This is a genomic window from Pseudomonas sp. URMO17WK12:I7, assembly GCF_003269045.1.
In the GTDB taxonomy this organism is placed as follows: domain Bacteria; phylum Pseudomonadota; class Gammaproteobacteria; order Pseudomonadales; family Pseudomonadaceae; genus Aquipseudomonas; species Aquipseudomonas putida_J.
In genome coordinates, this window is sequence record NZ_QLTL01000017.1 from 8,580 (window position 1) to 64,299 (window position 55,720).

Below are 55,720 nucleotides of genomic sequence, written 5' to 3' on the forward strand. Positions count from 1 at the left end.
TCGCGCGCCACTTGCCGGACGGCAACATCGAATACCTGGGTCGCAACGACGATCAGGTGAAAATCCGTGGCCTGCGCATCGAGCTGGGCGAGATCCAGGCCGGCCTGACCGCCATCGCAGGCATCAAGGAGGCGGTAGTGATCGCCCGCGATCAACGCCTGATCGCGTACTACACCGGCGAGCCGCAAGCCGTCGAGACCCTGCGCACGGCACTGCTGGCGCACCTGCCGGAGTTCATGGTGCCGGCGCAGTTCATGCACCTTGACGCCTTGCCGCTGAGCCCCAACGGCAAGCTCGACCGCAAGGCACTGCCGGCGCCCGACGCCATCCAGGATCGCCCCTACGAAGCGCCGCAGGGCGAAACCGAAACCCTGCTGGCCGGCATCTGGTGCGAGCTGCTGGGCGTCGAGCGCGTAGGGCGCCACGACAACTTCTTCGAACTGGGCGGCCATTCCCTGGCGGCGATTCGCCTGATCGACAAACTGGGCAAGGCCGGCCTTGCAGCCGCGATCAACGACGTGTTCCAGCAGCCCAGCGTAGCGGCGCTGGCCCGGCACCTGGATGCCAGCCGCAGCGGCCAGGCTCAAACGGTCGTTACCGTGCGAGCCAGCGGTTCGCAGGTGCCGTTGTTCCTCGTCCACGAATTCACCGGCCTGGATTTCTACTTCCCGGTGCTGGGCCAGCACCTGCCAGGTGACTTCCCTATTTACGGCCTGCCGGGCATCCCGTGCGGTGAGGCACAACCGCGCACGCTGGAGTGCCTGGCACGTTACCAGATCGCGCAGATGCGCAAGGTCCAGCCCCGCGGCCCTTATCGCCTGGCGGGCTGGTCGTTCGGTGGCGTGCTGGCCTTCGAGATTGCCAACCAACTGCGGGGTGTGGACGAAGTGGTCGAATTCCTGGGCCTGATCGACACCTACGTGCCACGCCTGGCCGATCAGGGCAAAGCCCGCTGGCAGGGCCCGCGCGCCTTGGAAAACCAGCTGCTACTCAACTGCAACAGCTTCTGGCGCACCCAAGGCGAGGCCGGGATCGCGCCGCTGAAACAACTGCAGCGGCTGGAGGCCCGCCAGGCTGACTTTGCCAGCCTGCTCGCCAGCTGTCGCGAACACCATCTGCTCTACGGCCTGTGGTCGAGCATGAGCAATGCGCAGTTGCACCATTACTTCCAGCGTGAACTGGCCCACGGTTACGCCATGGCCCATTACCGCCTGGCTGCACTGGATGTACCGGTGCATCTGTTCCGCGCCGAGCAGGGCAGCGACAGCCTGTCGAGCCTGGGCTGGCGCGAGACGTTGCCGACCCAGGCGCTGCTCGACATCGGTGTGCCCGGTGATCACCGCAGCATGATGCAGGCACCCCACGTTGCGGCGCTGGGCGAGGCAATGGTCCGGGTGCTCGGGCATCTGCCAGTGCCTGCCGAGCAGGCGGCCTATCAGCCATTGGTGGCAATTCAGAGCGGGCAACCAGGCCACGCGCCGGTGATCTGTGTGCCGGGTGCCGGCGATAGCGTCACCAGCTTCATCGGCCTGGCCGAGGCGCTGGGCCCGGACTGGCCGCTTTACGGCCTGCAAGCGCGGGGCCTGGATGGCAACCTGGTGCCGCACAGTAGCGTGGAGGCCGCCGCCGACTGCCACATGCAGGCCATTGAAGCGCTGTACCCGCAAGGGCCGCTCAACCTGGTCGGCCATTCGTTCGGCGGCTGGGTCGCGCATGCCATGGCTGCACGCTTGGAGGCCAAGGGGCGCCAAGTGCGTTCGCTGACCCTGATCGACAGCGAGGCGCCGGGTGTGAGTGGTTCATGTGGCCGGCCTTACACCTTCGGCGAGGCGTTGGAAAAACTGATCCATGCACTGCAGTTGTCCACCGGCAAAGCCTTGGGCATCGAGCTGCTGGCCTTCGCTGAGGCCAGTGATGACGAGCAATTACGCCAGTTGCACGCGGCCATGGTGCGCATCGGCCTGCTGCCGGCCCGTTCGGCGCCACGGGCACTGGAGGGCACGGTGCGGGCCTTTGCCGCGGCGCTGCGTACCCGCTACCAACCGAGCCTGAGCTACAGCGGGCCAGCCGGGCTGGTGCTGGTGGACGACCCGAGCCTGGACGCGCCCGGCAACGCCCGCGAGCAGGCGGTGATGCATGCCGGCTGGCAGGCGCTGATGCCGCAACTGGCGCTGTGGCAGGGGCCGGGCGACCACTTCAGCATCCTCAAGGTGCCCGATGTGTTCAGCCTCGCGGCCTGGTGGCACGACGGCCAGGCACTCCAGCATGGCAAGGTGACCCAGCAATAGAAAGCGCCTCGGGCCTTGTGGGAGCGGGTTTACCCGCGAATGCGTCTGTGGCTTTACCGACGCATTTGCGGGTTATCCCGCTGCCACAGGGTAAGAGACAAGCCGTTGATGACGTGTTTTGAAGGGAAGCGAGTGTTCATGGATAAGTCCAGATTCCGCAGGTTCAGCCTCGGCGCCGCCGTGGCCCTGGTCGCCGGCATCACCCTGTACGCCGTGCAGGCTCCGGCCAAGCCGCCGCAGTACATCATCGCCACGGTCGAACGCGGCGATATCGAGAACGCGGTGCTGGCCACCGGCATGCTCGAAGGCATCAAGCAGGTGGATGTGGGCGCGCAGGTGTCCGGGCAGTTGAAGTCACTCAAGGTCAAGCTGGGCGACAAGGTCAGCGAGGGCCAGTGGCTGGCCGAGATCGACCCGCTGGTGCTGCGCAATACCTTGCGCCAGGCCGAGGTCGATGAAGAAAAACTGCAGGCCGAAAAACGGTCGACCCAGGCCCAGCTCAGGCAGGCCAGGCGGGTGTACGAACGTTACCGCGAACTGCAGGCCGACGAGTCGGTGTCGCGGCAGGACTTCGAGAACGCCGAGTCGGAATACGAGGTGCAGCAGGCCGCCGTGCGCTCGCTCGACGCACAGATTCAGAGCGCTCGGGTCGAGATCGACACGGCCCGGGTCAACCTCGGCTACACCCGCATCAATGCGCCGATCACGGGCCATGTGGTGGGTATCGTCACCCAGGAAGGGCAGACCGTGATCGCCAACCAGCTGGCACCGATCCTGCTCAAGCTGGCCGATCTTGACACCATGACCGTCAAGGCGCAGGTGTCCGAGGCCGACGTGATCCACATCACCCCGGGGCAGGCGGTGTACTTCACCATTCTTGGCGAGGACAAACGCTACTACGCCACGCTGCGCGGCACCGAGCCTGCGCCGCAGAACTACGCGCAGAGCACCGACAAGAGCGACGGCAGTAGCGCCAAGCCCAAAGGCGCCGTGTTCTACAACGCGCTGTTCGAGGTGCCCAACCCCGATCACCGACTGCGTATTTCCATGACCGCCCAGGTGCACATCGTCCTCGATACCGCCACCGGGGTACTGACCGTGCCGGTGGCGGCGCTGGGCCTGCGCAACGCTGACGGCAGCTTCCCGGTGCGGGTGCTCGATGCCAAGGGGTTTGCCCAGGTGCGCGATGTGCAGACCGGCATCAACAACAACGTCAAGGTGCAGATCAAGGATGGCCTGACCGAAGGCGACCGGGTGGTGATCGGTGAGCCGGTATCTGGCGAAGCAGGGGCGTGAGCATGAACATGACTGTCGAGCTGACCCCGCACATGGCCGTCGCCAGCGGCCAGGGCGAGCCATTGCTGCGCCTGCAGGGTGTGACCCGCAGCTTCCTCGCCGGCGACCGCGAGTTCCTGGCACTCAAGGGCATCGACCTGCAGATCCGCAGCGGTGAACTGGTGGCGATCATCGGGGCTTCCGGCTCGGGGAAGTCGACGCTGATGAACATCCTCGGCTGCCTGGACAACGCCAGCAGTGGCAGCTACCAGGTCGGCGGCCAGGAAACCCGCGCATTGGACGACGATGCCTTGGCCGCACTGCGCCGCGACCACTTCGGGTTCATCTTCCAGCGCTACCACCTGCTGCCGCACCTGGATGCACTGCACAACGTCGAGATCCCGGCTGTTTATGCCGGGCTGCCCCAGGGCCAGCGCCACCAGCGGGCGCAGGAGCTACTGACCCGCCTGGGCCTTGCCGGGCACCTTGAGCACCGCCCAAGCCAGCTGTCCGGTGGCCAGCAGCAACGGGTCAGTATCTGCCGGGCGCTGATGAACGGTGGCCAGGTGATCCTCGCCGACGAACCGACCGGCGCCCTGGATACCGCCAGCGGCAAAGAAGTGATGAACATCCTGCTGGAACTGCATGCCGCTGGGCATACGGTGATCCTGGTGACCCACGACCCCAAGGTTGCGGCCCATGCCGAACGCATCATCGAAGTCAGTGACGGGCAGATCATCAGCGACCAGCACAACGCCCGTGAGGTATTGCCCACGCCCGTTGCCGAGCCAGCGCCCAAAGCGTATGCCACAGGGCGCCTGGTGGCCAGCCTGGGGATGTTCCGCGAAGCGTTCAAGATGGCCTGGATCGCGCTGATCTCGCACCGCATGCGCACCTTGCTGACCATGCTCGGGATCATCATCGGCATCACGTCGGTGGTGTCGATCTCGGCCATCGGTGAGGGCGCCAAGGGCTACGTGCTGAAGGACATCCAGGCGATCGGCAGCAATACCATCGACATCTATTCAGGCAGCAACTTCGGCGACAGCCGGGCCAAGACCATCGAAACCCTGCTGCCCGCCGACGTGGCGGCGCTGAACGCGCTGTACTACGTCGACAGCGCCACCCCCGTAATCGGCCAGAGCACCTTGGTGCGCTACCGCAACCTGGATGTCGATGTGCAGCTCAACGGCGTCAGCGAGCACTACTTCCAGGTGCGCAACATTCCATTGGCCGCCGGCATCGTGTTCAGCGCCGACGATGCCCGGCGCCAGGCCCAGGTGGTGGTGATCGACCACAACACCCGCAAGCGCCTGTTCGGCAGCAATGTCGACCCGTTGGGGCAGGTGATCCTGGTTGGCAACCTGCCGTGCACGGTGATCGGCGTGGCTGCCGAGAACAAGAACCTGTTCGTCGCCAGCAACCAGCTGAACATCTGGGTGCCCTACGAAACCGCTGCCGGCCGCGTGCTCGGCCAGCGCCACCTGGACAGCATCAGCGTGCGCATCAAGGACGGCGTGCCGAGCAAGCGCGTGGAAGAGGAAGTGACCAAGGTGATGCTGCAGCGCCATGGCACCAAGGACTTCTTCACCAACAACCTCGACAGCATCATGCAGACGGTGCAGAAGACCAGCCGCTCGCTGACCTTGCTGCTGTCGCTGATCGCGGTGATCTCGCTGGTGGTGGGCGGTATCGGGGTGATGAACATCATGCTGGTGTCGGTGACCGAGCGTACCCGGGAGATCGGCATTCGCATGGCGGTGGGGGCGCGGCAGTCGGACATTCGCCAGCAGTTTCTGGTAGAGGCGGTGATGGTCTGCCTGTTTGGCGGGGTGGTCGGGATCGGGTTGTCGTATGGAATAGGCTATCTGTTCGAGCTGTTCGTGAAACAGTGGGAAATGGTGTTTTCGCCGGCATCGATCGTGATGGCTTTTGCCTGTTCGACCTTGATTGGCGTGGTGTTCGGGTTTGTGCCGGCGAGGAATGCGGCGCGGCTCGACCCGATCGAGGCCCTGGCAAGGGATTGAGGGTTGCCTGTGCCGGCCCCTTCGCGGGTGGACCCGCTCCCATCAGGATTGTGCTGCACCTGTGGGAGTGGGCTTGCCCGCGAAGGGGCCGGTACAGGAAAAGAGGATTCAGGCCTCAGCGTACATCCAGCGCATCAACGAATGCCGCCCGCTGATCCCCAGCTTGATCGCCGCCCGGCGCAAGTAGCTCTCCACGGTATTCACCTTCAGTGCCAACCGCTCGGCCTGCTCTGGCGCGGTGTGCCCGGCCAGCAGCCCAAGGCACACCTGGCACTCACGCTGCGACAGCTTCAGCCCCGACTGGCCGATACGCTCCAGGAAACGCGCTTCGAGGCTTTCCGGTGCACTGCGTTCGGCGGTGGGCTGCAAAGCATCGATGTGTTTTTCCAGCATCGGCAGCAGCAGTGGCGAGATGTCATCCAGGCGGCTGCGTTCGTGGGCAGAAAAGCCGTAGGTCGAGCCCGAGCGCAGCACCTGGATCTCATAGCGCGACTCGCCCTTGCGGCGGATCAGGTGCAGGCGTGACGGGTCGCTGAAGGCCCCTTCAGGGCAGGGGGCCGACGAGAACACGGTCTCATTGATCAGGGGCGAATCGTCGCTGCGTTCAGCCACCACAGGCAACTGGCGAATCTGCATGGCGTCGATGCTCAGGTGAGCCTGGATCAGGTCGTGCAGCATGCGCGGGAATTGTCGGCTGCCGGTGCTGGCAATGACTTTGCCGATCTGCGGATAGAGCAAGTGCGAATTCATTGTGTCATCCATGAGGTCCATTGGTGCAAATCCCGCTTGGCTGCCGGCCAGCATCCTGGGCCTGCCAAGGGAGGTGCTTGGTATCCTAGTACAACGATTGAGTGACCGTTAAATGAAGCGGCGATAATGGCAGAATAATGGCATCCATTTGTGGGCGTCTACTGCCACGCGGGTTGTCGGGTATGATGCAGCCCCGACATTTTCCCACGAGGCCTGCCCCCATGTCCCTGAGCGCTGAACAGATCGGCGAATTCCAAGCCTTTGCCGAACAGCTGGCCGATGCCGCTGCGCTGGCGATCCAGCCGTATTTCCGTGCCAGCCTGGAGGTCGAGGACAAGGGCGGGCGCCTGTACGACCCGGTGACCGTGGCCGACAAGGCGGCCGAGGATGCCATGCGTGAACTGATTCAGGCGCGCTACCCGGAGCACGGCATTCTCGGTGAGGAGGCTGGCGTGGCGGTGGGCAGCAGCCCGCTGACCTGGGTGCTCGACCCGATCGATGGCACCCGTGCCTTCATCACCGGCTTGCCGCTGTGGGGCACGCTGATCGCCCTGAATGACGGCACCCGCCCGGTAGTGGGCGTGATGAACCAGCCATTCACCGGCGAGCGTTTCGTTGGCACCCCGGCAGGCGCCTGGCGCAGTGGCACGCCGCTGAAAACCCGTGCCTGCACCGACCTGGCTGCGGCCACGCTGATGTGCACCACGCCGGACATGTTCGACACCCCCGCGCGCAAGGCGGCATTCGAAACCGTGGCCGGCAAGGCGCGGCTGATGCGCTATGGCGGTGATTGCTACGCCTACTGCATGTTGGCTTCGGGTTTTGTCGACGTGATCGTCGAAGCGAGCCTGCAGCCGTATGACGTGCAGGCGCTGATGCCGATCATCGAAGGGGCGGGCGGGGTGATCACCGCCTGGGATGGCAGCAGCGCGCAGAATGGCGGGTGTGTGGTGGCCTGTGGTGACCCGGCGCTTCATGCGCAGGTGGTGGAGATGCTGCGCCACGCCCTGTGAATGATGGGGCGCCTGAACTGGCCCCTTCGCGGGCAAGTCCGCTCCCACAGGAACTGCACTGCCTTCAAGGGCAGTGATACTCCTGTGGGAGCGGGCTTGCCCGCGAAGAGGCCAGTTCAGGTTAACACCGCACTTTTTCCGAATTCCGGGTTCTATGCTTGGCCAGGCTGCACCGACTCCCAGTGCGGCCGCCGAATACGATCCCGGTGCCGATGGTTGCAAGCAACTCCCGATTCTTCCCAAGCCTGCTGCTGGCAGGCGCCCTGATTGGCCTGGCCGGCTGCAGCCAGCAGCAAGGCCACGACATTGTCAGCCAGTTCGGCAACGGCAAGCCCAGCGAGCTGTTCCAGACCAGTGTCGACCGCATGGCCACGCTGGCCATGCGCGACAACTTGCAGAGCCTGTATCTGCTGATGAACAAGCTGTACCTGCGTAACCCCAACCAGTGGAAGATGTCCGGTTTCCTGGACGCCGCCACAGCCGAGCGGCAGATCCGCATCGCCATCGAGCAGCGTCAGCCCTTGCCGCAACTGGGCAACCGTCGCGACCTGGCCGCCCTGAGCTATGCCCTGAGCCCGGAGTTTCGCGGCGACCGGGTCGGTGCCTTTATCTACGCCATCGGCAGCATGCTGATCACCGCGCACGGCGGGCGTACAGAGTTCTACATGACCGATACCATCGACCCGCTGTTCGTCAACAACGCGGCGCGCAATATCGAGAAGGCGACCTGGATGCTCAGCCAGCGCCAGGATGCCAACGGGGTGTTGCTGCTGTTTTCCAACGAGATCTCGGAGGAGGGTAGCAACCTGAGTTTCGCCGTGGAGTTCGGCAAGATCGTGGCGCGGCTGGATTTGCTGGCTGAGTTGCTGGATGAGCGGTATCGGCGGATTGGGCTGAATTATGCGCAGAGTTTGCTGTTGATGAACTTCCTGCCTGTGCAGTAATGGCCTGCTCCGGGTTGGAGCAGGTGATTGCAAGCGCCTGAATGCCGAGGAATGGATCAGGCGAGCATAATCACGCTGCCATTCATCCCGGATATCAGTAGGCGTTTGCCGGGTTCGAAAATGCGTTGCTGCCAATGATCTTCCGTGAGATTTCCTGCTCTAGGATATAAGAAGGCATAGTGCCATTAAGGGGTGGCGGGAGCTATAAAAGCGATGTTGTCAATCTGGCCTAGAGCAGCCTCTCTATAGCTTGACGGTATCGTTGCCCAGCGAGGCTCATGCTGTTGTTGTGGCTGGCACCCGGGACCAGCAGCAGGGTCTTGGGCTGCTGCGCGGCATCGAACAGCGCCTGGCTGAAGCGGGGTGGCACGAAGCGGTCATCCAGGCCGTGCACCAGCAGCACGGGCAGGCCGACATCCTTGATCTTGTCCAGCGAATCGAACTTCTGGGACATCAACCAGTGCACTGGCAGTGACGTATTGGCAACCGCCGCCGCCGCATCGCCCAGTGATGTGAAGGTCGACTCCAGTATCAGGCCACGGGCCGGTGCTGTGCTGCCAGCTTGCTGTGCCTGGCGGGCCAGCTCGGTGGCCAGCTCGACAGCCACGGCGCCGCCGAGCGAATGGCCGAAGATCAGGCGCTTGCCGGCATCAGGCTGCAACTGCACGAAGCGCTCCCAGGCGATACGCGCATCCTCGTAGACCGTGGCTTCGGACGGCAGGTCGCCGCGGCTCTGGCCGAAGCCGCGATAGTCCACGGCCAGCACCGAATAGCCCATGGCATGCAGTTGCTCGATGCGAAACAGCTGGCCGGTAAGATTCCAGCGCACACCGTGCAGATAGAGGATGGCCGGCGCATTGGCGCGTTTGGCGGGCCACCACCAGGCATGCAGGCTCTGCTGGTCGGTGAAGCTGCGCGGGCGCAGGTCCAGTTCCTGCACCTCGCTGGGCAAGCCGTGGAACCAGCTGGCCTGGCCAGGTTCGATGCGAAACACCAGCTCGCGTTCCTTGTGCTGCAGCACCGCGCAGCCAGCGGGCAGGCCGATGACCATCAGGGTGGCGTACAGCCAGGTCAACCAGCGCCGGCACAGGTGAGTGAGGAGGAGGGTAGGCATGTTGGGTTTTTAACAGATGCGATGGGCTTGATGTCAGAAAAGTTACCGAGCGGCGCTATGGCTTGGTTGCAAGCTGTTTCTGGAGGTTCTGTGCTCTTCGGTCGGGTCTCTTCGCGGGTGTGGGAGCTGGTTTACCCGCGAAAGGGCCCTTACCGCTAGATGGTCAGGCGTTGCGCAGCTGCTCCAGCCACGGCTGAAACTCTTCCAGCAACCACTCGCGCAAACGCCCGCAGCTGGAGTCGTGCTCTTTTCCTCGTTGAAGGCGAGGAAATGGAAAGTGTCCTTGCGCACCAGCGCCTGCTCGACCGGCCGTACCAGCAAACCTTTGCAGTTGTTGCAGCACACCAGCAAGTCGCTGACCGAGGTGGCGGTGGCCAGCGGGTTTATCAGTTTTCCGCACTTCTATCGGCGTTTTCGCGAGCTGTTTGCCATCGCACCGCGCCAGTTCCGGGCGCGCAGCCAGGGCTGGGCGGGGCGGCAGGAAGTGGCTGTGCACTGATTGAAGCTGGGATGGCGCTGCGTTTTTGTGGGAGCGGCCTTGTGTCGCGAACGGGCGGCAGAGCAGCCCCAAAAATTCGGAAGCAAGGCTGAAATCCTGGGGCTGCTCCGCAGCCCTTTCGCGACGAACCCACCGGCTTAGCGCAATGTCCGATTATCGCGCACTTCTGATCTGCCCACTGTCCGCTATCCGCCCACCCAATCCGAACATCTCATTGCCCAACCCCCGCCTTTTGCTTAGTGTTCACCTGTACGCCATTGGTCAGCTGCCCTCAGAAACCTGACTTCGGCTCGATAGAATGACCGTGAACGACCGCAATCACAGGCCTGCAGGGCCAGTAGGGCGCGGCGGCCAGAACAATAACGATACCGAGTGCCTTGCCTATGGAAAGCCGCCTGCTGAGCGAGCGCAGTAGCGTGTTCCATCACGCCGACCCTTATGCGGTGTCCGACTACGTCAACCAGCACGTCGGCCAGCACTGCATCGGCCTGGCGCGCACCACCCACCCGCAGGCCAGCCTCAGCCACCGCAAGTTCGCCGAACTCGACCTGTGCCGCATCAGCTACGGCGGCAGCGTGCGGGTTACCTCGCCGGCGCTGGAATCCATCTATCACCTGCAAGTGCTGCTCAACGGCAACTGCCTGTGGCGCGGGCACCAGCGCGAGCACCACTTGGTGCCGGGCGAGCTGTTGCTGATCAACCCGGACGACCCGGTCGACCTGACCTATTCCGAAGACTGCGAGAAATTCATCCTCAAGGTGCCGACCCGGCTGCTCGACACCATCTGCGACGAGCAGCGCTGGCAACGGCCGGATGGCGGCGTGCGGTTCCTGCGCAACCACTACCGGCTGGAAGAGCTCGATGGCTTCGTCAACCTGCTGGCCATGGTCTGCCATGAGGCCGAGGTCAGTGATTCGCTGCCGCGGGTGCAGGGGCACTACAGCCAGATCGTCGCCAGCAAGCTGATAACCCTGATGAGTACCAATATCCGACGGGAGAGCCTGGGTACGGCCGGGGCGAGCCTGGAGCGGATCCTCGACTACATCGAACGCAACCTCAAACTGGAGCTGCCAGCCGAAGTGCTGGCAGAGCAGGCTTGCATGAGCTTGCGTTCGTTGTATGCGCTGTTCGACCGGCAGCTCGGCACCACGCCGAAACAGTACGTGCGCCAGCGCAAGCTGGAACGGGTGCATGCGTGCCTGAGTGATGCCAGCTGCGCGGTGCGCAGCGTGACCGAGCTGGCCATGGATTACGGCTTCCTGCACCTCGGGCGGTTCTCCGAAGTGTATCGCCAGCGGTTTGGCGAGCTGCCCTCGGAAACCCTCAGGCAGCGCCACTGGAGCTGACGCCCCCTTATAGGTGCGGCCTTGCGTCGCGAAAGGGCCGCGCAGCGGCCCCAGGAACTCAGCGTCAAGGCGAAGATTGAAGGGGCCGCTGCGCGGCCCTTTCGCGACGCAAGGCCGCTCCTACAAGGGGTAGTGCTTGAGTTCGCGTGCAATCAGCATGCGCTGGATCTCGCTCGACCCCTCGTAGATTTGCGTGATACGCGCATCGCGGTAGTAACGCTCGACCGGGTAGTCCTCCAGGTAGCCATAACCGCCGTGCACCTGGATCGCCATCGAGCAGACCCGCTCGGCCATTTCCGAAGCGAACAGCTTGGCCTGGGACGCTTCCGACAAGCACGGCTTGCCCGCACTGCGCAGCCGCGCAGCATGCAGGATCAACAAGCGCGCAGCGTTCACCTGCACCTGCATGTCCGCCAGCAGGTTGGCGATGCTCTGGTGCTCGTTGATCGGCTTGCCGAACTGGATGCGATCCCGTGAATACACCAGCGCCGCCTCGAACGCGGCGCGGGCGATGCCCAAGGCCTGGGCGGCGATGCCGATGCGGCCGCCTTCGAGGTTGGACAGGGCGATGGCCAGGCCCTTGCCGCGCTCACCGAGGATGTTGGCTGCTGGAATACGGCAGTTGTCGAAGGTCACCGCGCAGGTATCGGAGGCGCGGATACCCATCTTGTGTTCGCTGCGGTCGACCTTGAAGCCTGGGTTGTCGGTGGGCACCAGGAATGCTGAAAGGCCTTTCTTGCCCAGCTCCGGGTCGGTGACGGCGAAGACGATGGCCAAGCCGGCGCGGCGGGCATTGCTGACGAACTGCTTGGCCCCATTGATCACCCATTCGCCATTGACCAGCTCGGCGCGGGTGCGCAGGTTGTGCGCTTCCGAGCCTGCCTGGGGCTCGGTCAGGCAGAAGCAGCCGATCACCTCGCCAGTGGCCAGGCGCGGCAGCCAGGCCTGCTGCTGTTCAGGGGTGCCGTAGGCGAGCAAGGGGCCGCAGCCCACCGAATTGTGGATGCTCATCATCGCGCCGGTGGCGCCGCAACCGGCAGCGATTTCCTCGACTGCCAGGGCGTAGGCCACGTAGTCGGTATAGCTGCCGCCAAACGCCTCGGGCACGACCATGCCGAGCAGGCCGAGCTCGCCCATCTTGCGCACCACGCCATCGTCGATCCAGCCGGCCTTTTCCCAGGCTTGCGCATGCGGGGCGATTTCGCCGCGGGCGAAATCCCGGGCCATGTCGCGGATCATGATCTGCTCCTCGCTCAGTTCCAGGTCTTGCATCTGTGTACTCCCGGGCTCACAGGCCTTCGAAGAATTGGTCGACCCGCTGGCGTGACAGCCCGGCCAGGGTTGACGGGTTCCAGCGCGGCTGCTTGTCCTTGTCGATGATCAGGGCGCGCACGCCCTCGATGATGTCGCCGTACTGGAACCACTGGCGGTCGATGTGCAGCTCCATGGCGAAGCAGTCTTCCAGCGTCAGGTGACGGCCGCGGCGCAGCATCTCCAGGGTAACCGCCATGGCCAGCGGCGAGCGGTTTTCCAGCTGGTCGGCGGTGGCTACCGCCCAGGGGTGGCTGTCGCCGATGCTGACAGCGCGTAATTGCTCGATGATTGCCCCAAGGTCGGGTTGGGCGAAGAAGTGGTCGATGACCGGGCGCAGCTTTTCCAGTGGTGCGTCGTCCAGCACCTGGCTGCCAAGCTTGGCCAGCAGGTTCTGCAGGTCCTTGAGCGGGTGGTCGCCGAAGCGCAGCTGGTCGAGGCCTTCATCAAGGGCAGCGAGCTGGTCGCTTGGCAGGTACCAGTCGGCCAGCCCGCAGTACAGGGCGTCGGCGGCCTGGATCTGGGTGCCGCTGACGCCCAGGTAGGTGCCCAGTTCGCCCGGGATGCGCGACAGGAAATAGCTACCGCCGACGTCCGGGAAGTAGCCGATGCCGACCTCGGGCATGCCCAGCCTGCTGCGTTCGGTGACGATGCGCAGGTCGCAGCCCTGGGCCAGGCCCATGCCGCCGCCGAGGGTGAAACCGTCCATCAGCACCAGCACCGGCTTGCGGTAGCGGTGGATGACCAGGTCCAGGGCATATTCCTCGACAAAGAAGTCTTCGTGCAGGGTTTCGCCGGCCTTGTAACTATCGTGCAGCGAGCGGATATCGCCGCCGGCGCAGAAGCCCTTGGGGCCTTCGCCGCGCAGCACTACGGCTTGCACCTGCGGGTCTTCGGCCCATTGGTCGAAGTGCAGGCGCAGGTTGCGCACCATGTCCAGGGTCAGGGCGTTGAGGCCGCCAGGGCGGTTGAGGGTGAGGTGGCCAATCTGGTTGCGGACCTCGGCCAGTACATGAGCCGTTGCCGAGGTATGAGCGTGCGCGGTCATCGCGTTCTCCCTGCTTTGTTATTGATTTTCCAAGTGAAATCTGGAGTGCGCTGGAGGATCGCTGGATCCTGGCATGCGAATTTACCTTGCACAATCGACAATTCTGCAGGGGCATCGTGCGTTTTTGCCTTGAGCCTTTCAGCGCTTGTGAAATCGAGCGCCGCCCGCGCGGCGCATCGCGGATAAATCCGCTCCTACATTTGTTGCAACGTACTGAACATGTTACGCCATGGTCGCTAGCCCTGGCCCATGACTTGACCCTTACAAACTGCTGACAACCATGGCTACACAGGCATGGCCACGTTGCAACAGATGTAGGAGCGGATTTATCCGCGATGCGCCGCGCGGGCGGCGCTCGATCTCGAACCCCCTGAAAAACCATCGCCATGCACCACTAACGGCAAACCATTACTCCAAGCGTAACGAACAGCCCCCCAGCTTGATTGATCCCCCCATCCTGCTCGCCCTAATGTGCCCCCACGACAGCGAACCCGTGGAGTCACCCAATGACCATAACGAAGAATCCACCGCCGCAATGGTCCAGGCGACGCGCCGAGAAGCAGCGCCGCCTGGACCGCGTCCGTCACCTGGCCGACGGAGTGGTGCTGCCCACCGAACGGATCGTCGAAGCCCTGGAACTGCTGATTGCCCCTGGCGACCGCGTGGTGCTCGAAGGCAACAACCAGAAGCAGGCCGACTTCCTCTCGCGCTCGCTGGCCAAGGCCGACCCCGAGCGCCTGCACGACCTGCACATGATCATGCCCAGCGTCAGCCGCGCCGAGCACCTGGACCTGTTCGAACGCGGCATCGCCCGCAAGCTCGACTTCTCGTTTGCCGGCCCGCAAAGCCTGCGTATCGGCCAACTGCTGGAAGACGGCCTGCTCGAAGTCGGCGCCATCCACACTTACATCGAGTTGTACTCGCGGCTGCTGGTCGACCTGATCCCCAATGTCACGCTGGTCGCCGGCTTCATGGCCGACCGTGATGGCAACCTGTACACCGGCCCCAGCACCGAAGACACCCCGGCGCTGGTCGAGCCTGCCGCCTTCAGCGACGGCCTGGTGATCGCCCAGGTCAACCAGCTGGTTGACCGCGTCGACGACCTGCCGCGGGTGGACATTCCGGCGTCCTGGGTCGACTTCGTGGTGGTCGCCGACCAGCCGTTCTACATCGAACCGCTGTTCACCCGTGACCCGCGCCACATCAAACCCGTGCATGTGCTGATGGCGATGATGGCGATCCGCGGCATCTACGAGAAACACCAGGTGCAGTCGCTGAACCACGGCATCGGTTTCAACACTGCCGCCATCGAGCTGATCCTGCCGACCTATGGTGAGTCGCTGGGCCTCAAAGGCAAGATCTGCCGCAACTGGACCCTCAACCCGCACCCGACCCTGATCCCGGCCATCGAGACCGGCTGGGTCCAGAGCGTGCATTGCTTTGGCACCGAGCTGGGCATGGAAGACTACATTGCCCAGCGCCCGGACGTGTTCTTCACGGGCCGCGACGGTTCGCTGCGCTCCAACCGCATGATGTGCCAGCTGGCCGGGCAGTACGCGGTCGACCTGTTCATCGGCGCCACCTTGCAGGTTGATGGCGACGGCCATTCCTCGACCGTCACCCGCGGCCGCCTGGCCGGCTTTGGCGGGGCACCGAACATGGGCCACGACCCGCGTGGCCGGCGCCACGCGACCCCGGCCTGGCTCGACATGACCGTGCCCGAGACCCTGCTCGAACGTGGCCGCAAGCTGGTGGTGCAGATGGTCGAAACCTATCAGGAAGGCGGCAAACCTACCTTCGTCGAAACCCTCGACGCTGTGGACGTGGCAAAGAAAGCCGGCATGCCCCTGGCGCCGGTGATGATCTATGGCGACGACGTCACCCACCTGCTCACTGAAGAAGGCATCGCCTACCTGTACAAGGCGCGCAGCCTGCAAGAGCGCCAGCAGATGATCGCTGCCGTGGCGGGTGTCACGGCCATCGGCCTGCGGCACGACCCCAAGGACACCCTGCGCATGCGCCAGCAAGGCCTGATCGCCTTGCCCGAAGACCTCGGCATTCGCCGCACCGATGCCAACCGCGAGCTGCTTGCCGCGCGCAGCATCGCCGACCTGGTCGAGTGGTCCGGCGGCCTCTACAACCCGCCCGCACGGTTCAGGAGTTGGTAAATGATGGCTTACGCAACCCCTGTAGGAGCGGCTTCAGCCGCGAAGAGGCCAGCCCGGCAAACCCAGCTCTCCCTGGCTGAGCGCCTGGCCGATCTGGCAACCGAAGCCCTGATCGACGAAGCTGACCTGTCTCCCAAACCTGGCTTGGTCGACCGCCGCAGCAGCGGTGCCCACCCCGACATGACGCTGGCCCTGATGCACGCCTCGGCGTTGGCCTTGTGGCCCTGCCTGCGGCAAATGGCCGAGGCTGCGCAGAACCACGGCCAGATCGGCCAGCCCCTGCGCATTGAGTTGGGCCGCATTGGCCGCGAAGGCGAAGCCGCCATGCTTGCCACAACAGGTGGCATCAACACCCACCGCGGCGCCATATGGGCGCTTGGCCTGCTGGTGGCTGCTCAAGCGCTGGATCCACAGGCCGAGCCCATGACCGTGGCGGCGCGTGCCGGTCGTATTGCCCTGATCGACGACCCAGCGGCGCCCCAGCAACCCAGCCACGGCAGTGAAATGCGCCAGCGCTATGGTGCCAGCGGTGCCCGCGAACAAGCCCAGCAAGGTTTCCCCGCGGTGCTCGAACACGGCCTGCCGCAACTGCGCCGCAGCCGCGTCAACGGTGCCGGCGAAAGCCAGGCTCGGCTGGACGCCTTGTTGGCGATCATGGCCGCGCTCAGCGACACCTGCGTGCTCTGGCGCGCCGGCCCGCAAGGCCTGCAAACCCTGCAAGCGGGCGCCCGTGCGGTGCTCGATGCTGGTGGCTGCGCCACCTTGGACGGCCGCCGCCAGTTACGCCAGCTGGATACGCAACTGCTGCAACTGAACGCCTCACCGGGCGGCGCTGCCGATCTGCTGGCCGCCTGCCTGTTCCTCGACAAAGCCGGGAGCCTGTGAAATGGAAACCCTGAACTTTCAATTCCCCGCCGCCGAGCCTGGCCGTGGCCGCACCTTGGTCGGCTGCGTCAGCTCCGGCGACCTGGAAGTGCTGATCGAGCCCGGCAGCGCCGGCCGTCTGGACATCCAGGTGGTCACCTCGGTAAACGGCAGCAGCGCACGCTGGCAGCAGTTGTTCCAACGCCTGTTCGATGGCCGCACGCTACCTGCCGTGAAGATCGACATCCACGACTTCGGCGCCACCCCCGGGGTCGTGCGCCTGCGCCTGGAGCAAGGTTTGGAGGAGATTGCCCATGACTGACACCGCCCGCCTGCTGCAAAGCCGCAGCTTCGTCGAACTCGGCGCCCGCCAGCGTGCCCGCGCCTTGCTCGACGCTGGCAGCTTCCGCGAACTGCTCGGCCCGTTCGACCGCCTGATGTCGCCGTGGCTGCCGCGTCAAGGCATCGTGCCCCAGGCCGATGACGGCGTGGTCATCGCCAAGGGCCTGCTGAATGGCCGCCATACCGTAATCGCCGCCATCGAAGGCGCGTTCCAGGGTGGCAGCATGGGTGAAGTGGGCGGTGCCAAGATCGCCGGTGCCCTGGAACTGGCCATCGAGGACAACCGCAACGGTCTCCCCACCTGCGCGGTGCTGCTGCTGGAAACCGGTGGTGTGCGCCTGCAAGAGGCCAATCTTGGCCTGGCGGCTATTGCCGAAATCCAGGCAGCGATCGTCGAGCTTTGCGCTTATCAACCGGTGATCGGCCTGATCGCAGGCTCGGTCGGCTGCTTTGGCGGCATGTCCATCGCGGCCGGGCTGTGCAGCCACTTGCTGGTCACCCGCGAAGCACGCCTGGGCCTCAATGGCCCGCAAGTGATCGAGCAGGAGGCCGGTATCGCCGAGTACGACGCCAAGGACCGCCCGTTCATCTGGAGCCTTACCGGTGGCGAACAACGCTACGCCAGCGGCCTGGTGGATGCCTATGTGGCGGACGACGTCGACAGCATCCGCGAGCAATTGCTGCAACTGCTGGCCACGCCACCCTCCAACCGCGCCGGCCGCCATGCCTGGTTCCTGGAGCGCCTGGCCAGCCTGGGCGCCGATTGCCCGCAACTGGACGCCGCCGCCGTGCGTGCACTCTATCAAGGAGAAGCTCAATGAACCGTGCCTTGAACTGGCTGCCGGGCCTGGCCGGTGGCGAACCACTGGCGGGCTATCCTGCCTCGCTGCAGGTGGTCGATGGCGAACTGGATAACCGCCTGGCACGTTTCATTGCCGTGGTACCGGACGCGCACAACCCGTTCCCACGGGCACGCACTGGCGAAGTCGGCCTGCTTGAAGGCTGGGGCCTGGCCAAGGCCGTGAGCGATGCGCTCGCGCTGGACCGCGAAGGCGAGAAGCGGGCCATCGTCGCGATCATCGATGTGCCGAGCCAGGCTTACGGCCGCCGTGAAGAAGCCCTGGGTATCCACCAGGCACTGGCCGGCGCCGTGCAGGCCTACGCTCAGGCACGGCTGGCAGGGCACCCGGTGATCGGCCTGTTGGTCGGCAAAGCCATGTCCGGCGCCTTCCTGGCCCACGGCTACCAGGCGCAGCGGCTGATCGCCCTGGATGACAGCGGGGTGATGGTACATGCCATGGGCAAGGCGGCGGCCGCGCGCATTACCCTGCGCAGTGTCGAACAGCTGGAGGCGCTGGCCGCCGAGGTGCCGCCGATGGCCTATGACCTCGCCAGCTATGCGTCACTGGGTTTGCTGTGGCGGCGCCTGCAGGTCGAGAGCGCCGACGCGCCAAGTGCCGCCGATATCGCACAGGTACGCGCCTGCCTGGCCGAGGCTGTACGTGATATTGGCCATTCGACTGACCTGAAATCGCGGCTGGACGGTAAAAACCGCAGTGCCTCCCATGACGTACGTGCCCGCTTGCGCAGCCAGTGGCAGGAGGCTTGAGATGAGCTTGCCGCAGCCACATGACCTGCTCTGGGGCATGCCGCTGGCCGACTTGCCTGCCGATGCGCCTGCCTGGGCCGTGCAGGCTCTGGCCGCCGGGCAGCCGGTGGTGGTACGGCGTGCCGAATGCGCCTGTGGCTGGGTGGCAGTGGGCGTGCGGGGGCAGGGGCGGGAACAGCGCCTGGGTGCGCTGATGCGCTTGAGCGATGTGCAGCGGCAACTGCGCCCAGAGGCACTGCGCTGGGCGGGTGAAAGCCCCTGGCCAGCCATGCAGGCGCTGGCCTCGGTGACGCCCGTGCTCGATGCCTGCGGGCTGGCCTGGGGGCCGACGGGAGGTGTGGCTTACCAGTTGGCCACCGGCTGCACTGTCGTGCATGGCGCCAGTGACCTCGACCTGCTGGTGCGCACGCCACAATTCATGACGCGGGCCAAGGCAAAGGAGCTGCTGGACATCCTCGATTGCGGCCCGTGCCGGATCGATGTGCAACTGGAAACGGCTGCAGGTGCCGTGGCCCTGCGTGAGTGGGCGGGGGGGGCGCGCCGGGTCCTGCTCAAATCAGCCCATGGCGCACGCCTGGTAGCGGAACCGTGGCACGCGCTGGAGTGTGCAGCGTGAGCAGTCTGTTCGCCTTCCCAGGCCAGGGCGCGCAACAGCCAGGCCTGTTGCAGCGCCTGCCTGAGGGTGCCTCGCTGCTGCTGGAAGAGGCCAGTGATGTGCTGGGCGAGCAGGTATTGGCGCTGGACAGCACTCAGGCGTTGCAATCGACCCGTGCCGTGCAGCTCTGCCTACTGCTGGCCGGGGTGGCTTGGGCACGCTGGCTGCTGCAGCGCAGCCCGGCACCGGAGTATGTTGCCGGGTTGTCGATCGGTGCTTATCCCGCCGCCGTGACGGCCGGCGCCCTGGCGTTCGCTGATGCAGTGCGGCTGGTGGCGCTGCGTGGCGAGCTGATGCAGCGTGCCTATCCGCAGGGCTACGGCATGACCGCCCTCAGCGGCCTTGACGTGAGCAGTGTCGAACACTTGCTGGCTGAAGTGGGCGGTGAGGTGTATTTGGCCAACCTCAACAGCGACAACCAGATCGTCATCGCCGGCAGCGATACGGCCATGGCCGAAGTCGCCGCCAGGGCTCGCGCTCGCGGCCAGGGCGTTGCCAGGCGCCTGGCGGTAAGCGTGCCATCCCACTGCACGTTGCTCGACGGCCCGGCCCGCGAACTGGCGGCTGCCTTTGCCGGTGTCGAGCTGCGCCGCCCACGCATTACCTACCTCAGTGGCAGCAGTGCGCGGCCGATATTCGACCCACAACGCCTGCGCGAAGACCTGGCCGGCAACATGGCGCGGCTGGTCGACTGGCGTGCTACGTTGCGCAACGCCTATGAACGCGGCGTGCGTCTGCACCTGGAAATGCCGCCGGGCAGCGTGCTCAGCGGCCTGGCCCGTCCCGTGTTCGAACAGGGCAGGGTGCTGGCCCTCGAAGCCACCCGCTGGGACACCGTCGACGCACTGTTGCGTCAGGAGGTGGCCGACAACCGATGACGGCGCTGCAACTCGAAGAACAACAACAAGCAACTTCGACTCAAGCTGAGGACAACAACAATGATCATCTATGGTGTGGCTCTGCTGGCGGTATGCACGCTGGCCGGCGTAATCGTCGGCGACTTCCTGGGCGTGCTGCTGGGCGTCAAATCCAATGTGGGCGGGGTTGGCATTGCCATGATCCTGCTGATCTGCGCACGGCTGTACATGCACCGCAATGGCGGCATGAGCAAGGAATGCGAGTTCGGCGTCGGCTTCTGGGGCGCGATGTACATCCCGGTGGTGGTGGCCATGGCCGCCCAGCAGAACGTGGTCACCGCCCTGCACGGTGGGCCGGTGGCACTGCTGGCGGCCATCGGTGCGGTGCTGGTGTGCGGGCTGACCATTGCCGTGATCAGCCGCAGCCATCGCGGCGAGCCGTTGCCGGCGCCTGAGGCGCCTGAAGTCGCCACTGCGCAGGTTGCCCCTGCAGGAGGGCGCTGATCATGTGGCCGATCATTGACAATGCCCTGGAACACAACGGCCTGATCACCGCCTTCGCGCTGGTCGGCGGGATCATGTGGTTGTCGGTGTTGCTGTCGAAGTACCTGACGTTTGGTCGGGTGCACGGCTCGGCGATCGCCATCGTCATCGGCCTGGTGCTGGCCTGGGTCGGCGGTACCGTGACTGGCGGGCAAAAAGGGCTGGCCGACATGGCGCTGTTCTCCGGCATCGGCTTGATGGGCGGGGCCATGCTGCGCGACTTCGCCATCGTCGCAACGGCCTTCGAGGTGCAGGCCACCGAAGCACGTAAGGCCGGGTTGATTGGGGCGGTATCGTTGCTGCTGGGCACGGTGCTGCCGTTCATCGTCGGTTGCGCGGTGGCCTATGCCTTCGGCTACCGCGATGCGGTGAGTATGACCACCATCGGCGCCGGGGCAGTGACGTATATCGTCGGGCCGGTGACCGGGGCTGCGCTTGGGGCGAGCTCGGATGTGGTGGCGCTGTCGATTGCCACCGGGTTGATCAAGGCGATTCTGGTGATGGTGTTCACGCCGGTTTCGGCGCGGTTGCTGGCGCTGGACAACCCGCGTTCGGCCATGGTGTTTGGTGGGTTGGCGGGGACTGTGTCGGGCGTGACGGCAGGACTGGCGGCGACCGATCGGCGGCTGGTGCCCTATGGTGCGCTGACGGCCACCTTCCATACCGGGCTTGGGTGCTTGATGGGGCCTTCGATTCTGTATTTCTGCGTCAGAGGGTTGGTGGGCTGAGATCCTGGGGCCGCAAAGCGGCCCCAGCAATCTGGCTCAATTGGCCCGGCTATACATCCGGCACTCTGCCAACAAGGCCAACAAATTCGGCTCGCGCTCCCGGGCCTTGAGAAACACCACCCCGATATGCTGCTGCAACCGATACCGTGCCTGCAGTGCTATCAACTTCACGCGGTTCTCGTACACCGCCGCGATCCGCCCCGGCAGTAGGGCAAACCCCACTCCCGAGCTGACCATGCTCAGTAGCGTGAAGATGTCGTTCACCTGCATCGCCACCTTCGGCTCGAACCCCGCCTGCTGGAACACCCGTGCACCGTCGCGGTGGGTGGCAAAGCCCTGGGTCAGGGTGATGAAGGTGGAGTCGGCGAGGTCCGCCAGGTCCACTTCCTGCTGCTCGGCGAACGGTGAATCGGTGGGCACGGCGAGGAAGATGTCGTCTGAGAACAGCGGCAGCTGTTCGCAAGCCGGGTCTGCCGCGCTTTCATCCAGTGATACCAGAATGGCTTCGAGCTCATGGTTCTTAAGGCGTTGCAACAGGTCGACGTTGGAGCCGAGCGTCAGGTCGATGTTGAGTTCGCTGCGCCGCAGCTTCAGGCCCATCACCAGCTTGGGCACGGTCTTGACGGTCAGCGAATACAGCGCGCCGAGGCGAAAGCGCTCGGCATAGAAACCGCCGGCCTCGCGGGTCTGGCGCACCATCTGCTCGGCGTCCTGGATCAGCTGGCGGGCTTTCTTTTCCAGCACGTAGGCGCTTTCCAGCGGGATCAGCTGGCGGCCTTCGTGCTTGAAAAGCGGGCAGCGCAGGGCGCTTTCCAGTGAGTGGATGGCGCGGTGCACGCTGACTGCACTGGTGGACAGTTCGGCGGCGGCGCGGCCGAGGTTGCCGCTGCGCATGAAAGCGAGGAAGGTCTCGAGCTTTTTCAGGGTCAGTTCTTCGTCGATCAGCATGCGCGTGGCCCAGCGGCAAGGGAGGCGCTGATCATGCCACAGCAACGTGCCTCATGGCGGCGGCAGGTTGTTTGCCAGCAAGCGTGCCCGGCGCAGTTGCGCAAGGTTGCGCGAGCCGGTGCAGAAGCAGGCGATGCGCAACTGGACCAGGAGAATATCGAAATGCTCCACCACGGCCTGGGTGGAGATCATGGCTGCATTCAGTACGTTAGCGGCCTGGCCTACCAGGTCGGCGCCGAGGCGGATGGCCTTGGCGGCATCGACGCCGTTGGCCACACCGCCGGAGGCGATCAGGCCGATTTCCGGCACGGCGCGGCGTACGGCGAGCAGGCATTGTGCGGTCGGGATGCCCCAGTCGGCAAACGCCAGGGCGATCTCGCGCTCTGCGGCGTTGCCGGCGCGTTCGGCTTCCACCGCTGCCCAGCTGGTGCCGCCAGCGCCGGCCACGTCGATCATGGCGACGCCAGCATCGCAAAGCATGCGCGCCACGCTGGGTGATATGCCTGCACCGACTTCCTTGACGATCACCGGCGCCGGCAACTGGGTGGTCAGGGTTTCGATGCGTTTGAGCACGCCGCGCCAGTCACGGTCGCCTTCTGGCTGTACGGCTTCCTGCAGTGGGTTGAGGTGGATGATCAGGGCATTGGCTTGCAGGGTGTCGACGGCACGACGCGCCAGGTCCAGGCCATCTGCCTCTCGCAACTGGGCGGCACCGAGATTGGCCAGTAGCGGCACATCCGGTGCCAGGCGTCGCAGCTCGCTGGTCAGGCCTTGGTCGTGGCCACTGCGCAGGCTGACGCGTTGCGAACCCACACCCATGGCGATGCCGAGTGCCTGGGCAGCTTCAGCGAGATGCTGGTTGATGAAGCGTGCGCGTTCGGCGCCACCGGTCATCGAGCTGATAAGCAGCGGGGCGAGCAGGGCGCGGCCGAACAGCTCGGTGCTCAGGTCGATATCGTCCAGGGCCATTTCCGGTAACGCGCAGTGTTCGAAGCGCAGTGCCGACCAGCCTGGGTCGACGCCGTGGGCGCTATTGCTGGTGGCCAGAACGATATCCAGATGATCGTCCTTGCGTTGACTCAGCGGGTTTTTCTTCATGCCGGCTCCGTTTCGAGGGGGCAGCAGTTGTACAGCGTGGGTTGTCTCGTATAGATAAGCTGAAAATCGGTACCACATCAGGCAGCAGCGGGTGCTGGCGGTTCATTCGGCGGTTGGAGTGGGGGCGCAAAGGTGTACGCGTAGAGGCTGGCAGGTGTTCGCCGAGCGTGTTGCAGCGCCTATGCGATCGAGCGCCGCCCGCGCGGCGCATCGCGGATGAATTCGCTCCTACGTCTGTTTCGGGCCAGTCATTCCTGCACCATTGGTGCGCGCCCTCTTGGCAAATGGCTGGAGACCAATAGGGTGGCGGCAGCGATATCTCCGATATCGAATGAAACAAACAAGGCCGACGGCGGTGACCTCACAGAAGCGTCTGGCCCGAAACAGACGTAGGAGCGGATTCATCCGCGATGCGCCGCGCGGGCGGCGCTCGATCGCATAGGCGCTGCAACGCTTTGGGCAACCACCTGCCCGCCAACAGTTGACCACCCGCCACCCCCCGCGTAGCCTTGCGACTTCGAGGTTCTTCGGCCATGCCGAAGCTAAGACGGGAACGCGGTACAAGCCGCGGCTGCCCCCGCAACTGTAAGCACCGACAATGGATCGACACAGCCACTGCGCCAACGTGCGGGAAGGCGTCATCCCCCTGGTTTCTTCCCTGAGAAGAACTGGAACGGTGCAAGCCAGGAGACCTGCCTCGAGACGATTTCGACTTTCAACCGGGCGGGGTGATCCGGTGGCGAACGAGCCCGGCCGGCCTGGCCCGCGGCTTTCGTCCCGTGTGCCCGCGCCAACTTGCCAAGGGCAACGCGACATGAAAACACTGGCCAAGCTCCCCGTCACCATCGTTACCGGCTTCCTCGGCTCGGGCAAGACCACCTTGCTGCGCCACATGCTCGACAACGCCCACGGCCGCCGCATCGCGGTCATCGTCAACGAATTCGGCGAGCTTGGCATCGACGGCGAAATCCTCAAGCAATGCAGCATCGGTTGCACCGAGGAAGAAGCCAGCGGCCGCGTCTATGAACTGGCCAACGGCTGCCTGTGCTGCACCGTGCAGGAAGAATTCTTCCCGGTAATGCGCGAACTGGTCGCACGCCGCGGCGACCTTGGTCACATCCTTATCGAAACCAGCGGCCTGGCACTGCCCAAGCCACTGGTGCAAGCCTTCCAGTGGCCGGAAATCCGTAACGCCTGCACCGTTGACGCGGTCATTACCGTGGTCGACAGCCCAGCCGTGGCCGCCGGCACTTTCGCCGCCTACCCAGAACAGGTCGACGCGCAACGCAAGCTCGACCCCAACCTGGACCACGAATCGCCGCTGCACGAACTGTTTGCCGATCAGCTGGCCAGCGCCGACCTGGTGGTGCTGAACAAGGCCGACCTGATCGACGCCGAAGGCCTGGCCAAGGTCCGTGCCGAAGTGGCTGAGGAGTTGCCGCCAGCGGTCAAGGTGATCGAAGCCAGCAGCGGCCGGCTGCCGCTGGACGTGCTGCTGGGCGTGGGCGCAGAGTCCGAGGTGCACATTGATGGCCGCCGCACCCACCACGACTCCCACCATGACGGCGACGATCATGACGATCATGACCACGACGCCTTCGACTCGATCTCCATCGACCTGCCCGAAGCTGACGAAAGCCTGCTGCTCGATGCCCTGACCCAGCTGGTAGTGGAGTTCGGCATCCTGCGCGCCAAGGGCTTCGCGGCGATCCCTGGCAAACCGATGCGCCTGTTGGTACAGGGCGTGGGCACCCGTTTCGACAAACACTTCGACCGCGCCTGGCGCGCCGACGAGCCACGCATCACCCGCCTGGTGCTGATTGGCCAGGACCTCGATGCCGTGCAACTGGAAGCGCGCCTGCGCCAGGCCCTGGGCGCCTGACCCATGCACCTGCTGCGGACCCAGCCCGGCGGCTTCGTGCCGGACGACAGCATTGCCGACCTCGGCCAGACACCCGCCGAGCTGGTGATTCTCTGCAGCGGCGACTCGCACCTGGCATTGCTCGCCGAAACCGCCGAGCAACTGCCGGACGATTTCCCCAGCCTGCGCCTGGCCAACCCGATGCAGGTGCAGAACCATGCCTCGGTCGACCTGTATGTCGACGAGGTACTGCGCCATGCCAAGGTGATCCTGGTGTCGCTGCACGGCGGCGTCGGCTACTGGCGCTATGGCGTCGAGCAGCTGGTCGAACTGGCGGCAAGGGGCGTGCAACTGATCCTGGTGCCCGGCGATGACCGCCCGGACCCGGAGTTGACCGGCTTGGGCACGGTCATCGGCGAGCCGGCCGAGCGCCTCTGGCACTACCTGCGCCAAGGCGGCAAAAGCAATGCCGTGAACCTGTTCAAATGCCTGGCCAACCAGTGGCTGGGGCGTGATTACCGTTGGGACGAACCGCAGCCTTTGCCGCGGACTTCGGTGTACCACCCGGGCAAACCTGGCGCGTTGCTTGAAGACTGGTACAGCCAGTGGAACGCCGAATACCCGGTGGCCCCGTTGCTGTTTTATCGCTCGCACCTGCAGGCCGCCAACACTGCGTTCATCGATGTGTTCTGCGAGCGCTTGCAGGCGGCCGGCCTTAACCCACTGCCCATCGCGGTGGCCAGCCTCAAGGAAAGTGCCTGCCTGGAGCAGGTCGAAGCCTGGCTGGACGAAGTAGGCGCCGAGGTGTTGATCAACACCACAGGTTTTGCCTTGTCCAGCCCGGAGCGCCCCAACCTGCGGCCGTTCCGTCGAGATATCCCGGTGTTGCAGGCCATTTGCGCGCAGGACAACCAACCCGGTTGGGAAGCCAGCGAGCAGGGCCTCGGTGCCCGCGACCTGGCCATGCACATCGCCTTGCCGGAACTGGACGGGCGCATCATCACCCGCCCAGTGAGTTTCAAGGACATGGCCTGGCGCAGCGAGCGCAGCCAGTCCGACGTGGTCTGTTACCGCGCTCACCCCGAACGCATGGACTTCGTCGCCGAACTGGCGCGCCGCTGGGTCGAACTGGCGCGCCTGCCCAATGGGCAAAAGCGTGTAGCCCTGGTGCTGGCCAACTACCCGACCCGCGATGGCCGCATTGGCAACGGCGTTGGCCTGGACACCCCGGCTGCTGCCCTGAACATTCTTCAGGCACTGCAGGCCGAGGGCTATCCGCTGGCCGCGCTGCCTGCTAGCGGCACGCAATTGATTCATCAGTTGCTTGGCGGGGTCACCAACGATCTTGAGCACCTCGACCAGCGTCCCTGCGCCCAGAGCCTGAGCCTGGCGGACTACCAGGCGGCGTTCGAACGCTTGCCCGAGGCCAACCGCCAAGCTGTGCTGGAGCGTTGGGGGCCGCCCGAACAGGACCCGATGTACCGCCAAGGCCGCCTGATGGTGGCCGGGCTGCGCTTTGGCCTGACCTTCGTCGGCATCCAGCCTGCGCGTGGCTATCAGGTCGACCCCAGCGCGGTGTACCACGACCCCGACCTGGTGCCGCCGCATGGCTACCTGGCGTTTCACTTCTGGCTGCGCCATGCCTTTGCCGCCGATGCCGTCATCCACGTCGGCAAGCACGGCAACCTGGAGTGGCTGCCTGGCAAGGGCGTCGGCCTGTCCGCGCAATGCTGGCCTGACGCGCTGCTCGGCCCGCTGCCGAATATCTACCCGTTCATCGTCAACGACCCAGGCGAAGGCGCCCAGGCCAAGCGCCGAACCCAGGCGGTGATCATCGATCACCTGATGCCGCCGCTGACCCGCGCCGAAACCTATGGCCCCCTGCGTCATCTGGAACAGCTGGCGGACGAATTCTACGAAGCCCAGCTGCTTGACCCGCGCCGTGCACGTGAACTGCAACGCGACATTCTCGAGCTGGTCAAGGCCAACCACATCGACCGTGAGTTGCAGCTCGAAGGCCAGCTGGACGATGCTGCGGTGTGGCTGCCACGCCTGGACACTTACCTGTGCGATCTCAAGGAATCGCAGATTCGCGATGGCCTGCATGTATTTGGCCAGTCGCCGCAGGCACGACTGCGCATCGATACCCTGCTGGCCTTGCTGCGGGTGGAGCGCGGCGATGGCCGCGGTGGCAACGCGAGCTTGTTGCGCACCCTGGCCAAGGCACTGGCGCTGGGCTTCGATCCCCTCGATTGCGACCTCGGCGAGGCCTGGTCAGGCCCGCGTCCGGCGCTGCTGCAGGCGGTGGACGAAGGTGCCTGGCGCACCTGTGGCGATACCCGCGAGCGCCTTGAGTTGTTGGCACTGCGCATCATCGAACAGGCACTTCAGGGGCGTGTGCCGTTGCCCGGCGCGCCCGAATGGCAGCCGGTGCACGACGTGATAAAAGCCCTGCGCGAGCAGGTCGCACCGGACCTGGATGCGTGCGGCGCTGCAGAAATCAATGGCCTGCTTGCTGCGCTGGCCGGGCGTTTCGTGCCGGCCGGCCCCAGCGGGGCACCCAGCCGTGGGCGCCTGGATGTGTTGCCCACCGGGCGCAACTTCTACACCGTGGATGTGCGCAACCTGCCGACCACCACGGCCTGGCGCCTGGGCTTCGCCTCGGCCAACCTGATCCTTGAACGCCACCTGCAGGACCACGGCGACCATCTGCGCCAGCTGGGCCTGTCGGTGTGGGGCACAGCGACCATGCGCACGGGGGGCGACGACATTGCCCAGGCCATGGCATTGATGGGCGTGCGCCCGGTGTGGGCGACCGGCAGTCAGCGTGTCGACGACTTCGAGATCCTGCCGTTGAGCCTGCTCGATCGCCCGCGAGTGGACGTGACACTGCGTGTATCGGGCTTCTTCCGCGATGCCTTCGGCAACCTGATCCGCCTGTTCGATGCCGCAGTGCAGGCGGTGGCGGCACTGGACGAGCCCGACGACCTCAACCCCTTGGCCGCCCGGGTGCGTAACGAACGCGCCAGCTTGCAGGCACAGGGCGTGGATGCCGATCAGGCGGCGCGTCAGGCCGGCTGGCGGGTGTTCGGGGCCAAACCTGGCGCCTACGGTGCCGGCGTGCAGAACGCCATCGATGGCCGCCTGTGGCACAACCGCGACGACCTTGCCGAGGTGTACCTCAACCACGGTGGCTACGCCTACGGTGCCAGCGATGAAGGTACCCCGGCACGCGCCCAGTTCGCCCGGCGCCTGGGCCAGGTGCAGGCGGTGCTGCAGAATCAGGACAACCACGAGCACGACCTGCTCGATTCCAACGATTACTATCAGTTCCAGGGCGGTATGCTGGCGGCTTCGGAGACCTTGTCCGGTGCCGCGGTGGCCAGCTACCACGGCGACCACAGCCAGGTCGACCGGCCGCGGATCCGCACCTTGAAGGAAGAGCTGAACCGCGTGATACGTGCCCGTGCCCTGAACCCGAAATGGATCGACGGGGCGAAACGCCACGGCTACAAGGGGGCGTTCGAGTTGGCCGCGACTGTCGACAACCTGTTCGCCTTCGATGCCACCACGCACCTGATCGACGACCATCATTACCAGTCGCTGGCCGATGCCTATGTGCTCGACCCAGCGACCCGCGACTTCATGCGCGAGCACAATCCCGAGGCCCTGCGCGACCTCACCGAACGCTTGCTGGAAGCCCAGCAGCGCGGGCTCTGGGAAGCCCCCGGTGACTACCGCGAGGCGCTTGAGGAGCAGTTGCTCGACGGCGAGGAACAGGCTTGAAATGAGTGAACCCGTACAATTTCCGCTGGCTGCCGTGGTCGGTGCCGAGGACCTCAAGCTGGCCCTGTGCCTGACCGCCATCGACCCGAAGATCGGTGGCGTGCTCATCGAGGGCCCGCGCGGCATGGCCAAGAGCACCCTGGCGCGCGGCCTGGCCGACCTGCTGGGCGAGGGCCCGTTCGTGACGTTGCCGCTGGGGGCCAGTGAAGAGCGCCTGGTCGGCACGCTGGACCTGGATGCCGCACTCGGCCAGGGCAAGGCGCAGTTTTCCCCCGGAGTGCTGGCCCACGCCGACGGCGGCGTGCTGTATGTCGATGAAGTCAACCTGCTGCCAGACACCCTGGTCGACCTGCTGCTGGATGTGGCCGCCAGTGGCACCAACCGCATCGAGCGTGACGGCATTTCCCATCGACACAGTGCCCGTTTCGTCCTGATCGGCACCATGAACCCCGAAGAAGGCGAGTTGCGCCCGCAGTTGCTCGACCGCTTTGGCCTGAATGTAGTGCTTGAAGGCCTGCCGGCTCCGCAGGCTCGTCAGCAGATCATTCGCCGACGGCTGGCCTTCGATAGCGACCCACAGGCGTTCTGTGAACAGTGGGCCAGCGCCCAGGAGCAGCTGCGAGAGCGCTGCCACGCTGCGCGTCAGGGCCTGACAGCAATCGCACTGGACGATCAGGCCCTGGCCTGGATCACTGAGCGTTGCTTTGCTGCCGGTGTCGATGGTTTGCGTGCCGACCTGGTCTGGCTACGCGCCGCCCGAGCCCATTGTGCCTGGCGCGGTGGGCAGGCGATCGAAGAAGGCGATGTCGACGCCGTGGCAGAGTTCGCCTTGCGCCATCGCCGGCGTACGGCGCCTGAGGCGCCGGCCACTGCGCCGCCTGGCGCGGCTGATGGCCGCGACAGCCAGGGCGAGGGCGGGCAGGGCGACTGGGGCGCGCTGCCTGCGCAGCCTGTGAGCAGTGGCGCGCGGCGAGAGGTACCAAACTGGGCAAAAAAGCCCTGAGCATCCGCCAGCCTGTCTTGAGGGTGGCGGATGCCATGCCCCGTGCCGGAAAACTGGCGGGTGCCAGCCGTGGCCGCGCCCGTGCGGCCTCCACTGGCCGGGTGGCATGGCTGCCGACTTTGCTCAAAGGGCGCCCCACGTTGCGCCAGGACCTTTGCTGGCAACAGCGCCAGGCCCAGGCCAATGAGTTGTGGCTGGTGATCGTCGACGCCTCGGCGTCGACGCGGCGCAATCAGGCCTTGGCGCAGTGCAAGGGCTTGCTGGCCGAGCTATTCGACCAGGCCTATCGGCAACGCGCCCGTCTTGCCCTGCTGACCGCCAGCGGTGGCGCACCGCAATGGCAGCGTCACGGGCTCAAGGCATCGGCAAGCCTGCAGCCTTGGTTGCAGGCCTTGGGCGCTGGCGGCGGCACACCTTTGATCGCAGCGCTTGAACAGGCGCGGCGCTGGCTGCAGGCCCGGCAAAAAGCCCATCCTCACGAGTTGCAGCGTTGCCTGGTGTTTACCGATGGTCGCCTGCAACGTTGGCACGCCGTGCAACCCATGCCCTGTGCCACCGTTCTGGTAGACATGGAATTGGCGCCAGTGCGCCTGGGGCGAGCACAACAGTTGGCCACGGAGCTACAGGCCGAGTATCAGCATCTTGAGCAATTCAAGGTCAAGAAGTAAGGGCGGCGGGAAGTGCTGGCGCGACACTTTGTCGCAATAAGAAAGTTGCCTGGCAACGCCATTGCAAAGTTATGCAAGTGCGTGCCTGGCACACACTTGCAGGGAAGCTGCACTATTACTTCGGCATCGACCAAGGCTGCAGGTCATACCCTTTCTGGCACAGTTCGGCACGCACTTCCTCGATCAGGCTGGCCCATTGCGCAGGGTCCGAATAGATACGCGACGACACTTGCTTGCTGCCAATACGGGTGCTGGTCCGGTCGATGACCGCCAGGCTCAGTTCGCCGGTGCCGTTGGGCGCATCCCAGGCCACACACTGGAAGGGCTCGAAAGCGTGGTCGGCAATCAGCAGTGCTTCGTTGACACGGAGCGGGGCATTCATGGTTCGGTCTCTCTATGGTCCCAAACATCGAAATAAGGTCCGCGTAACTGCTACGTCGCTTCAAGTCTTATCGCGATCCGCAGCGCGGGGTTATTCGTACTGATGCTCCAAGTTAGGGGTGGAGTCACACAGATAATGTAAATTTTTTGCGGGTTACAGATTTTTTGTTTCCCTGCGCCGCCTGTGACGCCATTAAATCTGGAAAATTCCCGAGCGGGTTCGGGCGGATACAACCCGGCAGACAGACGGTCGTGAGCAGCGTCAAGTTCGTTGCTACTGTTAATTCGGCGCCGCAACTTGCTGTTTTCACGTAAAAAACCAACAATTGGCGCCAAGGAACGGTCATGCACGAGACTGCCGCTCTTCGTCGCTTGCTCATCGTCGACCCCTGCGATGATTGCCACCGTCTGTTACCCGGCCTGGAGAGTGCGGGCTGGGAAGTTCACAGCTGTAGCCTGGACCTGGCCCTGGAGCACCGATGCGATATAGGCCTGTTGCGCCTGCAGGCATCCCACCTGCGGCATCCGGACGCGGTCAAGGACATGATCAAGCGCAGCAATACCGAGTGGATCGCCGTGCTCAATGCCGAGCAGTTGCGCATGCAGAATGTCGGTGACTTTGTCTGCGAGTGGTTTTTCGACTTTCATACCTTGCCGTTCGACTTTTCCCGCGTGCTGGTGACGCTTGGGCGGGCTTTTGGTATGGCCCGCCTGCGCGGCAAGGGCGCGGTGAGGGTAGATGGGCTGGAACACGAACTGCTGGGTGACAGCCGCCCGATCCTGGAATTGCGTAAATTGCTCGGCAAACTGGCACCGACCGAGTCCCCGGTGCTCATCCGTGGTGAGAGCGGTACGGGCAAGGAGTTGGTAGCGCGCACGTTGCACCGGCAATCACAGCGCAGCGAAATGCCGTTCGTCGCCATCAATTGTGGGGCGATACCTGAAAACCTGATCCAGTCCGAGCTGTTTGGTCATGAGAAAGGTGCCTTTACCGGGGCCCACCAGCGCAAGGTCGGGCGTATCGAGGCGGCTCATGGAGGGACCTTGTTCCTCGACGAAATTGGCGACCTGCCCCTGGAGTTGCAGGCTAACTTGCTGCGTTTCCTGCAAGAAAAGCACATTGAGCGGGTGGGTGGGAGCCAGCCGATACCGGTCGACGTGCGGGTACTGGCGGCAACCCATATGGACCTGGAGAAGGCCATTGAGCATGGGCGTTTCCGTGAAGATCTGTACTACCGGCTCAACGTGCTGCAGGTAATCACTGCGCCACTGCGTGACCGGCATGGCGACCTGTCGATGTTGGCCAACCACTTTTCGCATTTTTATAGCCTGGAAACAGGCCGCAGACCGCGGTCATTCAGTGATAACGCGCTGGCAGCGATGGGGCGCCACAACTGGCCTGGCAATGTGCGTGAGCTGGCCAACCGGGTAAGGCGCGGGCTGGTGCTGGCCGAAGGGCGCCAGATCGAGGCCCAGGACCTTGGCCTGCAGGGCCTGGAGCAGGAAGAACAGCCGCTGGGCACCCTGGAAGACTACAAGCACAGGGCCGAACGCCAGGCGCTGTGCGATGTATTGGGCCGGCACAGCAACAACATGAGCATTGCCGCGAAGGTGCTTGGGGTATCGCGGCCGACGTTCTACCGGCTGCTGCACAAGCACCAGATTCGCTGATCAGCTGGATTGGACGATATGCCCGTCGGACAAGTCTTCCAGCGGTTCTTCTTCGCCGGGTAGTGCGGTAATCACGCTGAAATCACTGACCTCGACTTCGCCGCCGCCATAACCGAGCAGGTGGAAGGAAAACGCCTTGCGCATGGTCGGGTTATCAAAGCCGAATTCCATTTCCAGCGGTTTGTCGGCTGTTACCTGGATCTCCTCGGGCAACCCCAGTGGCACATCCTGCTCCAGCTCCTTGGCCTTGAGCTGGATATAGGCGGCGTGCTGCGGGTCCAGCGCACGCACCTTGACCCGTACACGCGTGTGCGAGCCCTCGGGCATTTCCAGGTACTGCGCGCCGATCAGGTTGTCGGCCCAGTCGTCGCGGATGCGTGCCTGCAATTGGATGGCGGACGGGCCGCCGAACTGATAGCGCAGGTTGAGCGGGGTTTGCAGCAGGGACTGGTCGAGCACGCCGGCCAGTGCGCCGATCTGAGCGCCGAGGTTGCTGTCGCCGGTGCCGAGGTACCGGGCCTGGTCGGCGATGAAGCCTGGGCTGTCGTAGCGGCGGCAGCGCTGCTGGAAATCGCATTCGGTATAGACGCCCTTGCCATCGTGGTAGCGCAGCATGCCGTTGGTGTAGGAAATCATCTCACGGCCGCTGTCGTAATCGCGGTACAGCGAGCGCCCGCCGAGCGCGACCGGGATTGGCAGGGCAAAGTAGTCGAGCAGGGAGGTGGCCAGGTCGATGTGGCCGTAGGTCCCGTGCTTGATGCGTGGCAGTTGTGCCTGCTCCGGTGCCAGGGTCAGGTTGAAACCCCAGGACGAGGCCAGGCGCACGCCATCGATACCGTGGGATTCATCCGAGGTCACCACCACAAGTGTGTCCTTGAGCACGCCCTGGCGTTCGAGGTTGTCGAGGAACGCGCCGATCGCATCATCCAGGTAGGCGACCGCCGCTTGCTTGGCGGTGTCGTAACGCTGCAGGTAGTCATCCGGGGCGGAGTAGGGCTGGTGGGTGCCCACGGTCAGCAAGGTGAGCATCCAGGGGCGGTCCTGCTGGCGCAACTGCCCGACATAATCCAGCGCCCCTTCGAAGAACGCCCGATCATCCTTGCCCCACGGGAACTCCAGGTAATTCTTGTTGCTGAACCACTCCAGCCCGTTAACCGTGTCGAAGCCGATATGCGGCATGATCCGGTCCTTGGCCATGAAGCGCAGGCCGGCGCCTTGCAGGTAGTGGGTGCTGAAGCCGGCCTGGCGTAGCTGTGCCGGCAGGCACGCCTGATTGCGCTGGTGCTGGGTGAGCAGTTCGACACCCTTTGGCGTGCCGTTGGCCAGCTTGTCGTAGTCACCGCACAGCATCGCGTACAGGCCGCGGATGGTCTGGTGCGTGTGCAACACGTAATCCGGGGTGTTCATGCCACGCTCGGCCCATTGGCTGAGCTTTGGCATCAGGTCTTCGTCGAAACGGCTGTGCAAGGCCTCGCGGTTAGGGCGCACATAGGCGCCAGGAATGCCTTCGAGGGTGATGACCAGCAGGTTGCGAGCGTGGCCTGGTGCCGCCAGCAGTTTTTGCCCGCTCAGGTCATGCTGGGTCAGGCCGGCACTTGGCAGCGGCGTGATCGTGGGGGCCTGGCCCGCCCAGTGCTGGGCGTGACGTTGCAGGTCGCCGGCGGCGGCAGACAGCAACTGATGGGACAGGTTGTACTGGTGCCATTGGTCCGCATCGCTGGATGCCAGGTGCTGGCTGCCCCAGTGTGCAGCGAACAGCAGCGCCGGGATGGCCCAGGCCCTGCGCGCGAGTTTCGCGCCGGGTTGCCTGCGGCTGCGCCAGGCAGTGGCCAGCCAGACCAGCAGGCCGCCCGCCAGCAACGCGGGCAGCCAGGCATGGGCCAGGCCGCCGCCAGTGGAGTTTTCCATGAATTGCGGGTCGAAGAGGTAGGCCAGGTCGGCGCTGTTCGGCAACCTGCCAACGGCGCTGACCAGTTCGGCCGACGCCACCCACAGTGCGGCCCAGGCCAGCAGCACCGGCAACGCGAGCCACCAGGGGCGGCGCTGCAACAGGAGCACCAGCAGGCTGCCCAGTGCCAGGTCAGACAGGTAGCCATACGGGCTGGACCAGCCCAACAGGGCACGCATGACCAGGGGGATCACCAGCACCAGTGTTGCCAGGGCGAGAAGCCGGGTGCGTGGTGGGCCTTGCAGGTTCTTCACGAAAACTTTCCTTTTTGCCATGAAATCGTCACACATTTGTGCGCGATGATAACAGGCCGATACCAGGAAAGCCGTTGGCTACAAGGTTGGTAACCAATTGGGGGGCGCGCTGCGCCCCGGTTGTCAGAAGTAGTACGGGAATTTCAGGCTGAAGGAAAAGTCCGGCGCATCTTCTGTCAGGCCAATCGACAAGTTCGGCACGATTGTCAGGTTGTTGGTAGCGGCAAAGGTCAGGCCGACGTTGAAGTTGGCGGCGTTGTAATCGCTGTTGGTAATCGACTGCCAGTCCCCCCCGTCAGGTTTGATCTTGCTCTTCCTGGAGAACTGGTCGGTGACCGAGAACGACATGCTCATCTTCTCGTTCAGGGCGAATGCGATACCGCCGCCGACCTGCCAGGAATCACCCAGTTTCACGTCGCCCGGGACCTTGGTGTTTACCTGCGGGCTGATGTCGCTGAACGAATCCTGCATGTTGTAGGTGTATTGCAGGCTGGCGAACAACACAGCCGGGTCGAACGTCTTGACCAGCGAAAGCCCTGGCGAGATCGACCACACACCATTGCCGGTGGGCAGGTCTTCCGGGACCGCCAGGTTGTCGTTGCCCGTGCTTTGTATCAGCTTGATGCCATAGGGGTCCTTGCCCGTGGGCGCCTTGACGCGCAGCGTGGCCACCGCATCAGGCCAGGTTTCGTTTTCATCGATGAACTTGTAGGCAATGCCGAAGTTGACGTCGCCGATGGTCGGGTCACGCGTGACCGACGCATCGGACGTGACCCCGGCGGCCCCGCCTGCGCCACCGGAGGAGTAGGTGGACTCGCGGTAGACGATGGGCACGTTGATGTCGAATTGCCAACGTTGGTCGACGTTGTAGCGCGCGGTCAGGTCAAGGGTCCAGTTATCGGCCTTGATGCGGTCGATATTGATGTTGCCCAGGAAAATCGAGTCCAGGGCCAGGAACCCGTTCAGGGTCAGTGCACGGGTATCGTAATGGGTGTAGGTGACGCCGGTTTCGACGCTGAATTTGCCGCCACCGAAGAAGCCGCTCGCTTCGTCATACAGGTTGGACACGCTCTGCGCCGGTTCCGAGTTGTCCTGCAGCGACTGCCCATAGGAGCTGCCGCTGCTGCCTGGCGTGCCGGTGGCCACGGTCTGGCCGCCTTTTACCCCCTCCGCAGGGGACTTGGTGAGGCGCTTGGGCGCGGGCTGGGCCGGTGCTTCTTCGACCTGTTTGAGCCGTTGTTCCAGCACCATCAATGCGTTCTGTTGGGCTTCGTAGCGCTCTTTCAGCGCAATCAGTTCTTGTTTGAGTGCTTCGACCTGAGGGTCGGTTGCCGCCTGTAGCAGAGTGGCCGGAGCCAATGAAGTAATGCAAACGATAGCTCTGAACGTCAACAAACGGTGCATGGATTAGCCGTCCCTTCTGACTACATACGATGAGACTTGAGCGTAGATCAGTATCCGAGATTGCGAAGGCCTTTCAGCTGCTCGAGATTGGTGCCCATCGAACCTGTCATCGGCGCATTGTCACGCAGCACCACATTCAGCGATGTCAGGTTGCTGACGCGGTTGCTGACGCCCAACAGGGTGGTGTTCTGCATCAGCCCACCCTGGCCCAGGCTTTGCGCCGAATTGCCCTGGTTGCCGTTGGCGACGATATTCATCTGCACGCCAGCGCTCGTCGACGACACGCTCATCGAGCCTGCGCCATTGCTCCCGGTCAGTGTCGAGCCTGCCGCCAGGGCTTGCCCTTGCGGCTGGCTGGCTGGCGCCTCGTTGCCCTTGGTGACATTGATGTCGACATTGTTGTTGGCCGCGTTGAAGTCGCCAGCCGCACGTACCACCTGGGTCACGCCCTGCGTGGTGTTGAGCCCGCTGCCGCCGGTGACGGTGCCGGTACCGGTGCTACTGGTCTGCGCGTTGCCAGAGCCTTTTTCATCGATCATCGACACATAGAACTGCGGCTTGATGGTCGATTGCTGGATTTGCATCGCCGACGTTGCGCCAATCACTTCGCCGTTGGCGTTCTGCCAGGTGCTGGTCATGACGATGCCAAAGCTCACGATCCGCCCAGGCATCACGTAACGGCCGCGCAGGTTGGCCAGGTCCTGGTCCTTCAATTCGATTGGTTTGAACGTTTCTGCCTGGGTTGGCAGGCTGGCGGCGAGGCAAATCACTGCCAGCCAGAGGGAAGTCTTCATGGAGTGCTCCCGGAGCGTCTCGCCCTGCTTCACTGAAAGAAGGTCATTAGAAGAAGTCGCTTTGAATGAAACCGAAGTCCATCAATTCCGCGTCCTGAACCGGGGTGAAGTTGCTGACGCGGTTCTTGGCGCTCAGCGGCAGCGGCGGGTCGAGGAGGATGTTGCTCTTGTCGTAACCCTGGCCGATCACGGCGAAGATGATGCCGTTCCAGCCCTTGACGAAGTCATCGAGCTTGAAGCGTTTGTGGCCCAGCACCGGGTCGCCGATGTAGACCCAACCTCTGTCGACTTTCTGCATGACCACGAAATGTTTGTAGCCGCGAATGTCCATGAGTACGACCACCGGAATGCGGATGCTGTGCAGTGTGTCAGGGGCTACCTTGTAACCGCGTGCACGCATGCCCAGGCTTTCCACATATTTCTTCATGTCGAGCATGGAGAACCCTTGGGTACGGACCAGGTCCTCGTTGGCGTGGGCGAGCATGCCTTCGATCACCTGGTGCTCATCCACGTCCAGCCAGTAGGCCTGGCGCAGGATGGTCGCAAGCGATGCCGCGCCACAGCTGAAATCGGTTTTCTGCTGTACCAGGTCGGCGAACTTGCGTTCGCGAATACTCTGGATCGGTTTGTAGATCACTGCACCACCTGGCAGCACGGACAACGGCATCTGCGAAGCTTCGCTGACACTGGCGATGCACAGCAGAAATGCCAAGGCGATAATGCGCATGGTCGACGCCCCCTGCCTTTTTCTTGTTAGAAAGAGGCTCCCCGCAGGGAGCCTCCAGAGCGCAGCAGTTACATCGAGGTGTTGGAGATGGCCAGCGAGTTGCTTTGCTGGTTGCCCACACCTGCCGCCACGTTCACGCCCAGGTTGCCGCTGCCACCGTTCACCGAGCCACTCAGGGTGGCGGTGTTGGTCACAGGGTTGGCCCAGCCGGTCGGGGTCAGCACTTGGAACGACACGGTGTTGCTCAGGGCATACTCGCTAGACTCGCTGAAGCTCTTCGAGATGCTGTCCGACGATTGCGAAGCTTTTTCGCCGGCTTTGTCGTAGGCCGAGGCATTGGCTTTTTCCCATGCCGATTCGTTGGCCTTCTCGTAGGACGTGTCGCGAGCCTTGTCATAGGACGAGTCATGGCTACGGTCATACGAAGAGTCACGGGCCCTGTCGAAGGACGAGCTCAGCGACTTGTCGAACGACGAGTTGCTGGCCGACTCATGCGACTTGTCGACCGATGCATCCAGCGAAGCGCTGAGCGATGCATCGAAGTCGTTGCTGCGCGAGCGAGTGAAGTTGCCGAAGGTTTGCGACGACGATGCGCTGCCATTGGCGCTGGCATCGAGCGATGCGCTAACCGTGGTATTGGACGAGGAGCTGTGGTTGTTGCTGGCGCTTCCGTTGGCAGCGTAGTTGTTCGAACCACTGGCGCTCATGCTGTTGCTGCCACTGGAGTTGCTGCTGTTGGAGCCGCTGGCGGTCATGCTGGTCGAACCGCTGGCGCTGCTGCTTTTGCTGCCGCTGGCGCTGCTGCTGTTGCTACCCGATGCGCTGTAGCTCGAGCTGGAGCTCTTGTCGACGCTGGCGTCGAATGCGCCGCTGCGCGAGGCCGAACCGCTCGAGGAGGTGGTGAAGGTCAGCGTGTCGACCCGGTAGGTGCGGTCGGCAGCGTTGTTCACCTCAAGGCCAGGGCCGTTCTGATTGGCCGAAGCAGTAGCGGTGGAATTACCGATAGCTGCTGCGTTGTTGGCGATGGCCATGCTGTTTTTCTGCTGGTTGAGATCGCCGCCAGCAATGTTGATACCCACGTTGCCGCTGCTGCCTTCGGCAGAGCCGCTCATGACGGCGGAGCTTTGGGTCGACCAGTTGTTGACCTTGTTGTTGTTGCTGCGCTGGGTAATCTCGGCCGTGGCAGTGGAGGTGCCAAAGACGAAGCTGTTATCGATCGCCGCGTTATCGGACGAGGTATTGGCGATAGCCGAGGCGTTGGCCTGCTGGTTACCGTTACCTGCCGCCACGTTGACGCCCACGTTGCCACTGGCGCCAGTGCCGGAGCTGCTCATCTCGGCTTCGTTGATGGTGCCTTGATTGTTGATGGTGTTACCGGTGCTTCTCTGCCCATCATTTGCGTTGGCAGTGGCATCGGTCATCACCGCGCGTGCCGGTGGTGTGTGGTTGTTGTGATTGTCGTGACCGCGACGATTGTTCTGATCCGCTTGTGCAGCAACAGCCATGACCGCAGCAATTGCGAAAACCAGAGGCTTGATTGCCATCGAGGGTTTCATGGTGTTTCTCCGTCTTTAGGTTAAGTGTTGTTCTTACCTGGTACCTGCAGGGTCAGTTCGCGACCCGTACGCTCAGGGTGTTTGCCGTCTGGTTGCCCACCCCGGCGCTCTGATTCAGCTGGATGACCCCGCGGCTACCGGTGAATGCCTGGTCACCAGTGGTGACATGGCGATAGCCGGGTGAGGTATCAGATGGATCGGAGCTGTTGATCAGCGCCACGTTCTGTTGCAGAAGGACGCTGTCATCGATGCTTTGCGGTTGTGTACTGATGCTGATGCGCAGGGCGTTGGCCTGCTGGGTCGCCGCGCCTGCACTCTGGTTGACGCCCAGTGCGCCGCTGCCATGGCTGAACGCACTGCCCTGGATACTGGCAGTGGCGCCCATGTTGGGGTCGACGATGGATTGCTGGCGTTGGCGGATCTGCGTGGTTGCAGCCGCCTCGTGGCCCGTGGCGATGGCCCGGGCGTTGGCTTGTTGCTGGCCATCGCCAGCGGCCTGGTTGACGCTGAAGTTGCCTTGGTACTGTGCGCCGGAACTGTCGATGTTGGCGTCGTTGATCACCGGAACCGGCGATTGCGCCAGCGCCGAGGCACTGCTCAACAGCGCCAGGATAAACAGCGTCTGCCTCATCTCATTTACCTCCCGTGAGGATCTGCAGGGGGGCAAGACCGCGCTGGACGCTCGAGTTGACCATGTTGGCAATGCCGCTGCCCGAACCTGTGCCACGGCCGGCAGCCTGGTTCGCCAGCTGCGTCTGGTTGCCGATGGCGCCGCCAAGGTTGTCGGTCTGCTGGGTGATCAGCGAAGAAATGCCGGTGCCGCTGGTGATGCTGGCAAAATCGCCATCACTCAATTCGTTGGTTTGCTTGATGACGTATGCGGAAGGGTTGGCATTGGCAGTGGTGGGGTTGGGGTCCGGCGCCAGGGGCGCGCGAATCGCCATTCTTGGCTGAACATCCCGGGTGATCACGATGATGCCGTTGTCGGCCTGTACCGGTAGCGCCGATCCCAGTGCACAACCGACCAGCAGCAGGCTAAAAATGCCTCTATCCAGTTTCCCCATGACGGCTACTCCTTCTTCGAGCGCTGGTCTTGTTCAGCGTTGCGAAAGAGGAGAGCGAAAGCCGTGCCGGTTTTTGATAGTTGTTATAAATCAGAGGGTTGAGCGAATTGCCTGAATTAATTGTGAATTTGCTGTATCAGGGCTGAGACAAATTTTCAGTGATTCGGCGTTTGGCCCGGCATTTGCGGTGCTCGAAGGGGCTTTTCCACGAATGTCTCACAACCTTGACACTGCCACCACAAATGGCTGGAAGCCCGCAGATACTGGGGCTTGGCTTCACCCGGGTGTGTCATGGGGTTAACACTCGGTGGGGCAGTAGGGGGTTTTCCCTTCCAACAGTTGCTGTACCGCAAGCAGGGCGGTTGCGCTGCGTTGCGGCCAGTCACCCTCGATGACCCGCATGATTTGCCCATGGTTCTTCAGCCACTGGTGGCTGTCGTCGAAAAACACCTGGCGGTCGGCAATATCTGGCTGGCTGCGCTGGCCATCGGCGACCCAGCCCACCCCTTGCGGGCTGAGCAGCAGGTGCAGGTCGTAACGACGGGCAAGCAAAGCCTGTTCCAGCCAGGGCGGGCAAGCGTCGAACAGGGCGCGGCTCCACAGTATGTTGCTGAGCAGATGGGTATCGAGGATCAGCAGTTCAGGTGCCTGCTGGCGAGCCTGGTCTTCCCAGGCCAGCTGGCCGCGGGCGATGGTGGGCACATCGGCATAGCAGGTGTCGCGGCATTCCTGGTCGATGAAATGGCGCACGTACTCACCTACCACGATACCGCCGAAATGCGCCTGGATTTCACCGCTGAGCCAGCTCTTGCCGCTGGATTCCGGGCCGCACAGGACAAGGACCTTCATGCTTGCACCAAAGCTGGGTCACGGCGCCATTCCAGCCAGCCGCGCACCGCGATCAGGGTCAACACGGCAAAGAAGCCGGCCGTGAAATACAGCTGCTGGTGCAGGTATTGGCCAACATAGACCACATCCACCACGACCCAGAGCGGCCAGCATTGCACACGCTTATGCGCCATCCACAGTTGCGCGACCAGGCTGAAGCCGGTCAACGTGGCATCCAGCCAGGGCAGGGCAGCATCGGTCCAGCCGGCCATCGCTGCCCCTAGCGCCGCGCTCAGCACCAGCCCAGCCGCCAACCCGCCGAACATCGACCGGGTTGGCAGGCGTGAGACCTGGCGAGCGTCTTCGACCCGGTCCGGGCGCTTCCACTGCCACCAGCCATATACCTGCAGTACGGCGTAGGCCAGCTGCAGCAACATGCCCGAGTAAAGCTTCACCTCGTAGAACAGCCAGCCATAGATAAGCACCATGACCAGGCCGATCGGCCAGCACCAGGCGTTCTGTTTGACGGTGAGCCACACGGCGGTGACGCCGAGCACGGCGGCGATGAGTTCAAGGCCGGACATCGGCGATCCTTGGTTGGCAAAGGGCGGCGATTGTAGCTTGTGCGGGGCAGGAGGTGTAGCGCGCGAGCGGCGCCAGCCCATTCGCCGGGCTGGCGGCGCACGGGCTGCTGATCACACCCGGTTCAGACCCGGAACTGGCGCAGCAGTTGTTCCAGCTCCTCGCTCAGTTGCCCCAGGGCCACGCCGGCGTCGCTTGACTGGCGCGCAGCATCGGCGGTCTGCTGCGAAAGCCCCGCGGTGTCCAGCACATTGCGGTTGATTTCCTCGACCACGTGCGACTGCTGCAAGGTGGCGCTGGCGATCGAGGCGTTAAGGGCGGTGAGGTTGTGCAGCGCCTGGCTGATGGCATCCAGGCTGGAACCGGCCTCGCGGGCTTGTTGCACAGTCTGGCGCGAGGCCTCGCTGCTGGTGTCGATGGCTTTGACAGCCGCATCGGACTGGCCTTGCAGGTGCTCGATCATGGTGTTGATTTCGGCAGTCGACTGCGCGGTGCGTTGCGCCAGCAGGCGTACCTCGTCGGCGACGACAGCAAAGCCACGGCCCTGTTCGCCAGCGCGTGCGGCCTCGATGGCGGCGTTGAGGGCGAGCAGGTTGGTCTGCTCGGCGATGGCGCGGATCACCTCAAGCACCCCGCCAATCTTCGTGCTGTGCCCGGCCAGATCACGGACCACCTGCACGGCCTGCTCGATGGTTGCCGAGAGGCGGTCGATCTGCTGCAGGCTGCCGTGGATGGCCTGCTGGCCATGCTCCACTTGCTGTTGCGCGGCGCGCATCTCACCGGCGGCCTGTTCGGCCGTCTTGGCCACATCCTGCACGGCATAGGTGACTTCGTTGACGGCTGTTGCCACTTGGTCCATCTGCATCGACTGCCGCGCGCTGTGCTGCTGTGCGGCGCCAGCATTGTCGCCGACGTGCCCGGCCGACTGCGCCAGGGCATGGGCGGCGCCCTGGAGTTGGCCGACCACCCCCTGCAGCTTGCCGTTGAACTGGTTGAAGTGCTGGCCCAGGTGGGTGATCTCGTCGCGGCCGTGGGTGTCCAGGCGACGGGTCAGGTCGCTTTCGCCGCTGGCGATATTGCCCATGGCCTGCACGGCTTCCTGCAGGGGGCGGGCAATGCTGCGGGCGATGAGCATGACCACGAGGGCCATCAGTACGGCGATGGCCAGGCCGAGCAGCGAGGCATCACGTAGCTGGCGGGCGAATTCGGCCTGCACATCGTCGACGTAGACGCCAGAGCCGATGATCCAGCCCCAGGGCTTGAATAGCTGGATATAGGAGGTCTTGGCCACCGGCTCGCTGGCGCCCGGCTTGGGCCAGCGGTAGTTGACCGGGCCGGCGCCCTGGCTGCGGGCGAGGGCAACCATCTCGTTGAACACGGCGAAGCCGTCCGGGTCGCGGATCGCGGAAAGGTCCTGGCCGTCGAGCTTGGGGTTGGCCGGATGCATGATCATCTTCGGCCCCAGGTCGTTGATCCAGAAATAGTCGTTCTGGTCGTAGCGCAGCGCCTGCACCACTTGCAGCGCCTGCTGCTGCGCGTCCTCGCGGCTGAGCGTGCCGGCAGCCTCCAGGCCGTGGTAGTAGGCCAGCACGCCAGCGGCGGTCTGCACCACGTGGCGGGTCTTTTCCGCCTTGGCGTGGTACAGGTCGCCATGGATCTGGCGCAGCATCAACAGGCCGAGCACCACCAGCATGCCCACCGCAACCACCAGAATCAGCCACAGACGCCTGCTGATCGACATCGACCGCAATGCCTTCATCGAATCCACTCCTGCATTGTTCTTTTTATTCACGTGCATCCAAGCACGCTTTGCAGGCGGCAGGCACTCGACTAATGGCTAAGTGCTAGTAATTGGCTACTCTGCCACAGGCCGCACGAGCCTTTGCCATGCCGCTTTGATAGGATCTCGGCCGTGTTGGATGAAACCTTTAGCCAGGCTGAACTTTTCCACTGGCGCCGGTCCCAGAAGTCGCTGTAAAAAGGCCGCGCCGCGTGCGGCAATCACAAGCAAACCAAGAATAAGGGGCCTGCAGCAGCAGTGCTTCATCGGGGGAATAATGGATTTTTGGACTGCCTTCCAGGCAATCATCTTAGGTGTGGTCGAGGGGCTCACAGAGTTTCTGCCGATTTCCAGTACCGGCCACCAGATCATCGTTGCCGACCTGATCGGCTTTGGTGGCGAACGGGCCATGGCGTTCAACATCATCATTCAGCTGGCGGCAATCATGGCGGTCGTGTGGGAGTTTCGCGGCAAGATCCTTGAAGTAGTGTTCGGCCTGGCCAGCCAGCCGAAGGCACGGCGCTTTACCGGTAACCTGTTGCTGGCGTTCATGCCGGCGGTGGTCCTGGGCGTGCTGTTCGCCGACCTGATTCACGAATACCTGTTCAACCCGATCACCGTGGCCACGGCGCTGGTGATCGGTGGCGTGATCATGCTCTGGGCCGAGCGTCGCCAGCACACCGTGGCGGTCGACCATGTCGACGACATGCGCTGGACCCATGCCCTGAAGATCGGTTTCGTACAGTGCCTGGCGATGATCCCGGGTACCTCGCGCTCTGGCTCCACCATCATCGGCGGCCTGCTGTTCGGCCTGTCGCGCAAGGCAGCCACCGAGTTCTCGTTCTTCCTGGCGATGCCGACCATGGTCGGTGCGGCGGTGTATTCGGGCTACAAGTACCGCCACCTGTTCGAGCCAAGCGACCTGCCGGTATTTGCCATCGGTTTCGTGACCTCGTTCATCTTCGCCATGATCGCCGTGCGCGCGCTGCTGAAGTTCATTGCCAACCACAGCTACGCGGCTTTTGCCTGGTACCGCATCGTCTTTGGTCTGCTGATTCTGGCGACCTGGCAGTTCGGCTGGGTCGACTGGTCGACGGCGCACAGCTGACATGGCGCGCGCACAGGGGGCGGCGCCACGCGGCGCAGAACGTACAGAAGGCGTGCGCAATGCGCGCCTGAAATTGGTGCTGCTGGGTGTGCTGTGCCTGTTGCCGGGACTAGGTGCGGCGCAGATGGGCTGGAGCGGGCAGACCTGGGTGCCGCTGGCGTTGTACCCCTTGGTCAGCCTGATCAGCCTGCTGTTGTACTGGCACGACAAGCGTCAGGCCCAGGGCAATGCCTGGCGCACGCCAGAAAAGGTGCTGCATGCCAGCGAGTTGCTGGGGGGCTGGCCCGGCGCGCTGGTCGCTCAGCAGCTGTTGCGGCACAAGACACGCAAATTGTCTTACCAGCTGGTGTTTTGGGGCATCGTGCTGCTGCACCAGGTGTTCTGGCTTGACTACCTGTTCCTGGGCGGCCGGTTCCTGCCGTTCAACTGATCAGCTCAGCAGGCCTGCCTGCAGCCGTTTCGGCAGCCGCCGCACCACCAGCTGGTGCGAGCGCTGCAGCAGGTCGCACAGTTCATCCCGGCCCATGGGGTAGGGCGGCTCCATGCTGATCCATTTGGCACGGGCCAGATAAGGCGCCGGCCGCACGCCAGGGCGGTCGCAGTAGCCCAGAAACAGTTCGTCGGCGACCTTGAACGACAACCCCGCCCCAGCCAGGTCGAGCACTGCGAACATCTTGTTGCCGGCCACGGAAAATACCCGGATGCCGCCCCATTTGTAGTCTTCCCGCGCACCTGGCAGGCTCAGGCAGAACGCTGCCACCTGCTCTTCGGTCATTTTCTGCCTGGACATGACGTTCTCCTTTACAGGGGCCGGTCAGCACAAAGATCGAATGCATGCTCAAGGTGATCCAGCCAGGCCCGGACAGCCGGCAAAACACCACGCCGGTGCGGGTAGACCGCCTGGAGCCAGGCAGGCGCGCAGCGCCAGTCGGGCAGCATGCGCACCAGCGCCCCGCTGGCAAGCTCGCTTTCACAATGCATCAACGGCAACACCGTGAAGCCCAGGCCGGCCATCGCCGCCTCCTTGCGCATGACAAAATCTTCCACACCCAGGCGGGCCGGCATGGCGATTTCGCAGCGCTCGCCGGCTTCGTTGAACACGCGCATTCTGGCGAGCCGATCGGCGTCCAGTGCACCCAGGAAAGGCAGCGCCGTCAGCTCTTTGGGGTGTGCGACGAGGTGAGTCGCCTTGAATTCGGGTGATGCTACAACTTCCGTGCGGGCCTCGCGCAATCGCTTGGTGACCAGGTTGGGTTCTTCGTCCTCTGCTTCGCGCACGCGAAGTGCGACATCGATCCCCTCATTGATAAGGTCGACGCGGCGATTGACCAGCAGCAGCTCAAGCTGGACGTGCGGGTATCGCGTAAGGAAGTCCCGCACCAGGGGATTGAGAAACTGATTGGCCAGGCCGATAGGGCTGCTTACCCGCAGTGGGCCGCGTGGCTCGCTGGTGGCGCTGGCGATCACTTCATCGGCTTGTTCTGCCTCGAGCAGCATCGCCTGGCAGTGGCGCAGATAGCGTTCGCCCAGTGCGGTGAGTTGCAACTTACGCGTGGTTCGCTGAAGCAGGCGGGCGCCAAGCCGCTCCTCCAGCTCTGCAATACGTCTGGACAACCTTGATTTCGGAATGCCGAGCAGGCGACCTGCCGCAGCGAAACCACCGGCTTCCACGACCTTTGCGAAATAGAAGAGGTCACTCAAATTGCGGGGATCACCAATGGGCACTTTCGACCGACCTTAGGGGAATAGGGCGCCATTATGCCTGAGTCCGATGTGTGCTGGTGTGCAAGGGTAAACGACCCGCGGGAAGTGATCCGGCGGGTCTGCAGTGGGTGTCAGGGAATCAGCACGGTCTTGTCGCTGCTCCCCCCTTCAACCGCCTTGTATTCGGCGATGCCATCAACCAGCGCGACTTCCCGAACACCTTCTGGTGCCGGCAATGAACCCTCGTCGAAATAATGGCCGAAGTCGTTGAGCATTGCCGCGCACTGGGTGGTGTCATACAGCAGGGAGTTCACGCCCACCAGCACGCCACCCTTGCGGTACAGCGCCAGTGCCGGGAAATTGACCATGCCGTCCACGGGGGCGGCAATGATCGCGATACGCCCGAAATTGGCCAGCGCGGATACCGATGCCGGCAGCCAGAACCCGGTGGTATCGAACACCACTTGAGCACCGCCCGGGAACACTTCAGCCACCTGTGCGCCCAACGATTCAGCAGAACCGAGGACGATCGCCGGGTAGCCCTTGGCTTCAAGGGCCGCGGCCTGCTCTGGCCTGCGCACGGCGGCCAGTACCCGTGCCCCACGGACTTTCGCCAGGGCCAGCGCCGCCGTGCCTACGGCGCCATTTGCACCTATGACGAGGAAGGTCGTACCCGCCTTGATGCCGGTGCGCTCGACCGCGTCGTAGGCGGTGGTGAACGGTACGCCGATAGCCGCCGCCTGGGCGAACGACAGGCTGTTCGGCTTCAATGCCACGCCGCTTGCCGGCAGGGTGAGGAACTCGGCATGGGAGCCATCGCGCAGGAAGCCAGGGCCTCTGCCCGTACCCCATATGGCCTGGCCGATCATGTCAGCCGGGCCCTGCTCGACAATGCCGGCGAAGTCCCGCCCAGGGACGCGAGGCAGCGTGGTGTAGGGGAAGCGCCCAAGGACATTCTTCACATCGCTGGGATTGAGGCCTGCAGCCTTGACCCGGACCAGAACCTCATCGGCAGCGGCAACGGGGGTAGGTAGATCGACCAGCGCCAGGTGGTCGATGCTGCCGGTAGCCGTGAACTGCAGAGCCTTCATGATGCGTTACCTCAAGTGGATGATGCGTCCCAGCTTAAGGGGGGCCGTTTTGACGTGCCTGCCAGATAGTTACGCGTATCAGACAGTCTGGCTTGAACGCTGCAGATGGTGGGTGGCGTAGACGGAAGGTGCGATCCCTACCGAGCGCCGGAACATCTCGCTGAAGCTGCCCAGGTTGAAGCCCAGTTCGTCAGCGACCGCACTCACTGCGGCGCCATCGAGCAACCGCGCAGACGCGTAGGCGAGTTGTACCTGGCGTCGCCACTCGGTGAAGCCCAGGCCAAGTTCCACGTTGAACAGCCGGGCCAATGTTCGGGTGCTGGCGCCGATGGCCTGGGCATGCTGTTCGAACGACATGTCCAGCGAGGGCGTGCGCAAGACGTTTTCGCACAGGCTGCGCAACCGTCGATCGCCATTGGCAGGCATGGGCACCTGCAGCGATGCGCTGCGGGCGCGCCGCAGTTCGATCACCAGCAAACCCTCCAGCGCATCCCGGTAGCTTTCGTCGTTTTCAGGCCCCAGGCTGACCCTGCGCCTGATCAGTTCGCGCAGCAATGGGCTGACTTCCACGACCGAGAGCTCGCTGCCGATGCGGATGGCCAGCTCTTCGCGCAGGTAGATGTTGCGCATCTCGAGGTCGGACACCACACGAATGCCGTGATGGAGCTGCGGGGGGATCCAGACGGCTCGATGGGGCGGTACCAGCAGGGCTGCTCTTGGCGTGTCGACCCACATGACGCCGCTTTCGGCATACAGCAACTGCCCCCAATCATGCAGGTGGGGCTCGATTACCAGGCCTCGTGGGTAGGTACGGGCCAGTGGTTGGATCGGGTGTTGCGCACTGGCGAGGTCAGGTGGAGTGGCGACGGCCATGACGGGTATTTCCGGGAAGGTAGAGCGTTGTGGGCGTGACTATACACGGATCAATTTTTATCGGTTGTCCCACCAGTGGGACGAACTAACGCATTTTTACCGACTTATCAGCCATTCGACACCCCGGTAGGATGACCCCCATCGTGATCGCCCACCGCCGCGGTCTTCACTCACTGGAGAGTCCCATGAAACTGTTGCATATCGATTCGAGCATCCTGGGCGACAATTCCGCCTCTCGCCAACTGAGCCGCGAAGTGGTCGATGCCTGGAAAGCCGCAGACCCGAGCATCGAAGTGGTTTACCGTGACCTGGCCGCCGACGCCATCGCCCACTTCTCGTCCGCCACCCTGGTGGCAGCCGGTACTCCGGAAGAAGCCCGCGACGCCGCACAGGCATTCGAAGCCAAGCTGAGCGCCGAAACCCTGGAAGAATTCCTCGCCGCCGACGCCGTGGTGATTGGTGCGCCGATGTACAACTTCAGCGTGCCGACCCAGCTCAAGGCCTGGATCGACCGCGTTGCCGTAGCCGGCAAGACCTTCCGTTACACCGAAGCCGGCCCGGAAGGCCTGTGCGGCGACAAGAAAGTGGTACTGGTTTCCACCGCCGGTGGCCTGCACGCAGGCCAGCCGACCGGCGTTGGCCATGAGGACTTCCTCAAGGTATTCCTCGGCTTCATCGGCATCACCGACTTGGACGTGGTCCGCGCCCACGGCCTGGCCTATGGCCCGGAACAGCGTACCCAGGCCATCGATGCCGCCCAGGCTCAGATTGCCAACGAGCTGTTCGCCGCGGCCTGATTGCCTGGCGGCAAAAAAACCGGCTGGTGCCCCGTGCGCCAGCCGGTTTTTTTCATTCAGTTTTCATCTGCCGGCGGCCGCAGCGGTTCTATGCTGACGCTATTCTGGTGCTCGTTGCGCGATAGCTGACCGATGAACACTCCCCGCTGTTTGCTGGCATTGCTGCTCGGCGGCCTGTTGGCCCAGGCTGAGGCTGCGCCCTGGGTGGCCGGGCTGCACCACATGACCCTCGACGACCCGGTCGATGCCAGGCCGATGCAGGCTTTGGCGTTCTACCCATCACACGGCACACCGCGCAATATCCGCATCGACGGCTACCCCATCGACGTCGCCGAAGAGGCCCCGGTAGCGCTCGGGCAGTTTCCGCTGTTGGTGCTGTCCCACGGCAACACCGGCAGCCCGCTGGCACTGCATTACCTGGCCACCTCCCTGGCCCGCCAGGGCTTTGTTGTGGTAGCGGTCGTGCACCCGGGTGACAACGCCCGTGACCACAGCCGGCTGGGCACGCTGAGCAATCTTTATGGTCGGCCGTTGCAGGTCAGCGAGGCGATTACCGCCGCCCGAGAGGACACGCTGCTTGGCCCTTATCTGAATGACGGCAAGGTCGGTGTGATCGGTTATTCGGCCGGCGGTGAAACCGCACTCATCTTGTCCGGCGCCCAGCCCGACCTGGATCGCCTGCGCCGTTATTGCCTGGAGCGCCCGGGCGACGCCGATGCCTGCAAGACCCACGGCGTGCTGATTGCCGACCGCAGCGAACTGGCGCCCAAGGCTGACGCACGGGTAGGTGCGGTGATGCTGATGGCACCCCTGAGCCTGATGTTCGGCCGCCATGCCCTGGCCGGCGTGAAGGTGCCCGCGCTGATCTACAGCGGCGACAGCGACCAACTGGTGGCGGTGGACCGCAACGCCGAGGAGTTGGCGCGCAAGCTGCCGATCACCCCGGACTACCGTTTGCTGGCCGGGGCAGGGCACTTCGTGTTCATGGCCCGCTGTGACGAAGAGCAGCATGCGCGTATGCCGGCCCTGTGCAGGGACGCCGACGGCGTCGACCGGCGCCACATCCACCATTCGCTGCAGCGCGACACGGCCGCCTTCTTCACCCAGGCCCTGGGCGCACCAGAGCCGGCCGAGCGTTCAGCCGCGACGTCCGCGCCGCGCCAGTAGCAGCGTCAGGCCGACCCCGGCCAAGGCCAGCAGGGCAGCGACGCCGAAGATCGAGGCATAGCCCAGGTGCACCGCCACCGCGCCCATCACCGGGCCGGCGATGGCCAGCGCCATGTCGAAGAACACAGCATAAGCCCCCAGCCCCGCGCCGCGGCTGCTGCTCGGCACCTGCTTGATTGCCTCGACACCCAGTGCCGGGTACACCAGCGACAGGCCAAAGCCCGTCAGCCCTGCACCGACCAGCGCCCAGGGCGGCGAGGGTGCCAGCCACAGCAGGCTCAGGCCGAGTACTTCGGTGGCCATGCAGGCCATGGCCACGTTGTAGCCACCGAAGCGGTTGACCGCGTTGACGAACAACAGCCGCGAAATGATGAAGCACAGGCCGAAGGCACTCAGGCACCACGCTGCACCGACCCAGCCGCGTTCCAGATAATAAAGTGTGACGAAGGTGGTCAGGGTGCCGTAGCCGATGGATGCCAGGGTCAGCCCCAGACCACAAGGTGCGACGCGGCCGAACGCCGACCAGAATGGCAGCCGCTCGCCGCGCGTCACCACCACATCCGGGCGCTTGCGCAACACCAGCAAGGCCAGCACCGCCAGCACCAGCAGGGAAGGGCCGAGCACGCTGAAGTCCAGTCCAGCGACCGCCAACACACCGACTGGCGCACCGATGGCGATGGCGCCGTACGAGGCAATGCCATTCCACGAGATCACCCGTGCCGTGTGTTCAGGGCCGACCTGGCTGATGCCCCAGCTCAAGGTCGCGACGCCAATCAGCCCTTGGGCCAGCCCCAGCAGTACACGGCCGCCGAGCAGCAGTGCCAGGCTCAGCAGCGGCACCTGCAGCGACCAGGCCGAAAGCAGCGTCAGCACCCCACAACCGGCGATGCCAAACAGGCCATAGCGAATCGCCTGCTTGCCCCCCAAGGTATCTGCTACACGCCCGGCAAAGGGGCGGCTGAGCAGGGTGGCGAGGTATTGCAGGCCAATGGTCACCCCGGCAATCACGGCACCAAAGCCCAGCTGGTCGTGCACATAGCTGGGCAGCACCGCGATCGGCAGGCCGATACAGAGGAAGGCAATGAAGGTGTAGAAGACGATCGACAGGATCTGCAGGGTGATGCTGAAGGTACTGCTGGCGGGGGCGGGCTGTTGCGCGGTCATGGGCTCTTTCGCGGGCGGGCGGTTGGGCGTGCCGTAATCATGGCCGCTGCGCGAAGGAATTGAAAGCAGGCTAACGAATTATTCGTCGCAGAGTGGTTGCCCGTGGAGTGGGCGGTGGATTCTTCGCGGGCTTGCCCGCAAAGGGGGCGGCCCAGCCACCACAAGGCGGCCAGGCCAGGTCAACTACCTCAGACCACGACGCCCTGGCTACGCAGGTAATCGTCGTACGTCCCGCTGAAGTCCACCACACCATCAGCGCTCAGCTCGATGATGCGGGTTGCCAGCGACGACACGAACTCGCGGTCATGGCTGACGAACAGCAGGGTGCCCGGGTAGTTTTCCAGCGCCAGGTTAAGCGCTTCGATCGATTCCATGTCCAGGTGGTTGGTCGGTTCGTCCATCACCAGCACGTTCGGCTTTTGCAGAATCAGCTTGCCGAACAGCATGCGGCCTTGCTCACCACCGGAAATCACCTTCACCGACTTGAGGATCTCGTCGTTGGAGAACAGCATGCGCCCCAAGGTGCCGCGGATGACCTGTTCACCGCTGGTCCACTGGCCCATCCAGTCGAACAGGGTCATGTCGTCTTCGAAATCGTGGGCGTGGTCTTGGGCGTAGTAGCCCACTTCGGCGCTGTCGGTCCACTTCACCGAACCTGCATCCGGGGTCATCTCGCCGACCAAGGTGCGCAGCAGGGTGGTCTTGCCGATACCGTTGGGGCCGATGATCGCGACGCGCTCGCCTGCTTCGACGGTGATGTCGAAGTTCTTGAACAGCACCTTGTCATCAAAGGCTTTGGCCATCTTCTCGACGACCACCGCCTGGCGGTGCAGCTTCTTGGTCTGTTCAAAACGAATGAACGGGCTGACACGGCTCGAAGGCTTGACCTCGGCCAGCTGGATCTTGTCGATCTGCTTGGCGCGCGAAGTCGCCTGCTTGGCCTTGGAGGCGTTGGCCGAGAAGCGGCTGACGAAAGTCTGCAGTTCGGCGATCTGGGCTTTCTTCTTGGCGTTGTCCGACAGCAGCTGCTCGCGCGACTGGGTGGCCGCGGTCATGTACTCGTCGTAGTTGCCTGGGAACAGGCGCAGCTCACCGTAGTCCAGGTCAGCCATGTGCGTGCACACGCTGTTGAGGAAGTGCCGGTCGTGGGAAATGATGATCATGGTGCTGTTACGCGCCGTGAGAATGGTTTCCAGCCAGCGGATGGTGTTGATGTCCAGGTGGTTGGTCGGTTCGTCGAGCAGCAGCACGTCCGGGTCCGAGAACAACGCCTGGGCCAGCAGCACCCGCAGCTTCCAGCCCGGCGCCACTTCGCTCATCGGGCCAAAGTGCTGCTCCAGCGGAATACCCAGGCCCAGCAGCAGTTCTCCCGCGCGGGATTCGGCGGTATAGCCGTCCATTTCGGCGAACTCGGTTTCCAGCTCGGCGACGGCCATGCCGTCTTCCTCGGTCATTTCCGGCAGCGAGTAGATACGGTCGCGCTCGGCCTTGACCTTCCACAGCTGGCCGTGGCCCATGATCACGGTGTCGATCACGGTGAATTCTTCGTAGGCGAACTGGTCCTGGCGCAGTTTACCCAAGCGCGTGTTCGGCTCGAGCATGACCTGGCCGCCGGACGGCTCCAGGTCGCCGCCGAGGATCTTCATGAAGGTCGACTTGCCGCAACCATTGGCACCGATCAGGCCGTAGCGGTTGCCGTTGTTGAATTTGACCGAAACGTTTTCGAACAGCGGCTTGGAGCCGAACTGCATGGTGATGTTGGCGGTGGAGATCAAAGGGCTTACCTATCAGTAACTTACGACGCTGGATTTTCAGCTGATACCGATTTGATACCAATCTTGAGTTTTTCCAGCTCGCTCCAGTCGGAGCTTGAGTTGAGCCAACGGGCATACGTCGACAGCAGCATCTGAACGCTGTGACCCAGCTGTTGGGCGATAAATGCGGGGTTGAGGCCGGACATTAAGCATATTGTCGCATAGGTATGGCGGCAGTTGTATGGGGGGCGACGTCTGATCCCCAAATCGTTCAGCACCGGCACCCACTGTTTGTGCAGGTCAGACGTCTGTTTTACATACTCAGCGTTCTTCGACGGCGGGAATAGGTACGGCGTTTCGGTCACCGCTCCCTTCCCATAAGCGCGTTGTCAGTGTTGTGATAGAGGTCCGTGACAATGCGGCGTGACAGAAGCAGTGCCTCCCGCTCCTCGGCAGACAGCTTGTCGCGCTCGCGCTGATCCTTCTTGCGTTGGGCTGGCGTCTTCGCCATGGCGGATACCTCCCAAGCCGCTGGGCGGCAGATTGATGTGTTGCTGGCGCTGGCCGTGCCAGACGCGTGCGGTGATGCGTTTCATGCTGCTTTCTGCTGGTTCCAGGCGCCGACAGCGGCAAAGATCTTGGCGGCCTCTGCCTCGTCGAGCGTTGTGTCGGTGGGGATGGCGATCCAGCCGGCCGCCACCAGGTGATTAGGGTTGGCCGTGGCCGGCAGCTCTGTGTAGGTCGCCTCGATCACGTCGGTCAGGGCTCGGCGCGGTAGTTGCCTTGCGGTGCGACCTCGATCGACTTGTTGTACCGCTCGCCGAACTCTGTCCGACAAAGCACGCTGAGGTAGATGGTCCACCGGTGCGGGATATCGCAAACGGCGTCGACGACCTGGCGCACGCAAAAATATCTTTGCGCCAGTGCATCCAGAACGGCACCCAATGGGTAGTTGTTATCAGGCAGTCGGTGATTGCCTGACCCATGACCCCCACGGAGCTCGCCCCATGATCATCAAGCCCGCTTTCTCCCTGCTCGCCGCCTGCCTTGTACTTGCGTCTGCACCCGCCCATGCCCAGTCGGGCGTCCCGGACGCAGTCAAGGTTCCCGACGGCCACGCCATCATGCTGGAAACCGTTGGTGTCGGTGAGATCACCTACCAATGCCGCGACAAGGCCAATGCGCCAGGCCAGACCGAATGGGTTTTCGTCGGTCCCAAGGCGGTGCTCAACGATCGCAGCGGCAAGCCTGTAGGTGACTATTTTGGTCCTCCGGCCACCTGGCAGGCCAAGGACGGTTCGAAAGTGACCGGCACCCAGCTTGCCGTCGCCCCGGCGGCCAAAGGCGATATCCCGTATCAACTGGTCAAGGCCAACCCTGCCGAGGGCAAGGGCGCGATGCAAGGGGTCAGCTACATCCAGCGGCTGGCGACGCGCGGTGGCGTAGCGCCTGCCATGGACTGCACGGCGCAGAGCAAAGGCGCGCAACAAGTAGTCAAGTACCAGGCGGACTACGTGTTCTGGTCGGCCAAGTGACGAGGGCTTGAGCGGCAGGCCAGCGATTGATCATCTACGCTGCTGGACGTGCCCCAGGCCTGTAAGGCAGGGCACCGTCCAGGTTTCATGATGAAGGAACTACCCCATTTTGAATTCGCCCGTTGTTCCATTTGATTTCGAGGGCTGTCTTGCCGCTTGCGCCCAAGGAGACCGCCGCGCCTTGCAGGCGCTCTATGAGCATGAGGGGGCACGTTTGCTGGGCGTCGCACGGCGCATCGCGCGCGACCAGGCGAGCGCGGAGGACATCGTTCACGATGCCTTTGTGCGTATCTGGACACGTGCTGCCAGCTATGACCCATCGCGCGGTTCAGCCCGGGGCTGGGTCTACAGCATTACCCGTCACCTGGCGCTGAACTTGGTGCGTGACGGCCGCTGGGAAACCGACCTGGACGAGCCTGGCATGATCGCGGCTGTAACCCTGGCCCCGGAGCTGGACGACCTGCAACTGTGGTCAGGCTCGGCGAAAATCTATCGCTGCCTTGAGCAACTGCAACCCGCCCCCCAGCGTTGCATCCTGCATGCGTATGTGGACGGTTGCAGCAATGCCGAAATCGCAGCGCTGCTGGGTGCGCCGCTAGGCACCGTGAAGGCATGGATCAAGCGAAGCCTGAAGGCCCTGCGGGAGTGCATGACATGAAGCGTACCCCAGGTGATGACAGCGCCGAAGACCTGGACGACCTAGCAGCCGAGTACGTGCTAGGTACCTTGAGTGGCGAGCAGCGTGCTGCCATGCAGGACCGGTTGAAATCGGAGCCGGCCGTACGCGCCGCAG

Annotated in this window: 53 protein-coding genes, 3 pseudogenes and 1 riboswitch (1 of these 57 running past the window's edge); of the genes and pseudogenes, 28 read left to right on the forward strand and 28 right to left on the reverse strand. The window is 63.8% G+C overall.

Annotated features, from left to right (window positions below; genetic code table 11):
- The 3 genes from H040_RS21815 to H040_RS21825 form a co-directional block, all read left to right on the forward strand.
- Positions 1-2,288 (forward strand): non-ribosomal peptide synthetase (locus H040_RS21815; RefSeq protein WP_158541497.1); only part of this gene is annotated, 2,288 nt, incomplete at its 5' end.
- Between the two features lie 138 nt (positions 2,289-2,426).
- Positions 2,427-3,584: a macrolide transporter subunit MacA gene (gene macA, locus H040_RS21820; protein ID WP_027919287.1), complete on the forward strand. Its 1,158-nt coding sequence runs from the start codon at positions 2,427-2,429 to the stop codon at positions 3,582-3,584.
- 2 nt (positions 3,585-3,586) lie between these two features.
- The gene (locus H040_RS21825) at positions 3,587-5,590 is read left to right on the forward strand and encodes a MacB family efflux pump subunit (RefSeq protein ID WP_027919288.1); all 2,004 of its coding nucleotides are present in this window, start codon (positions 3,587-3,589) and stop codon (positions 5,588-5,590) included.
- Between the two features lie 108 nt (positions 5,591-5,698).
- On the opposite strand, the gene H040_RS21830 is transcribed toward H040_RS21825, so the two are convergent.
- Positions 5,699-6,340 (reverse strand): helix-turn-helix domain-containing protein, encoded by a 642-nt coding sequence (locus H040_RS21830; protein WP_027919289.1) that lies wholly within the window; start codon positions 6,338-6,340, stop codon positions 5,699-5,701.
- 221 nt (positions 6,341-6,561) lie between these two features.
- On the opposite strand from H040_RS21830, the gene hisN reads away from it, so the two are divergent.
- Together hisN and H040_RS21845 are read left to right on the forward strand one after the other, a co-directional pair.
- Positions 6,562-7,353 carry a histidinol-phosphatase gene (gene hisN, locus H040_RS21835; protein ID WP_027919290.1) on the forward strand — a complete coding sequence of 264 codons (792 nt, stop codon included), beginning with the start codon at positions 6,562-6,564 and terminating at the stop codon, positions 7,351-7,353.
- Positions 7,354-7,565: 212 nt separating this feature from the next.
- Positions 7,566-8,297, forward strand: coding sequence for a hypothetical protein (locus H040_RS21845; protein WP_027919291.1), 732 nt, complete (start codon positions 7,566-7,568; stop codon positions 8,295-8,297).
- A gap of 229 nt (positions 8,298-8,526) precedes the next feature.
- Here H040_RS21845 and H040_RS21850 read toward each other — a convergent pair whose 3' ends face one another.
- Positions 8,527-9,411, reverse strand: a complete 885-nt coding sequence (locus H040_RS21850) for an alpha/beta hydrolase (protein ID WP_027919292.1) — start codon at positions 9,409-9,411, stop codon at positions 8,527-8,529.
- Positions 9,412-9,688: 277 nt separating this feature from the next.
- Here H040_RS21850 and H040_RS21860 point away from each other — a divergent pair, with 277 nt between their 5' ends.
- Positions 9,689-9,910: a helix-turn-helix domain-containing protein gene (locus H040_RS21860; protein ID WP_256208080.1), complete on the forward strand. Its 222-nt coding sequence runs from the start codon at positions 9,689-9,691 to the stop codon at positions 9,908-9,910.
- Between the two features lie 383 nt (positions 9,911-10,293).
- The gene (locus H040_RS21865) at positions 10,294-11,256 is read left to right on the forward strand and encodes an AraC family transcriptional regulator (RefSeq protein WP_027919294.1); all 963 of its coding nucleotides are present in this window, start codon (positions 10,294-10,296) and stop codon (positions 11,254-11,256) included.
- Positions 11,257-11,376: 120 nt separating this feature from the next.
- On the opposite strand, the gene H040_RS21870 is transcribed toward H040_RS21865, so the two are convergent.
- Both H040_RS21870 and H040_RS21875 read right to left on the reverse strand, forming a co-directional pair.
- Positions 11,377-12,528 (reverse strand): acyl-CoA dehydrogenase family protein, encoded by a 1,152-nt coding sequence (locus H040_RS21870; RefSeq protein WP_027919295.1) that lies wholly within the window; start codon positions 12,526-12,528, stop codon positions 11,377-11,379.
- Between the two features lie 16 nt (positions 12,529-12,544).
- Positions 12,545-13,615, reverse strand: a complete 1,071-nt coding sequence (locus H040_RS21875) for an enoyl-CoA hydratase/isomerase family protein (protein ID WP_027919296.1) — start codon at positions 13,613-13,615, stop codon at positions 12,545-12,547.
- 506 nt (positions 13,616-14,121) lie between these two features.
- Between H040_RS21875 and mdcA the strand changes: the two genes are divergently transcribed.
- The 9 genes from mdcA to madM are packed head-to-tail and all read left to right on the forward strand — an operon-like array spanning position 14,122 to position 21,381.
- Positions 14,122-15,783, forward strand: a complete 1,662-nt coding sequence (gene mdcA / locus H040_RS21880; RefSeq protein ID WP_027919297.1) for a malonate decarboxylase subunit alpha — start codon at positions 14,122-14,124, stop codon at positions 15,781-15,783.
- Positions 15,784-16,668 carry a triphosphoribosyl-dephospho-CoA synthase gene (locus tag H040_RS21885; RefSeq protein ID WP_027919298.1) on the forward strand — a complete coding sequence of 295 codons (885 nt, stop codon included), beginning with the start codon at positions 15,784-15,786 and terminating at the stop codon, positions 16,666-16,668. It abuts the gene before it with no gap.
- 1 nt (position 16,669) lies between these two features.
- The gene (locus H040_RS21890) at positions 16,670-16,969 is read left to right on the forward strand and encodes a malonate decarboxylase subunit delta (RefSeq protein WP_027919299.1); all 300 of its coding nucleotides are present in this window, start codon (positions 16,670-16,672) and stop codon (positions 16,967-16,969) included.
- Positions 16,962-17,810 (forward strand): biotin-independent malonate decarboxylase subunit beta, encoded by an 849-nt coding sequence (locus tag H040_RS21895; protein WP_027919300.1) that lies wholly within the window; start codon positions 16,962-16,964, stop codon positions 17,808-17,810. The genes H040_RS21890 and H040_RS21895 overlap by 8 nt, the downstream gene beginning before the upstream one ends.
- Positions 17,807-18,598: a biotin-independent malonate decarboxylase subunit gamma gene (mdcE, locus tag H040_RS21900; protein WP_027919301.1), complete on the forward strand. Its 792-nt coding sequence runs from the start codon at positions 17,807-17,809 to the stop codon at positions 18,596-18,598. The genes H040_RS21895 and mdcE overlap by 4 nt, the downstream gene beginning before the upstream one ends.
- Before the next feature lies 1 nt (position 18,599).
- A complete protein-coding gene (locus H040_RS21905; RefSeq protein ID WP_027919302.1) occupies positions 18,600-19,214 on the forward strand; it encodes a malonate decarboxylase holo-ACP synthase in 615 nt (204 codons plus the stop codon).
- Positions 19,211-20,131 (forward strand): malonate decarboxylase subunit epsilon, encoded by a 921-nt coding sequence (gene mdcH / locus H040_RS21910; protein WP_027919303.1) that lies wholly within the window; start codon positions 19,211-19,213, stop codon positions 20,129-20,131. Before H040_RS21905 ends, mdcH begins: the two co-directional genes overlap by 4 nt.
- 60 nt (positions 20,132-20,191) lie before the next feature.
- On the forward strand, positions 20,192-20,614 hold the full coding sequence (gene madL / locus H040_RS21915; protein ID WP_027919304.1) for a malonate transporter subunit MadL: 423 nt from the start codon (positions 20,192-20,194) through the stop codon (positions 20,612-20,614).
- A 2-nt stretch (positions 20,615-20,616) separates the two neighbouring features.
- Positions 20,617-21,381, forward strand: coding sequence for a malonate transporter subunit MadM (madM, locus tag H040_RS21920; RefSeq protein WP_027919305.1), 765 nt, complete (start codon positions 20,617-20,619; stop codon positions 21,379-21,381).
- A 36-nt stretch (positions 21,382-21,417) separates the two neighbouring features.
- On the opposite strand, the gene H040_RS21925 is transcribed toward madM, so the two are convergent.
- Entirely contained in the window at positions 21,418-22,329 is a 912-nt protein-coding gene (locus H040_RS21925; protein ID WP_027919306.1) for a LysR family transcriptional regulator, read from the reverse strand.
- Between the two features lie 51 nt (positions 22,330-22,380).
- Positions 22,381-23,427 carry a type 2 isopentenyl-diphosphate Delta-isomerase gene (gene fni / locus H040_RS21930; protein ID WP_027919307.1) on the reverse strand — a complete coding sequence of 349 codons (1,047 nt, stop codon included), beginning with the start codon at positions 23,425-23,427 and terminating at the stop codon, positions 22,381-22,383.
- 503 nt (positions 23,428-23,930) lie between these two features.
- Positions 23,931-24,141, forward strand: a riboswitch (cobalamin riboswitch).
- 100 nt (positions 24,142-24,241) lie between these two features.
- Between fni and cobW the strand changes: the two genes are divergently transcribed.
- From cobW to H040_RS21950, 4 genes are read left to right on the forward strand one after another with little or no spacing between them, the layout of a single operon-like run.
- The gene (gene cobW / locus H040_RS21935; protein WP_027919308.1) at positions 24,242-25,309 is read left to right on the forward strand and encodes a cobalamin biosynthesis protein CobW; all 1,068 of its coding nucleotides are present in this window, start codon (positions 24,242-24,244) and stop codon (positions 25,307-25,309) included.
- A 3-nt stretch (positions 25,310-25,312) separates the two neighbouring features.
- Entirely contained in the window at positions 25,313-29,074 is a 3,762-nt protein-coding gene (gene cobN, locus H040_RS21940) for a cobaltochelatase subunit CobN (RefSeq protein ID WP_027919309.1), read from the forward strand.
- Position 29,075: 1 nt separating this feature from the next.
- The gene (locus H040_RS21945; protein WP_027919310.1) at positions 29,076-30,077 is read left to right on the forward strand and encodes an ATP-binding protein; all 1,002 of its coding nucleotides are present in this window, start codon (positions 29,076-29,078) and stop codon (positions 30,075-30,077) included.
- Positions 30,078-30,112: 35 nt separating this feature from the next.
- A complete protein-coding gene (locus tag H040_RS21950; RefSeq protein ID WP_050437225.1) occupies positions 30,113-30,745 on the forward strand; it encodes a vWA domain-containing protein in 633 nt (210 codons plus the stop codon).
- Between the two features lie 115 nt (positions 30,746-30,860).
- On the opposite strand, the gene H040_RS21955 is transcribed toward H040_RS21950, so the two are convergent.
- Together H040_RS21955 and H040_RS27310 are read right to left on the reverse strand one after the other, a co-directional pair.
- Positions 30,861-31,127 carry a hypothetical protein gene (locus H040_RS21955; RefSeq protein WP_027919312.1) on the reverse strand — a complete coding sequence of 89 codons (267 nt, stop codon included), beginning with the start codon at positions 31,125-31,127 and terminating at the stop codon, positions 30,861-30,863.
- 124 nt (positions 31,128-31,251) lie between these two features.
- Complete coding sequence (locus H040_RS27310; RefSeq protein ID WP_143512544.1) at positions 31,252-31,473, reverse strand: hypothetical protein; 222 nt, start codon at positions 31,471-31,473, stop codon at positions 31,252-31,254.
- Between H040_RS27310 and H040_RS21960 the strand changes: the two genes are divergently transcribed.
- Positions 31,472-32,797: a sigma-54 dependent transcriptional regulator gene (locus H040_RS21960; protein WP_027919313.1), complete on the forward strand. Its 1,326-nt coding sequence runs from the start codon at positions 31,472-31,474 to the stop codon at positions 32,795-32,797. The genes H040_RS27310 and H040_RS21960 overlap by 2 nt on opposite strands.
- Here H040_RS21960 and H040_RS21965 read toward each other — a convergent pair whose 3' ends face one another.
- The 11 genes and pseudogenes from H040_RS21965 to H040_RS28205 form a co-directional block, all read right to left on the reverse strand.
- Complete coding sequence (locus H040_RS21965) at positions 32,798-34,999, reverse strand: LTA synthase family protein (protein ID WP_027919314.1); 2,202 nt, start codon at positions 34,997-34,999, stop codon at positions 32,798-32,800.
- 123 nt (positions 35,000-35,122) lie between these two features.
- Positions 35,123-36,403, reverse strand: coding sequence for a hypothetical protein (locus tag H040_RS21970; RefSeq protein ID WP_027919315.1), 1,281 nt, complete (start codon positions 36,401-36,403; stop codon positions 35,123-35,125).
- A 47-nt stretch (positions 36,404-36,450) separates the two neighbouring features.
- A complete protein-coding gene (locus tag H040_RS21975; protein WP_027919316.1) occupies positions 36,451-37,197 on the reverse strand; it encodes a hypothetical protein in 747 nt (248 codons plus the stop codon).
- 46 nt (positions 37,198-37,243) lie between these two features.
- Positions 37,244-37,924, reverse strand: coding sequence for a C39 family peptidase (locus H040_RS21980; RefSeq protein WP_027919317.1), 681 nt, complete (start codon positions 37,922-37,924; stop codon positions 37,244-37,246).
- Positions 37,925-37,992: 68 nt separating this feature from the next.
- Positions 37,993-39,480, reverse strand: a complete 1,488-nt coding sequence (locus tag H040_RS21985) for a hypothetical protein (RefSeq protein ID WP_027919318.1) — start codon at positions 39,478-39,480, stop codon at positions 37,993-37,995.
- Between the two features lie 52 nt (positions 39,481-39,532).
- Complete coding sequence (locus H040_RS21990) at positions 39,533-40,111, reverse strand: hypothetical protein (protein ID WP_027919319.1); 579 nt, start codon at positions 40,109-40,111, stop codon at positions 39,533-39,535.
- Position 40,112: 1 nt separating this feature from the next.
- The gene (locus H040_RS21995; RefSeq protein ID WP_027919320.1) at positions 40,113-40,544 is read right to left on the reverse strand and encodes a hypothetical protein; all 432 of its coding nucleotides are present in this window, start codon (positions 40,542-40,544) and stop codon (positions 40,113-40,115) included.
- 297 nt (positions 40,545-40,841) lie between these two features.
- The gene (locus H040_RS22000; RefSeq protein WP_027919321.1) at positions 40,842-41,393 is read right to left on the reverse strand and encodes an AAA family ATPase; all 552 of its coding nucleotides are present in this window, start codon (positions 41,391-41,393) and stop codon (positions 40,842-40,844) included.
- Positions 41,390-41,956 carry a nicotinamide riboside transporter PnuC gene (gene pnuC, locus H040_RS22005; RefSeq protein WP_027919322.1) on the reverse strand — a complete coding sequence of 189 codons (567 nt, stop codon included), beginning with the start codon at positions 41,954-41,956 and terminating at the stop codon, positions 41,390-41,392. The genes H040_RS22000 and pnuC overlap by 4 nt, the downstream gene beginning before the upstream one ends.
- Before the next feature lie 122 nt (positions 41,957-42,078).
- Complete coding sequence (locus tag H040_RS28200) at positions 42,079-42,819, reverse strand: methyl-accepting chemotaxis protein (protein ID WP_442966512.1); 741 nt, start codon at positions 42,817-42,819, stop codon at positions 42,079-42,081.
- A gap of 132 nt (positions 42,820-42,951) precedes the next feature.
- Positions 42,952-43,752 (reverse strand): annotated as a pseudogene (locus tag H040_RS28205) (cache domain-containing protein); the annotation flags it as partial.
- 259 nt (positions 43,753-44,011) lie between these two features.
- Between H040_RS28205 and H040_RS22015 the strand changes: the two are divergent.
- Positions 44,012-44,842 carry an undecaprenyl-diphosphate phosphatase gene (locus H040_RS22015; protein ID WP_112312903.1) on the forward strand — a complete coding sequence of 277 codons (831 nt, stop codon included), beginning with the start codon at positions 44,012-44,014 and terminating at the stop codon, positions 44,840-44,842.
- A 1-nt stretch (position 44,843) separates the two neighbouring features.
- Positions 44,844-45,272, forward strand: a complete 429-nt coding sequence (locus tag H040_RS22020; RefSeq protein ID WP_027919174.1) for a DUF1294 domain-containing protein — start codon at positions 44,844-44,846, stop codon at positions 45,270-45,272.
- Here the strand turns inward: H040_RS22020 and H040_RS22025 are convergent, their stop codons facing one another.
- The 4 genes from H040_RS22025 to H040_RS22040 form a co-directional block, all read right to left on the reverse strand.
- The gene (locus H040_RS22025; protein WP_027919175.1) at positions 45,273-45,632 is read right to left on the reverse strand and encodes an MmcQ/YjbR family DNA-binding protein; all 360 of its coding nucleotides are present in this window, start codon (positions 45,630-45,632) and stop codon (positions 45,273-45,275) included.
- Positions 45,633-45,643: 11 nt separating this feature from the next.
- Positions 45,644-46,567 carry a LysR substrate-binding domain-containing protein gene (locus H040_RS22030; protein WP_027919176.1) on the reverse strand — a complete coding sequence of 308 codons (924 nt, stop codon included), beginning with the start codon at positions 46,565-46,567 and terminating at the stop codon, positions 45,644-45,646.
- A 110-nt stretch (positions 46,568-46,677) separates the two neighbouring features.
- On the reverse strand, positions 46,678-47,637 hold the full coding sequence (locus H040_RS22035) for a quinone oxidoreductase family protein (RefSeq protein WP_027919177.1): 960 nt from the start codon (positions 47,635-47,637) through the stop codon (positions 46,678-46,680).
- 78 nt (positions 47,638-47,715) lie between these two features.
- Positions 47,716-48,510, reverse strand: a complete 795-nt coding sequence (locus H040_RS22040; protein WP_027919178.1) for an AraC family transcriptional regulator — start codon at positions 48,508-48,510, stop codon at positions 47,716-47,718.
- A gap of 185 nt (positions 48,511-48,695) precedes the next feature.
- Between H040_RS22040 and H040_RS22045 the strand changes: the two genes are divergently transcribed.
- Together H040_RS22045 and H040_RS22050 are read left to right on the forward strand one after the other, a co-directional pair.
- Positions 48,696-49,307, forward strand: a complete 612-nt coding sequence (locus tag H040_RS22045; protein WP_027919179.1) for an FMN-dependent NADH-azoreductase — start codon at positions 48,696-48,698, stop codon at positions 49,305-49,307.
- A gap of 132 nt (positions 49,308-49,439) precedes the next feature.
- The gene (locus H040_RS22050) at positions 49,440-50,474 is read left to right on the forward strand and encodes an alpha/beta hydrolase family protein (RefSeq protein ID WP_027919180.1); all 1,035 of its coding nucleotides are present in this window, start codon (positions 49,440-49,442) and stop codon (positions 50,472-50,474) included.
- On the opposite strand, the gene H040_RS22055 is transcribed toward H040_RS22050, so the two are convergent.
- The 5 genes and pseudogenes from H040_RS22055 to H040_RS27965 all read right to left on the reverse strand — a co-directional run.
- Positions 50,445-51,638, reverse strand: coding sequence for an MFS transporter (locus H040_RS22055; protein WP_027919181.1), 1,194 nt, complete (start codon positions 51,636-51,638; stop codon positions 50,445-50,447). The genes H040_RS22050 and H040_RS22055 overlap by 30 nt on opposite strands.
- A gap of 188 nt (positions 51,639-51,826) precedes the next feature.
- Positions 51,827-53,413, reverse strand: a complete 1,587-nt coding sequence (locus H040_RS22060; RefSeq protein ID WP_027919182.1) for an ABC-F family ATPase — start codon at positions 53,411-53,413, stop codon at positions 51,827-51,829.
- Positions 53,414-53,433: 20 nt separating this feature from the next.
- A pseudogene (locus H040_RS22065) lies at positions 53,434-53,781 on the reverse strand (site-specific integrase); the annotation flags it as partial.
- Positions 53,754-53,903 (reverse strand): hypothetical protein, encoded by a 150-nt coding sequence (locus H040_RS27370; protein WP_155954354.1) that lies wholly within the window; start codon positions 53,901-53,903, stop codon positions 53,754-53,756. The pseudogene H040_RS22065 and the gene H040_RS27370, both read right to left, overlap by 28 nt.
- Before the next feature lie 81 nt (positions 53,904-53,984).
- Positions 53,985-54,301 (reverse strand): annotated as a pseudogene (locus tag H040_RS27965) (hypothetical protein); the annotation flags it as partial.
- A 98-nt stretch (positions 54,302-54,399) separates the two neighbouring features.
- Between H040_RS27965 and H040_RS22075 the strand changes: the two are divergent.
- The 3 genes from H040_RS22075 to H040_RS22085 all read left to right on the forward strand — a co-directional run.
- Positions 54,400-54,927: a DUF3455 domain-containing protein gene (locus H040_RS22075; protein ID WP_027919183.1), complete on the forward strand. Its 528-nt coding sequence runs from the start codon at positions 54,400-54,402 to the stop codon at positions 54,925-54,927.
- Between the two features lie 109 nt (positions 54,928-55,036).
- Positions 55,037-55,585, forward strand: a complete 549-nt coding sequence (locus H040_RS22080) for a sigma-70 family RNA polymerase sigma factor (RefSeq protein WP_027919184.1) — start codon at positions 55,037-55,039, stop codon at positions 55,583-55,585.
- Positions 55,582-55,720, forward strand: partial view of an anti-sigma factor gene (locus H040_RS22085; RefSeq protein WP_027919185.1) — the beginning only. It continues 569 nt past the right edge of the window; the window shows 139 of its 708 coding nt (coding positions 1-139); its start codon is at positions 55,582-55,584; its stop codon lies beyond the right edge, outside the window. The genes H040_RS22080 and H040_RS22085 overlap by 4 nt, the downstream gene beginning before the upstream one ends.

What these genes read in the sequence shown, in the direction of transcription:
- macA (WP_027919287.1), top strand. Translation starts at nt 2,427, where the DNA reads ATGGATAAGTCCAGATTCCGCAGGTTCAGCCTCGGCGCCGCCGTGGCC.
- H040_RS21825 (WP_027919288.1), top strand. Translation starts at nt 3,587, where the DNA reads ATGAACATGACTGTCGAGCTGACCCCGCACATGGCCGTCGCCAGCGGC.
- H040_RS21830 (WP_027919289.1), bottom strand. Translation starts at nt 6,340, where the DNA reads ATGAATTCGCACTTGCTCTATCCGCAGATCGGCAAAGTCATTGCCAGC.
- hisN (WP_027919290.1), top strand. Translation starts at nt 6,562, where the DNA reads ATGTCCCTGAGCGCTGAACAGATCGGCGAATTCCAAGCCTTTGCCGAA.
- H040_RS21845 (WP_027919291.1), top strand. Translation starts at nt 7,566, where the DNA reads ATGGTTGCAAGCAACTCCCGATTCTTCCCAAGCCTGCTGCTGGCAGGC.
- H040_RS21850 (WP_027919292.1), bottom strand. Translation starts at nt 9,411, where the DNA reads ATGCCTACCCTCCTCCTCACTCACCTGTGCCGGCGCTGGTTGACCTGG.
- H040_RS21865 (WP_027919294.1), top strand. Translation starts at nt 10,294, where the DNA reads ATGGAAAGCCGCCTGCTGAGCGAGCGCAGTAGCGTGTTCCATCACGCC.
- H040_RS21870 (WP_027919295.1), bottom strand. Translation starts at nt 12,528, where the DNA reads ATGCAAGACCTGGAACTGAGCGAGGAGCAGATCATGATCCGCGACATG.
- H040_RS21875 (WP_027919296.1), bottom strand. Translation starts at nt 13,615, where the DNA reads ATGACCGCGCACGCTCATACCTCGGCAACGGCTCATGTACTGGCCGAG.
- mdcA (WP_027919297.1), top strand. Translation starts at nt 14,122, where the DNA reads ATGACCATAACGAAGAATCCACCGCCGCAATGGTCCAGGCGACGCGCC.
- H040_RS21885 (WP_027919298.1), top strand. Translation starts at nt 15,784, where the DNA reads ATGATGGCTTACGCAACCCCTGTAGGAGCGGCTTCAGCCGCGAAGAGG.
- H040_RS21890 (WP_027919299.1), top strand. Translation starts at nt 16,670, where the DNA reads ATGGAAACCCTGAACTTTCAATTCCCCGCCGCCGAGCCTGGCCGTGGC.
- H040_RS21895 (WP_027919300.1), top strand. Translation starts at nt 16,962, where the DNA reads ATGACTGACACCGCCCGCCTGCTGCAAAGCCGCAGCTTCGTCGAACTC.
- mdcE (WP_027919301.1), top strand. Translation starts at nt 17,807, where the DNA reads ATGAACCGTGCCTTGAACTGGCTGCCGGGCCTGGCCGGTGGCGAACCA.
- H040_RS21905 (WP_027919302.1), top strand. Translation starts at nt 18,600, where the DNA reads ATGAGCTTGCCGCAGCCACATGACCTGCTCTGGGGCATGCCGCTGGCC.
- madL (WP_027919304.1), top strand. Translation starts at nt 20,192, where the DNA reads ATGATCATCTATGGTGTGGCTCTGCTGGCGGTATGCACGCTGGCCGGC.
- madM (WP_027919305.1), top strand. Translation starts at nt 20,617, where the DNA reads ATGTGGCCGATCATTGACAATGCCCTGGAACACAACGGCCTGATCACC.
- H040_RS21925 (WP_027919306.1), bottom strand. Translation starts at nt 22,329, where the DNA reads ATGCTGATCGACGAAGAACTGACCCTGAAAAAGCTCGAGACCTTCCTC.
- fni (WP_027919307.1), bottom strand. Translation starts at nt 23,427, where the DNA reads ATGAAGAAAAACCCGCTGAGTCAACGCAAGGACGATCATCTGGATATC.
- cobW (WP_027919308.1), top strand. Translation starts at nt 24,242, where the DNA reads ATGAAAACACTGGCCAAGCTCCCCGTCACCATCGTTACCGGCTTCCTC.
- cobN (WP_027919309.1), top strand. Translation starts at nt 25,313, where the DNA reads ATGCACCTGCTGCGGACCCAGCCCGGCGGCTTCGTGCCGGACGACAGC.
- H040_RS21945 (WP_027919310.1), top strand. Translation starts at nt 29,076, where the DNA reads ATGAGTGAACCCGTACAATTTCCGCTGGCTGCCGTGGTCGGTGCCGAG.
- H040_RS21950 (WP_050437225.1), top strand. Translation starts at nt 30,113, where the DNA reads ATGCCCCGTGCCGGAAAACTGGCGGGTGCCAGCCGTGGCCGCGCCCGT.
- H040_RS21955 (WP_027919312.1), bottom strand. Translation starts at nt 31,127, where the DNA reads ATGAATGCCCCGCTCCGTGTCAACGAAGCACTGCTGATTGCCGACCAC.
- H040_RS21960 (WP_027919313.1), top strand. Translation starts at nt 31,472, where the DNA reads ATGCACGAGACTGCCGCTCTTCGTCGCTTGCTCATCGTCGACCCCTGC.
- H040_RS27310 (WP_143512544.1), bottom strand. Translation starts at nt 31,473, where the DNA reads ATGACCGTTCCTTGGCGCCAATTGTTGGTTTTTTACGTGAAAACAGCA.
- H040_RS21970 (WP_027919315.1), bottom strand. Translation starts at nt 36,403, where the DNA reads ATGCACCGTTTGTTGACGTTCAGAGCTATCGTTTGCATTACTTCATTG.
- H040_RS21975 (WP_027919316.1), bottom strand. Translation starts at nt 37,197, where the DNA reads ATGAAGACTTCCCTCTGGCTGGCAGTGATTTGCCTCGCCGCCAGCCTG.
- H040_RS21980 (WP_027919317.1), bottom strand. Translation starts at nt 37,924, where the DNA reads ATGCGCATTATCGCCTTGGCATTTCTGCTGTGCATCGCCAGTGTCAGC.
- H040_RS21985 (WP_027919318.1), bottom strand. Translation starts at nt 39,480, where the DNA reads ATGAAACCCTCGATGGCAATCAAGCCTCTGGTTTTCGCAATTGCTGCG.
- H040_RS21990 (WP_027919319.1), bottom strand. Translation starts at nt 40,111, where the DNA reads ATGAGGCAGACGCTGTTTATCCTGGCGCTGTTGAGCAGTGCCTCGGCG.
- H040_RS21995 (WP_027919320.1), bottom strand. Translation starts at nt 40,544, where the DNA reads ATGGGGAAACTGGATAGAGGCATTTTTAGCCTGCTGCTGGTCGGTTGT.
- H040_RS22000 (WP_027919321.1), bottom strand. Translation starts at nt 41,393, where the DNA reads ATGAAGGTCCTTGTCCTGTGCGGCCCGGAATCCAGCGGCAAGAGCTGG.
- pnuC (WP_027919322.1), bottom strand. Translation starts at nt 41,956, where the DNA reads ATGTCCGGCCTTGAACTCATCGCCGCCGTGCTCGGCGTCACCGCCGTG.
- H040_RS28200 (WP_442966512.1), bottom strand. Translation starts at nt 42,819, where the DNA reads ATGCAGATGGACCAAGTGGCAACAGCCGTCAACGAAGTCACCTATGCC.
- H040_RS22015 (WP_112312903.1), top strand. Translation starts at nt 44,012, where the DNA reads ATGGATTTTTGGACTGCCTTCCAGGCAATCATCTTAGGTGTGGTCGAG.
- H040_RS22020 (WP_027919174.1), top strand. Translation starts at nt 44,844, where the DNA reads ATGGCGCGCGCACAGGGGGCGGCGCCACGCGGCGCAGAACGTACAGAA.
- H040_RS22025 (WP_027919175.1), bottom strand. Translation starts at nt 45,632, where the DNA reads ATGTCCAGGCAGAAAATGACCGAAGAGCAGGTGGCAGCGTTCTGCCTG.
- H040_RS22035 (WP_027919177.1), bottom strand. Translation starts at nt 47,637, where the DNA reads ATGAAGGCTCTGCAGTTCACGGCTACCGGCAGCATCGACCACCTGGCG.
- H040_RS22040 (WP_027919178.1), bottom strand. Translation starts at nt 48,510, where the DNA reads ATGGCCGTCGCCACTCCACCTGACCTCGCCAGTGCGCAACACCCGATC.
- H040_RS22045 (WP_027919179.1), top strand. Translation starts at nt 48,696, where the DNA reads ATGAAACTGTTGCATATCGATTCGAGCATCCTGGGCGACAATTCCGCC.
- H040_RS22050 (WP_027919180.1), top strand. Translation starts at nt 49,440, where the DNA reads ATGAACACTCCCCGCTGTTTGCTGGCATTGCTGCTCGGCGGCCTGTTG.
- H040_RS22055 (WP_027919181.1), bottom strand. Translation starts at nt 51,638, where the DNA reads ATGACCGCGCAACAGCCCGCCCCCGCCAGCAGTACCTTCAGCATCACC.
- H040_RS27370 (WP_155954354.1), bottom strand. Translation starts at nt 53,903, where the DNA reads ATGGCGAAGACGCCAGCCCAACGCAAGAAGGATCAGCGCGAGCGCGAC.
- H040_RS22075 (WP_027919183.1), top strand. Translation starts at nt 54,400, where the DNA reads ATGATCATCAAGCCCGCTTTCTCCCTGCTCGCCGCCTGCCTTGTACTT.